A 56,085-nucleotide genomic window follows, 5' to 3' on the forward strand; every position below is an offset into this window, starting at 1 on the left:
AAAGTAATAACTAGACCTCCTACTGAGGTTTTTTTTATGCACTCTTAAAATAAAACATCTCCCTTAGCTAAAGTCAGGAGATGATATCATAAACGTTGAGTTCATTAGCGTTTTCTTACTCTCTATTCTGTTTCTCAAGTAATTCAATCACTCGATCATTTTGTTTAACAATCGTTCTTAGCTTTGCTTCTAATGAACACAAAGTGATAAAAACGGCTATAAATCCTACAATAGCTAAAAACATAACAGCTTCTCCCCTTTTTAAAACAATTAAGCATATACGCCTTACATCTCAAAAAAGCTATGTCTTTCCACTTTACAAATCCTAAGCGAAAACTTTTGATACCATTCTGTTTTCCCTTTGTACTGTGCTGCACGATGGGCTGAGTTTTCTTTCCACATTTTGATTGATTCTAAAGAATCCCAGTATGAAATGGTAATGCCTAAATCTTTGTCCCTAGCACTTTCTATTCCTAAAAAGCCTTTTTGATTAGATGCAAGCTCTACCATTTTGTCTGCCATGATTCCATAACCCTTCTCACCTTCCGTTCTTTCAGAAGCAAAAATAACGGCATAATAAGGCGGTTCGGGGGTTTTAGCAATTCCAGACATATTGATTTCCTCCTTTAAATAAAGTCAAATTAATAACAAAAAGAGTCTGATGTGAAGACTCTTTTACTCTTGATACGTAGAAGCTACTACTTTATATTTTTTCACTTTTGCTAGTTCTTTATCAGGGATTTTCGATGAAGTAGCGTCAAAAGGAATGGATTTTCCAGGAGTCAGCTGCGCTTCTTCGGATTGAAATATAGTTCCTATAAACTCATTTTGTTTTCCATATAAGGCTCCACCAACCAGGATATATTCAGTAGATTCTTTGGTATTGTTTGTAGCTGTTCCTTTGATATGTAAGATGTGATTCTCTTTTTCCTGACTCATTGCGTCGCCTTTAATTTTCAAGCTCTGTACATTACTTGCAGGTTTTATCGGATTAATCTTGACCTTTACATTATATGTATCTGGTTCTTTATTAATAATTCCTTCCGCTGAAATGTACCCTTCCTCGCCCGGCTTTAGTACATAGGGAGCAAGATGAACGTCGGGGTCACTTGGAATAATATGCGGATCAAGGACTTTTCCAGTTTTGTTTACATATTTTATAGTGGTATCATTCACATTAAGCGTTTTGTCACTTTCATTTTTTATAACCGCAGAATAGCTCAGTACGTGATCATGAGTGATCGAATCTGCAAGTGTATAACTTTTTTCTTCTACTATTTTTATTTTTTCATCCTTTGTTTTCTCTTTCTTATGCTGAGCAGTGTCCGTTTCCTTGTTGCATCCAGCCAGAATGAACAAAAATGTTAATAGTACTCCTAGCAGTAGTCTTACTTTCATGATGATTCCTCCGTTTAATACTATTTTTTTACATATTCCATTATAATACTTTTTTGGATTTATCTAAAGGAGATTTCACACCTGATTAGATAAATATTCCATTTATGTGATATAGTTTTTATATGCAAGTAATAAATAAATAGAAATGGAGTTTCAACATGAGACACATAAGCAAGATAACAACAGGAACCATTACAATCGCTTTAGCGCTGGGGTTAATAGGGTGCAGTCACGCACGTTCAAACAATGAAAGCATAGATGAAAACGAAGCAAAAAAAGAGATGGCCATAGAGCTGAAATTCCTGCAAAACGAGTGTGAACGCTTAATCAATAAAGACGGAAAGATAGAAGATAAAACGTTTCAAAGCTATAAAAACGATTTTAATCTTCTGTCTGCGTCTATCAATAGTACGTCAAAAGTAGAAACACAAAGTGATAGTGAGCTAAAAGAAAGCATAGCGCAATTAAAAAGAGATGTAGATGCATTAACAGAAAAAGAATATGTAAAATCCTATAAAAGATTTAATTCAAGCAAGACTATCTATGAAGTTACGCTCATGAACAATGTTCATGACGTTATAGATGCAACAAAAATTTCAGAAAAAAGCAATAACGTGTCAGATTCATTTGATGATAAACACTTCCATTCTTCTGAAGCACAAATAAAAAAAGATATGGGGCCTGCGATTGATCATATTAACACCCTATCTAAATATAAAATAGAACTCATGCAAGATGAAATCCAAAAACATCGCGATAGTTTCACCAAGCTGCAGCTCGAACAATTAAAAAAAGCCACTCATAATTTTGATTTGTCTTTAGACAACCAAATTAAATCTATTCAATCTTATAAACCTATAGGTGAAGATTATAGTGTAAGTAGAGAATTCAGCTATAAAGCATCTGAAAAGTATACCAATGCCTGTGTGTACATTACCGACTTTGAATCTAATTTAGGAATCGCCAAGGCCGGTGATTTTTAAAAAAGCTCTCTAAAAGTACTTTTAGAGAGCTTTTTTTCTGTATTCATTACAAGCTCAAGTTTTTACTCCTTACGTTTTGTACATATTCGCTTTTTCTAAGTCAAGCGAAGCATCACATATAACCTGGGGATATCGGTGTTATTTTTCACAAACAATAACCAAAATAAGGGTTTTAAAAGAGCTTTATAGCTCATTTATCGCGTAAAGAAACCTTATTATTTGATACATCAACTAATAAAGAGTAAAGTTTTTCTATAATAAAGATTAAAGGCGAAAGGATGAGTAAGATGTTTAAAGACGGTTATGTAAAAGTGAATGATGTAAACCTTCATTACGTAACAAAAGGTGAAGGCGAGCTTATGCTGTTTTTACACGGCTTCCCTTACTTTTGGTATACGTGGCACCATCAGTTAGAAGAGTTTTCGAAAGATTATCGCGTGGTAGCTGTAGATATGCGAGGCTATAACTTATCAGATAAGCCAGAAGAAATTTCTTCTTACAGCATGCCCCTTTTAATGGAAGATGTAAAACAGTTAATTGAAGAGTTTGGTGAAAAAGAATGTGTGTTAGTGGCACATGATTGGGGCGGCGCTGTTGCATGGGCATTTGCTTATACATATCCGCAGTATGTCAAAAAGTTAGTGATGTTTGATGCACCGCACCCTTACACATTTATAAGAGAGCTTGCTGAAAACCCTGCTCAGCGAGAAGCAAGCAGCTATATGAGCTTTTTCCAACAGCCAAACTCTCAAGATGAGCTGCTCGCAAATAATAGTGAAAAGCTAAGAAACATGCTGACAGAACCAGGCATTAAAAAAGGCTATTTAACTAAAGAAGAAGAAGCGAAATATGTAGAGGCGTGGAACCAGCCAAATGCAATGAAATCCATGCTTAACTACTACCGTGCGTCTTCTCTTTATCCATTTGAAGAACGTGTTCATAAACCTGTAGCACTGCCGCATAAAGTATTTCAGTCTCCGACTTTAATTATATGGGGAAATGCGGACCAAGCGTTTGAAAACAGTAATTTAGATGGCATTGAAGAGTACGTTCCAAACGTAACGATTCACCGCTTAGACGGTGTGGGACATGCGCCTCAGCATGAGCAGCCCCAAAAGGTGAATGAATTTATGAGAGACTTCTTACGCAAATAAAATCGAAAAAGACTGCAGAGCACAGGATACAGCCGCTTTGCAGTCTTTTTTATAAATTATAAAGCATATTATCAACTATTCATTTCTATTATTAGATTATTTTTCAACGTTTCAACAAGTGTACATGGGGTATAAATTTTACTGTACAGATGCAGTCCCCCAAAGGAACATGTACATTTCTTTCTTACTTACCCTTTTTTGAACTCTCTTTTTTGAGGGTTCTTTTTTTTACGCGTTTACTTCTTTCCCATTGGAAGAACAATCTTAAACACTGCTCCTCCCGTCTCCTTATTATCGGCCGTGATGCTTCCCCCATGGTTTTTCACAATGGAATGAGCAATATAAAGACCTAGCCCTAAGTTTCCGTGACCGCTTGTTCTTGATGCATCTTCTCTGTAAAACTTTTTAAACAGCTGTTCTTTGTTCGATAGTGTAAACCCAGGACCCGTATCATGTATTTCAAAGATTACTTCGTTGTGATGAATCACGGTATTCCAAGCTATCTCTCCTCGTTCAGGCGTGTAGCGAATACAGTTTGTGATGATATTATCTAACACTTGAGAAATACGCTGGGGATCTCCGTAAAATTGGTTTGATGCATCTTCTACACTAATTGAAGATACAAATGCAATCTCTTTTTTTTGACATAAAAGCTGAAATTCGTCTGCTTTCTCATGAACAAATGTGTTGATATCAATAGGCTCACTCTTTACGGAAAAGCCTGGATTCTCTATGACAGATACTTCTTGCAGCTGATTTAATAGTTGAATCGAACGCTGTGTATTCGTGTAGATCGTATGTAAATATCGATTAAGCCTCTCCGGGTCCTTTTGGCTTCCTTCTACTAAAATTTCGGTGTGACCGTGAATAATTGTAAGAGGCGTTCGTAAATCATGTGCAATCGCAGCCGTCATATCTTTACGGTCTTCTTCTAGCTGCCACTGTTTAGCTAGCGATTGCTTTAATTCTTTTCGCATTTCTTCAAAGGCATGAAGCAGCTGACTTAATTCTTTGGCGTCTTGAGTGACGGACAGCGAAAAATCTAAATTATTATGCTGAATATTTTTAGCTGCGGTCATCAGCTCATTAAAAGGCCGTTCAATTTTTTTGCTAAATCGTCTTCCAAACAAATAAGCAAACAAATAAAAGTAAAGAAACGGGCTGGCTAGCGATACAAATGTGACAAGCGCAACGATCCATTTAATATTTGGGTTAGTCGAAGCCATGTTTAATTGATATCTTAGCGCAATGGCCCCGTTTACTTCGTCTTTTGAATCAAAAAGCGGATACACTTTTATAATATATTTACCTGAATGGATATTTGTATTGACCTGAGAATAAAGATCCCTTTTATTTTTTATGTATGAAGTGGACGTGGATCCATACACGATTTTTCCTTCTTTATTTATAATTTGATAATCCATTCCTTCTAGCGGAATAACCGATTCTACTTGGCTTTGAACATCTTTCGAAAGAAGCTCATCATCTTTTTTATTCACAAACTGCAAAATATCAGGAATTTGTTGTTCATAATAATTTGCTGGATTCAGTGCTCCGGGCATAAGAAACCAGTTCACTAAGATGACAATTCCCCACGTTAAAAGCGTCGCAAGCAGGCTGTACAGCAAAATTAAATGAAAAGATAAAACAAACTGCGCTTTTAACGTCGCCCGGTTCATCCATTTTTTTATTTTACCCATTTGTAGCCAATTCCCCAAACCGTTGAAATGTAAGGTGTTTCGTCATATTTTAATAGTTTTGCTCTAATTTTTTTCACGTGTTCTGTAATCGTAGACGAATCGCCTTCCGCGTCGTAGCCCCAAACTTTTTCATACAGCTGCTCACGTGTAAAAACCTGACCTGGATGAAGAGCGAGGAAATGAATAATCTCAAATTCTCTTGAAGTAAACGGAATCACTTCATTGTTATGTAAAATTTGATAGCCGTTTAAATCAATGGTTAACTCTCCAAAATGAAGCCTGTTATAGGAGTTACTATTAATTCTTTGCTCCCGGCGCAGATGGGCGTAAATCCGGGCTTTTAGTTCTTTCATGCTAAAAGGCTTAACTAAATAATCATCTCCACCGACTAATAGTCCTTTTACTCGGTCTTGCTCCGTTTGCTTGGCGCTTAAAAAAATGATGGGGCATGATATGCTTTTTCTGATCAGTTCACAAAGAGCAAAGCCGTCCATGCCTGGCATCATCACATCCACCACAATTAAGTCTGGATTTATTTTTAACTTTGTTAACGCTTCTTGCCCTTCGTAAGCAAACACCACCTCATATCCTTCATCTTGCAGCGCATCTTTCATAAATGAAATAATGTCTTTTTCGTCGTCCACTAGTAAAATTGTTTGCTTCATCTCCAGCTCACCCTACCCATTCTTTCTTTTTCCATACGAATAGGTTTATTATAAGGCTAATAAGTAAAATTGGAAATAATAGGTTCACTAAAAATTCAGAGTTTGGCCTGCTTAATTCATGAAAAACAGAATCGGTTACGGAGAAAAAGAAGCTTAGTTTATCTGACACATACACACTTCCAATTAAAGCACCAATGGTTGCGACGTAAGATAAAATGGAATTAGGCATAAGAACACTCAGGATACTCCCGATACTAATAACCGCTATAAAGATGCAAAAACAAATGCCGTAAAATTTTAGCGAATATAGGAACGACCCTAAAGTCCCTAGCGTATGTCCGCCTAAAAACGTTGTTTCGTTTACGTGAGGCATAGCTAGCTTCCCAACACATGTGCCCACTACCCAAGTAATACAAAGAATAAGAAAAACTAACAAACATTGAACGGCCCATTTTACAAAAAACAGTTTTACACGATGATGCGGTCGAATCAATACCATGCGCAAAGCTCCGGACGTGTACTCGCCGTTAAAACTATCTGCAACAAACATAGGAATGACAATAAACGTAATAACAAACGACAGTTCTCGAAGAAACAAAGGCGCGGAATTTAAAGAATCAATTTTCACGTCATGATCTGCATCGAAAAACGAAGTGCCTCCCATTCGAAATAAAAAGAACCAAATAAAAGCAAGTAACCCTGCGTACACGGCTAATACAGCCGCTGTTTTCTTTCGTTTAAACGTTCGCTCTAATTCACTGATAAAAAGTCCTGTCATCATGTCTTCTCTCCTTTTATAAAAATGATTCTTTTTTTCGAATCGCTACATACGTTAAACCGCTAAAAAGTAAAATATAAAATCCTAAAACACCGAAATTCCAGCCTACAAACTGCGGTTTCTCTGCCATCATGACTGTGATTCCCTGCCATTGAATCATCGGTACAGAAGTAAAGAAAAGCTGTCCAAAAAGCTCTTCACTCATCCACTGCTTAAATCCCGTTAATAAAGTTGGATACGAAAAGGAGATTAGTATAAAAGCCACGCCGATTCCAACAGCCGTAGTGGTCGTTTTGCTGATAACAGAGATAAAAAACAGCACACAGCATATCGCAATAGTCGTCAAGTAGGCATATCCATAGAATGAAAGATTATATACTAGCGCTTCTTTTATGCTGAAAGCATGACTGTGATAAAACACAAAGTAGGTTTGCGGGTGTTCAAACATTAGAAAGCCTATCACATAGCTCATACAAAAATACGTAATAAAAAACAGTGCATTAAACAGCAGAATCACTATGGCTTTTGCTAGGATGATTTCTTTAAACGAATATGATCGTATCATGACCATTCGCAGCTGTCCTGACCGGTATTCGCCGGTAACAACGAGCGTAATAAAAACTAAGAACATAGCATTAAAAACGGTAAATAACATTTCGGCTAAGCTCAGTACAGGAAAGTTTCCCGCAAACGTATACTGTGGTAAATCGACTGTGAGTGCTCCGTTTTCTTTTTGGAGATAGGATGAAGCAGCTAATAGTACTACCGGCACTAACAAAAAGGTCAGCCACGCCAATTTTCGTTTCCAAAGTCTTTCCCACTCCGCTACTAAGAGATCCTTCATTGCGACACCAGCTCTACAAACGCATCTTCCAGATTTTTACCGGATGCTAACTGGTCTAAAGCGCCGTCCCATATTAGCTCTCCTTCTCGCATCACGACAATTTGATCACATACTCGCTGTAATTCATCCAGCAAATGACTAGAAATCAAAATCGTTTTGTTATAGTGGCGTTTTAAGGTGAAAAGAAGCTCGCGCAGTTCACGTACGCCCATTGGATCTAAGCCGTTGGCTGGCTCATCCAGTATTAATAAGTCAGGGTCGCCTAAAAGCGCTTGAGCAATTCCGAGCCTTTGCTTCATCCCAAGAGAATACGTTCGAACTTTATCATTTTCTCTGCCGGTTAGCCCCACAATATCAAGCACTTCTTTTACTTTTTGCTGCCTTTCTTTCTTTGTTGGAAATGAATGCAGTCGAGCTAAATTTGTCAGGTTTTCCTTTCCCGTCATATAAGGAAAAAAGATGGGTGACTCCACAATTGCGCCAACGCTTTGCAGCGCTTCTTTTCTTTGTGAAAAAATATGTTTGTTATTAATAAAAACTTCTCCCCCGGTTGGTTTAATCAACCCCGTCAACAAACGAATTAAGGTCGTTTTACCAGCACCGTTTGGCCCTAGCAGTCCGCATATTTCCCCTTGCTTAATTTGAAACGATACTTCTTTTACTAAGTGACGACGTCTTACTTTTTTCGAAACGCTTTTTACATCTAAAATGATATTTTTCATATTAAATCCCCCCTACACGTAGTATAGGAGGGATTTATAAAGAATTTATAAAGTTTATAAAAATTATTGTACAGGCTTTTTAGCTACAATATAGGATACAAGCGCGAATAAAAGCAAAAACACAGATAAAAACAAATAGCCCGCACCTTCGAAGCCTCTTATTTCTACATAGCCAATGTAAAAAAGAACGGCGGCAGCCATAACGGTTAGCATGGAAGGAAGCATTCTAATGACTTTGTTCCACTTTATCTTTCTGAACAGCCAAGTTACAAGGATACCTGGCAGCAGTGCAATCAATAAAGGACCGCCTATCATCATAATCTATCAACCTCTCTAAATCCTCATCTTTCACCTATAATAAAAATAATAAGCTTACGGTTCAGAAATTCCATTCGCAATTGCTAATAAAAAAATTAAACCAGAAAGCAACACAAAAAAGATACTGTTTACGATAATGCTGAACCACACAACGCTCGGCTTCTTCGTTCGAATGCCTAAAACTAACGCTACAATAAAACCAACGTCTATCGCAAAAAACAGCCATAGCAAAATAGTCAAATCACCGGTTTCACTTGGGAAAATTGAATTTTGGGGAAGCAGCCGATTTGCAAAAAATACAACAAACGCAGCCGCCAGTAACATGATCGTTAATAAAATCGGCTTACTTTCTTTTGATATACTCATTTCAAATACCTCCTAACTAAAGGAAATAATACCATATTACAGTTGAATTTTCGTGAGTTTTAGTAAAAAATCCAGCACACAAAAACGCTTGGACATTTCCCAAGCGTTTTTTCGTCTATTTATTTATCTGAAATACCCGACTGCATTTCGTAATTTCTTACGAGCATACTGTTTGATTTTAGCATTCCAAACTTTTCATAATAAGGAACTAAGTCATCGTCACAGCACAAATCAACCATATAAATATCATCAAGCTCTTTTAACATTAGCTTTACTAACTCTTTGCCTATGCCTTTGTTTTTATACTCTGGTAAAACTTCAAGGAACGGAATATAGGCAGATAGAACTCCATCGCTGATTGCTGTTATAAACCCAACCGCTTGATTAGTATTTTCATCTAACGCAATGACCACTTTACTGCTGTTTTTCAACAGTTTTAAGTGAGTTTGTGGATTTGGAGGGTCGGGCCAATCCACAAAAAAACCTTTCAACATATCAGATGAAATTTCATTAAGACAATTTTTATATATCATTATATATCAACTCCTAATTTATTTTTTGTAATTAGGCAGATGATATATCAATAGTAAAGTAACAAAACAATGACCTCCAAACATTTCTATTCGGTTACTGTAAGATATTCGACTAAAAAACAAAAAACCCCTTTTACTGTGCACTTCTTTGTAATAATCACGATCAACTATTTACCTCAGATAAATGATATTCTTCAAATCAAATACCCTACCCACAATACTTAAACACTGTGCAGGATTATTTTCTTTGCCAATCGGAGCGTTATTGAATATTTCGTCCACTCGTTACAAGAGTGTTTTGATGTTTTAATTTCATTATGTAACTTTCACATTGCCAACAGTTTAAGTAGAAAGGTTGCTACAACAACAAATTTAAAAGACCAAATCATTATACGATTTGGTCTTAGAATTAATATGATATTTCTATTGTTTCTCCACAAAAACTGAACTACTTAGATTTTTTCTATGCCCTCTTTTTTATTCATCTGGCACATACTCTAAAATGTCACCTGGCTGACAATCTAGCACTACACAAATGGCTTCCAACGTAGTAAAACGTATGGCCTTCGCTTTTTCAGTTTTTAAGATAGAGAGGTTGCTTTTAGTAATCCCTACTCGATCTGCTAGTTCATTTAAAGATATTTTTCTTTTGGCCATCATGACATCTAAATTGACTCTAATCATCTCTGACCTCCTATATAGTAAGTTCATTTTCTTGGGCAATTGCAACTGCTTTTTTAAAGAAGGCCCCTAAAAGAAGAATAAAAACAGCTGCTATAAACAGAATACCATCTATTGAGTATGAAATAGTAATAGTTCCATGTTTGACATTTAATAAAGGAGCTAACTTAGCTGCTATAAAAAACTTGGGAACTCCAGCTGCAAACGATCCTATTAAAAAGATAATACCTGTTGCAAAAATGGATTTTGTGTTACTTGAAACAAAGATAATTCCCTTAGCTGCATTTTTAAATAATACTTTAAAATTCCAAAGCATTGCAATCGATAGAAAACAAGAAATCAATAAGGCCAGAACCCAAATTTGGACTAATTTTGTATCGGGACTTTCATTCAGCTTAATATCAAACAATCCTTTTCCTAATGATAAATTAAAAGATGAGTTCTGTAAGATTGAGTCGTCAAACTGAAGATAAATAACCAGCATGCCCATAATACCTGCTACAAAAATATTAAACCAAAATAACGTGTTGACCAGATAAAAAAGAATTCGATAACCATTTGTTCGTTTCATGTAAACATCCTCCATAACTGTTGTTAGGATTAATTTACCATGTATATATAAGGAAATCAACAATTATTTATCGAAAAACAATAATTTTTATATCTTTTTTGATAAATAATAGTCGTTTTAGATAAAAAATAAGAAGTTCTATTGTAATTATATATCGATATATAAAGCTAATTTATATAAGCGATGATCTTAGACATCGCTCATTCTAAATACTCTTCCGCTAAAGAAGGATTTAAATAACGAGCCATTCCGGTTTTCATTTTCCCAAATCCTGCTTTTCTATAAAACTCTTCATTACCTGCTGTAGAAACAAGATGAACGCAGGAAATATCGTCAAGCTGAGCAAGCAAATTTTTTATAACTTTCTGTCCAATTCCTTTGTTTTGGTAATGCTCATCAACCACAACATCATAAATCGCAGCATTAAACACACCGTCTGAAAGAGCTCTGCCAAACCCTGCTATGTTATCTTCATCATAAGCAATCGTTACTACGTTGCTTGATTGAAATACTTTTTTAATTTTTTCTTCATTATGGTTCGTCCATCCTACCGAGTGATAAATTTCTTTCATTCTCGACCACTCAACATTTTCTATAGAATTTGAAAAAGAAACCTTCATAGAATCTACTCCTTTTGTTTTTTTATAAACTATTTCTGTTTTCAAAAACAAAAGTCCTTGGTAGATCGTTACAAGTATGTATACGATAAAAACCATCCTACATAGTGGTAATGATTTATAAACGTTAGCTTCTGAGTTTAATCCCAAAAAAGGTTCAAATCATCTGCGATTTGAACCTAAAACAACTATGCTCATTTACTTAATAATTATTATATGAAAAAGCCGTCTTTTTTAGTGACTGTATCACTGAAGGTATTTAGGGTTTGGTTTAGAACCGTGATTAATTTCTTCAAATATATCTGAAGAAGGGTTAGACGATACCTCGTTATGTAAATCTTGCGAAGGTCCATTTGTTTGAGAAAAGGATGACATATATACCTTCATTAACTGTTTAAAGTCACCTACAGTCAAAAACTTTGCATCTTCTTGAAGTTCGTACCCTAGCTGTCCATTTGGTTCAATTGTTGCGGTTTTAACATCTTTTATAGTTGATATGCCTGCATTTCGTAATCTCATTTCTAATTGATCGGCGGTTAAACGTAATTTTTTAAGCTGCTTAGTATCTAATTGACCATTATTTACAACGATTTTAGACTTACCTGTCAGAAATTTTTCAAACCCATTAAATTTTAATTGTAAATACTCTAAAACTAAAATAGCAAGAACAAAGATAGCTGCCCCGCCAATCGCTTTTAACATACTTTTTTCAACAATGGGTTGCACGATGATGGTACCTAGAGAAAGCATAACGACCGTTTGAGCGAGCGTCATTTGAGCAATTGATTTTCTCCCCGCTATTCTTAGTAATAATATTCCCGATAAAATTAAGATTGCAGATTGCCAGATAAAATTCATACTATCATCCTTTTTACTACAGTTTGCTTTTAGAGTAGGCAACTGAAAGCAAATTATTCATGTATTAAAAATTTCGTTTCCACTTCTCATATCTTAATAAGTTTAAAAAACAAAAAGATACCCCTCAGGTATCTTTTTGTTTTGATATTTTTTCTCTGAGTAACACTTACACCGATTGATCAATACAGTGAATTAGCCTTATTTCAATATCTTCTGCCAGTCGTTGAAGCTCTTCATTATGAAGCATATTAATCATCGCCGTAGGCCTAGGCATGCCAATCTTTGTTTCACTTCCATCTTGATATACAACCATTTTACAAGGCAGAAAGTATCCTACTAAGAGATTTTGCGATAGAACTCGCTGAGCTTCTTTCGGATTGCACACTTCTAATACTGTAAACGGTGTATGAAAGTCCTGCCCTTTTTCCTGTAGCTTTGCAGTTAAATCGAAATTCCACAACACACCGAACCCTTCGCTTTTTAAGTTTTCTTCTAGAGAACTAATCGCTTCTTCTAAGCTTTTCGGTGTTTTTACCGTGTAATCAAACATCAAATCTCCTCCTGTTAAATTAAAATGATTTCCTTTTTCACAGGAAACTGGGAGTTGATACTATTCTGCCCCATCCTGTAGCTTTAAACCTGATATCAGCGGCAGCAGCCCCAAGTAAAATTACATCGCATGTTTTACACCTTTTTTAACAAGTACCCAGTTCGCTGGATAGCTTGTACAAAAGCCAATAATCATGGCGATTTGCATCATAAACCAAAAGACCGCGCTGTCTGGTTTGGGTGCCTGTGCAAAAAAGACATAATGTGATAAAGCCATTCAGCCGAACATGCCGATTTCAAAGGCAATAAGCGACCATGTATCGGCTTTTATCGCATTTTTCAACTCATCTTTTGAGCTATTATCTTTCATACTCATACCGTAGTATTGAAAAGCAATTCCCGCTATATAAGCAAGAATAAATTCCGCTACGTAATCCGCAAAAAGTACGCTTCCGGCAATCGTCCACCCTGTTAAAAATACAATCGGTGCACCGATTAAATCTCCGACCGAGCACCCGCTGCTGCAGTGCGTAGTCGATACAAAAACACTTTGCCAAAAAGGCTTTTCACTATGATGATGCTCATGATGACCTTCATGGTTATCATGCATATGCTCAGAGGAATGATCAGCGTGATCGTGTTTTTTTCGATCTTTACGCCCTAATTTAAAGTAAAACCATATCCCGGCGACAGGAAAATATAGCCCTGTGATAGGCCACACAATATTCATCACAAACATCATCTGCGGATGCCTGATCACGTCAATTGCAATAACTAAAAATTGAATAAGTCCAATTGCAATAGCTATATACGAAAGTATTTCTAGCCAGCTCATGTACTACACTCCTTTAAGATTTATCTATCAACTACATACCCTCCACCCCTATATTCAAACGTAAAAAAATTACCTGCTTATTACTTAATAAGTTTTACAGCACTGTTTTATTATGTTTACTAAACCAAACGATAGTCTAATGTAATAAAGAGAAGAAAAAATAAGGAGGAATTTTACAATGTCTAACGGAAATTATCAAACTGTTATTCAAACGCTGCATGACTGTATGAGTGCCTGCAACCATTGTTTTGATGCTTGTCTAAAAGAAGAAAATGTGGGTATGATGGTGGACTGTATCCGTTTTGATCGAGAATGTGCAGATATTTGCGGATATTTGGAACAAGCTCTAGAAAGAGGAACGCCTTTCGTTGCTGAACTGGCTGGAGTTTGCGCCGAAATTTGCGAAAAATGCGGAAATGAGTGTAAGAAACACGATCATGACCACTGTCAAAAATGTGCGGAAGCCTGCTTGAAATGCGCGGATGAGTGTAGAAAATTAGCTGCATAATCTTTGGAACATAAGAAAGCTAGAACCCTTGAAGCGCATTTCAGGCATTAAGGGTTCTTTTTAGTGATATGGTAAGAGAAGATCTATAGACTTTCTAAAAAATGAATAAACTTTTTAAGACTTTGAGAGCGCTGCTTCCCTTTCTTTACTACAAAATTAATATGAACGTCTTCTGAAAGCTCTTGATATTCAATGCTTTTCATATCGCCACGAGAATTTACTACGCTAGCCGGGACTACACTCATGCCTATTCCATCACGGACGCCTCGTAAAATAGCTTCTAATGAATCAAATTCCATAATATTGGCTTTGTGTATATGATGTTTCTTTGAAAACTCTAATAGTCTGTTTCTATAGATGCAGTTTCCATCACTATTGATGAGTAGCGTTGGTTGGTCTTTTTCTTCTCTAGCTTCATATCGAGGTGAGATAAGCACCATTTTTTCTGCATAGTGATAAACCGTTTCAAACTGAGCCTCATTATAGGTACCGCTAAGAAACAGTCCGTCGATTTCTCCGTACGAAAGCATTTCTTGTAAGACTTGTTTTCTATCTGTTTTTATTTTAACTTCAATACTTTGGTGTTCTTTCAGAAAAGATGAGAATAAAGAAGGAACTTTAGTAGCAGAAACCGTCTGCGAGGCACCAATGATCAAGGATCTTTTAAACTTATTCGGATTAACTTCTGCTTTAGCTTCCTCCATTAAACGTAAAATACGCTGAGCATAGTTAAACAAAGCTTCCCCTTCATTTGTTAACGTGACTCCTCGATTCGTGCGTATCAATAATTTGGTGTCTAATTCTTCCTCTAGATTTTTAATCCGCTGGCTGATATGCGGCTGCACATATCCTAATACCCCCGCAGCTTTTGATAGTGACTTTGCTTCTGCCACGCATTTGAATATTCGTAAGTCTTGGCTTTCCAATTTTAATTCCTCCGTTGATATCACTTTAAATGATACCTCTCTTAGTATTACCTATTATATCCTTTTTTTCATCGAAGATATAATAAAAGATGTTAAGAGAAAGGAAGGTTTATAGAAATGATCGATTTTAAAAATAAAGTATTTATTATTACAGGCGGCGGCACTGGTATAGGCAAAGCAACGGCTTTAAAGTTAGCTGACATGGGCGCGAAACTTGTGATAAACTACAGCGGCTCGGAAACAGAAGCGAAAAAAGTTGTAGAGGAGATTATAGAAAAAGGAAGCATGGCTTTTGCTTTTAAAGCGAATGTAGCCAACGAGCACGAAGTGAATGAAATGATTCATCAAACCATTACACAATTCGGACGATTAGATGGTTTAGTGAATAACGCTAGTATTACAGCTCAAATCCCGATGAATGACTTAGAGTCTGTAACTGATGACGTATGGGACTCTTTACATGATGTAAACGTAAAAGGCATGTTTCACTGTGTAAAAGCAGCCGTTCCACATATGAAAAAGCAAAAGTCAGGGGCGATTGTTAATGTAGGAAGCGTTGCCGGTACAACTGGAATCGGCTCTTCTATTCCCTATGCAGCAACAAAAGCAGCAATTCATACGATGACTAAGTCGTTAGCCATTGCCTTAGCACCACATATTCGAGTAAACTGTATCTCTCCTGGTGCAGTCGACACAAAATGGTGGTCTGGCAACGAAGATAAAATGTATCAGCTGGCAGGAAACCTACCTCTTCAGCGTATTTCTTCTCCTGAAGATATCGCAGATGCTATTTTGTTTCAGTTAAAGCAAGAGTCCATAACGGGCCAAGTGTTTACGATTGATAACGGGCAAACTCTTTAAGCATACGTGAATATTCCTAAAAACAAACCCCACTACTAGCAAGAAATAGTAGCGGGGTTCTAACAAGGCTACTGATTCAACCTCTCTTTTCCCAGTGAAAATCCTTCAAACAGCCGGCCCCCATGTGGCGCTAACACTTTATCCACCAGTTGAATTACTTTATCTTTATCCCCTGTTTTATAAAAGGTATCAAATGCCTCTACAAACTCTTTACTAAAGCGTTCATTATAGAGATTCAAAGACCGGACAATCCATTTAGAATCCCCGATCCAATGAGCATTCGTTCTTAAAACAAATTCATGCGTTATGTAAGCGAGCGTGTTAGCAATAAAAAGTGATTCACCTTTATTTGAAGAACCAATTAAATCATCTAAGGCATCACTTATAAAATATCTTTTTAATCTAATCGTCTCTTCCGGCCATTTTTCGGGGCCTTTTTCTAGTAATTGTGCAGCTTCTTTTTTTATAGCCTGCATCACTCCTTTATCCGCTAAAATAATTCCCTCGGAAATCATTCTTGGGAGTGAAGGCCTAGCCCTCTTACAATCACTTTTAAAAAAGGCTTGGTATGAAGTCAGATTATGAGCAAAAACTTCAATTGCCCATCCAAATTCAATGAGGGACTCCCTAAAAGAAGAAATAAAATTATCATCAAAAATAACAAGATCAAGGTCGGACGTATGTGTAGCTTCTCCTCTCACCACGCTCCCGGCGAGTAATGCCCCTTGACAGTTAGGATAATGCTTAAAAATGAATTGTGTAGCTGCTTGCAGCGGTTCTAACCTTTTTAGCTCTTTCATCGTATTCCTCCAGAAAAACAATATATATTGTTTTTCTGGTTAGAACGTGGAAATTCCTTTAAAAGTAAGTTCTTATTTATTGAACCTTCCTGAACATGTGTGCCGTATTTTCATTTAGTTACAATCATTTAAATGACTAGTAGAAACGATTGCTGCTCTCCATACATTCATAAATGACTCTTTTATCCAAATTACCTCTTGCCTTAAAGTTAACTTTAACGGTTAAGCTAGTTTTATAGTTTTTAAACTACAAAAAAGGGGAAATACAATGCTGATTAAAAGAATAACGGTGCAGCTTTCTGGAGGACTTCAAGCTAGACATACAGCTTTATTTGTACGTGAAACCTGTTCGTTTCAAAGTGATATTTTTCTTTCGAAAGATGGAAAATGTGTAAATGGAAAAAGCATCATGAAGGTCATGGCTTTAGCTGTTAAAAAAGGAGATGAAATAACACTGCTGACAAATGGAGTGGATGAACACGCCGCCGCTCGCACCCTTGAAAAATTTCTTTTAACTAAATAGAGATAAAAAGCTGCTATGCTATCTCTTACTCTCCTTTTTTCATAAAATCATAGAAAGTAAAATTTTTTTCAAAAAAACTCTTGCTTTAAAGTCGACTTTAACGTTTAAGCTAGGGTTGTAGCTTTTAAATACATCAAATGACGAAAGGATTGTGTTTTTACTTATGTGTAATCAACATACAACAACATCACGTGTTCTAAGTGCGCCGCATGCAAAGGCAAAATTCGAGAACACGACAATTGAACGCAGAGAACTGCGAGCAGACGACGTTTTAATTGATATTAAGTTTAGCGGTATCTGTCACTCTGATATCCATAGTGCATTCGATGAGTGGGGCGGCGGAATATTCCCGATGGTTCCTGGTCACGAAATCGCGGGAGTAGTTGAAGCGGTTGGAGAAAGCGTAACAAAATACAAGGTTGGCGATCGCGTTGGTGTGGGATGTTTCGTTGACTCTTGCGGAGAGTGCGAGTACTGTGTGAACGGTGACGAGCAATACTGTACAAAAGGCGTTGTTCAAACGTATAATTCGTTGGATTATGACGGAAATCCTACATACGGCGGCTACAGCCAAAAAATCGTCGTAAAAGAAGGATTCGTTGTTCGTATTCCTGATAAGTTAAGTATGGATGCAGCGAGTCCGCTTCTATGTGCAGGGATTACAACATTTTCTCCGTTAAAGCACTGGAATGCTGGCCCTGGCAAAAAAGTGGCGATTGTGGGAATGGGCGGTCTTGGACATGTAGCGATTCAATTTGCGCATGCAATGGGTGCTGAAGTGACGGTATTGAGCCGTTCTAACAATAAAAAAGAAGAAGCTCTAAGCTTTGGCGCAGATCATTATTTTGCAACAAGTGATGAGACGACATTTACTGAATTAGCGGGTCGCTTTGACCTTATCTTAAACACGGTATCGGCTAACCTGAACGTGGATCAATACTTATCTTTACTTCGCGTAGATGGAACGCTTGTTAACGTTGGCGCACCGGCTAACCCAGATCAATACAGCGTATTCTCACTTATCACGGGACGCCGCAGCATTGCTGGTTCACTTGTAGGCGGCATTCGTGAAACACAAGAAATGCTTGATTTTGCGGCTGAACACGGCGTTGCTCCTATGATTGAAGTTATCGATGCGAAGCAAGTAGACGAAGCGTACGAGCGCGTTCTTCGCAGCGACGTTCGCTATCGATTTGTTATTGACATTTCTACCCTGTAAATTTAGAGAAAAGCGGGCAGCTCATTGGATGAGCTGCCCGCTTTTTATTTCTTTATGAAATAAGAAAAACAACCGGTAAATTAGGCTTTAGATGAAAGCTGTTCCTGATACTTTTGTTCTAATTTATCATAGTAGTCAATTTTTGTTTCTACTTTTCTAAAAGCTGCGTCCAGCTCTCTTTGTTTTTCCATCATTTTCTCTCTATGCTTTTCAAATATCTGCTTGCGCAAACCGATTGTATCATCGCCTTCTTGTGTTAATTCAACAATTTTATGTAATTCTAAAAGAGAAATATCCGTTTTTCGCAAGCAAATAATAAATTCTAGCCACTCGATATCGGACTCGCTAAAAATGCGATTTCCGTTCTCATCTCTTTTTATAAAAGGTAAAAGCCCTTGCTGTTCGTAGTATCGAAGCGTATGCGTAGGCAGCTCTACCTTTGCAGCGGCCTCTTTAATATGATATTCCATTCCACTATACCCTCCATCGCCATTCTTAGTACGGCGTTTGCTTTATGTATCCAAGCTTCCCTTTTCACGGGTGCTTTCAACTTATCTTCTAGGTTTCTACTATACGATATATATAGTAGATTCCGCTATTTTCTTTACTATGAGGTAACTGTATAAATAGTATTATAAACATTAAAGTAAACGTTAAGGCAACTTATAAAGAGCTGCCGTGAAGTCAGCAGCTCTTTTCATTTTTATATAAAATACGATTAATCTGCGGCCATCACTTTACTTAGTTCATTTAATAAATAATCAAGGGTTTGACTGATTCGAACTGTATTACGACTTGTAAGACCTTCTGTAAGTCCTAACATAACCATGTGCTCTCTTGCTGTTTCGATTTCTGTCATTAAGACTTGCATGACAACTCCTTTATACCACTTCACAGCTCATCACCCCTTTTTACTATACATATATCTCATATGCGGTAATCTTAAACCTATCATACAGGTTTTTGGGGGTGAATAGCGAGTTTTATAGCTTCAACAGTTGTATTTTTTATAAAGTAAATATACTAATATACTTATTGAAATAGAAAGTATCACTCCACTCTCTGCTCGAAATTAAGAAAAAGGCCTCCTAAATGGAGGCCTTTTCTTATTTCTTATAAAACAGTCTCATACAAAGCCTTAGCCTCTAAAATATTCTCTATAATACGAACCTTTCTCACACTCTATCTCATAGCGCAGCCTAGTTTGCTTTCTGTAAAGCTCTTCGGACAGCTCATTAAATTCACCTTCTGTGATAGATCCATGAATTAAATTGTTGAATAAATTATTAAGATGTTCAGTTAATTCTTGAAGTTTTTTTTCTTTCAATGAACGTCACCCTTTAAAATAATTTTCATCTTCTAAAATTATATCAAATAAAACGTTTTCATACGATATATTTTTTACTGAATTATCGTATTAAAGTGATGAAAGTATTTTTTAACGACCAAAAAAACAGACAAGAAGCTCAGATAAATCATGAATCACATGATTTCAGCAAAAAATAAGTGGATAAAGACCGGGGACAAAAAGGCAAATGGTATCAACCGTTTTGACAAAAGCATAGGATGAAAAGAAAAATTAAACGAGAAAAGGAGAATGAGTATGCACTATACACCTTATTATCATCAGTGGCAGACTCCAGTGTATTACGGCTGGCAGCCATATAGTTATTATGTGCCGAATCACTATCACACCAGCGAACAGTTTCAGCAAAGAAACGGTAAATTAAAGGACTACGGACCAAGGCCGTTTGTTATTAACATTAATGAAGCGTCAAAGCAAAACAATACGTACCGCACTGCTTTATGGACGGGAACACATTTACAAGTGACGTTAATGAGTCTCAAGCCCGGTGAAGATATCGGCTTAGAAATCCACCCTAACGTTGATCAATTCCTGCGCATTGAACAAGGGCAAGGCGTTGTTCAAATGGGCAAAAGTAAAAACAATCTAACCTTTAAACGAAAAGTCTACGATGACGATGCGATATTTATCCCTGCCGGAACGTGGCATGATGTCACCAATACGGGTACCACTCCGCTAAAGCTTTACTCCATATACGCTCCGCCAAACCACCCATTTGGTACGGTTCATGTGACAAAAGCAAACGCTCTGGCTGAAGAACATTAAAAATAAGCAGAGTGTTATGCAGGATTGGAACGCTTGTTCAGAATCAATACTAAGTAAATAGATGGATGTTAACTAAAAAAGCTCGCTAGAAAATCGGTGTATGACCTTTTCTAGCGGGCTTTTTTTAAACTTGCTATACATAAAGGATTTTGTAGCCAAGGAAAGAATTATAGAATTAACTAATCTTTTTAAACAGCTCAAAATAACTGAAAGGCAAACAGGCGATGAAATTATTTTATAAAATTCCCAAATCAAACGTACATCCTTCTCTTAAACTAGCAAGAAAAATTCTATATATATCTGTAGAAGCAGTCATTATGACCATGCTTGTGATTAAATCTTTTACTGTGGCTTATGAAAGCGACATAAATTTAATTCTCAGGCAGCTAAATGAACTAAAAGCTTCCATTGGTGGATTTGGCATAAACGAATCGTTATTTTGGTTTATGATAAAATGCAGTATCTTCACCATTGTTACATTCGATCTTTGCTTATACGTCCGAAAAATGCTAAAAAGAAACAAAAGAGCTTTATGATTTATACGCTAAAGCTTTTACATTGGACCGCTGTTAATTTCCGTGCAAGGCTTCGCTTTCCGCGGGCGGTCCATGAGCTTCCTCGTCGCTTGCGCTCCTGCGGGGTCTCACCTGCTCCGCTTTTCCCCCAGGAGTCTTCGCCTTGCCCTCCAATCAACAGCTAGAACCATTTAAACACATGAAACCTACATTCAGCATACCAATAAAAAGCCGAACAAGTTGGATTCACACTCAAGAATCAAACTCGTTCGGATCTTCCTTTAGCAAAAATACTTTTGCCCCAGCCTCATTTTTAATAGAAAAATAATAAAAGTAGAGGCATATCACGCCTCTACTTTCTATTTAGAAATCTACATCGATATCTTCTTGAATGGTTCCGGTCACTTTTTCACTTTTAATTAATTGACCTTCTTTAAATGTTTCTTCTTCCTCATTTTTAACGGGTTTCAGCTGCTTATAGGAAGGAGCTGACGCAGAGCCAAGCTCTTTTTTAAGCAAATGAATTTCGCCTAACAGCTCAGTTCTCAATGAATGAACTAACGATTGAAAATCGTCTTCCCGGCTGTCTTTCTGCCCGTTTTGTTCCACAAGCTTCGCTACATAATCCTGAAGTTCTTTTGCCTGCGAGGCCTCATACTGCTCACGATTTGCAGCAAGACGTGAATTCATTTCTTTTTTTAGTAAGTCAATTTCGCCCAACAGCTCTTTTCGAAGTGAATGAACGAGCGTCTCCACTTCATTTTCTTTGCTCTTTTTTTGCAAGTCTTGCTGTATGAGTCTTACTATATAGTCCTGCAGCTCGCTTGCCTGCTGTTTTTCTTTCAGAAATGATGACACTTCTGACGGAATGTCATCAGTGTCGATTGTGAAATTTGCACCTTCATCTCTATTACTTACGGTCTTTTCCCTTGCTCCCATCATATCTGCTGATAGATTGCCAGCTGTCAGAAACGCATTTGATAGTAAGTAAAACGGTGCAGCCACCTGGGAGCTTAGCTGACCGTACCAATCATCTAGCGCTTCCTTAAGGCGAGTGTGTTGATGACTCATATATGCTCCCCCTTTTTAAGCATGAACCGCTGCGTTTGTTTCATGTCTGCTTAAAATTTCAAGACCGTATAAGTTTAATTTGCGAGTCTCCGGCAAGAAAAGATGATTTTCTTCTCTGATTTCTTCCCCGTACATGTTATCAATCTGCTCTGCAATAAACTGTTGAAGGATAGGAGCCAGTCCTCCAATATAAATATATTTATAGACTTTATCTTTTGGCGATGGAAATAGATTTTCAATTTTCGTTAATAAAATTTGCGTGTATTCTCTAAGCGAAGCGTGAATAGGCTCCGTGAGATCTACTTTTTTCCCGCTATTGCCGTCTCTTTGTTCCATTTTTGCTTTATGGATATTGGCAATAATAAACTCTTCTAATGAACGAACATCATCAAAATACTCAAGCAGCTTTTCATTTCTTAGCTTTTCAATATGCTTCAAATATGAAATATCCGTAAGACACTTCAGCGAATTTCTGCTTTTAGGAGCTTGAAGTCCTGCAGGAAGCAGCGCAAGGTCAACTGTGCCTCCGCCCAAATCTACAATTAGCGTTTCAAAATGTTTGAATGCATTTGCTTCTTCTCTATCTTGTAATTCAAAATCTTTTTTGATCGCCCAGCGAGCTACTTCGCTTTCAATACGGCATTTGCTCGTTTCAATGTTCACAGTGAGCGTTTTTTCTAACCCAGGAGTCAATACCGTAACCGTGTGCTCTCCTTGAAAACGTTCGGCCATCTTCTGCTGCATTTCACTGAATTTATTTGTTTTCTTAAGCAGCCAAATCGGAAGCATAGTCGAGAAATAATTAATCGTCACATGATTATCCTCTTTGTCTTTTCCTTTAAGTATGTTGTAATAAGCAACTGAAGCTAAAAACATCACATAAGGAATATCAGATTCAGTTTTATTATGTAACTTATTAATATGGATATTGCCTAGCACATGTTTCTCTGCTGCGTCTCCTACTAAATAATACTTTTCTACTCCTTCGATTGTTGTAGAAATCAGTAAATTTTGAAGAAGTAATTCCGGTTCATTTACGCTTGAAGGAAAATGACCCTCTGCCTGATCTTTGGTGATTTCTACTACGTTTGTAGGAATTTCATAGTAATAACCATCCACTAGCGTTTGAAAAATTGAGTTACCAAAATCAACGTTTTGACGTTTGATATCCATCCTTGTTTCTCCCCTTTATCTTTTCGTGACAACACTAATAAGTATATATTTTCCTCATTTGTTTGTCTAAGTATTTAAATAATTTATGTTATTCGAAATTGACAATTAATTAATTTTAGACGGCTACTGTAATTGAAAAGCACTTGAAATGCTTCTTTTTACCAGTACCCATTTTTACAAGGAATATAACATGTGACGCTGTGACTTCCTCTTAAATTTTTCGTAATATAAGCCTTTCTTTTATTTTTTAGAGACACGAGAAAACTAAGAGATGGAAACATAATTAAATCAACCCAATCGAAAGACGAACAAATGAGATAAATGAGTTGGACTGCTTTTTACACCGCTGGTGATTTCCGTGCAGGACTTCGCTTTCCGCGGGCGGCCGGTGAGCCTCCTCGTCGCTTATGCTCCTGCGGGGTCTCACCTGTTCCGCTTTTCCCGCAGGAGTCTTCGTCTTGCCCTCCAATCACCAGCTAGAAGCAGTTACATACATGAAACCTACGTTCACCATAACAACAAAAAACCCAAACCATCAATCAGATTAACGGTTTGAGTTTAACTTCAACTAACATACTTTGTCTGAGCCTCTTCCTTTTTTTATTCATTGAAAAGGCCATTTGTTTGGTTTTCTTTGCGGATTTTCTGGCAGTTTGCTAAAGCCTATTTCTTCAAGGCCTTTTTCTAACGTCGCTCTTGTTTTGATTGTTCCAAAATCCACGCCTAAATCCACAACGGTTTGCGCGATTTCCGGACGTATTCCGGTAATCATCGTTTTAGTTCCGATAAGCTGTAAGGCTTTTACAATTTGAAAAATATTGTCCGCTACCATCGTATCGACGATAAGAACACCTGAAATATCAAATATTAAATAACTCAGCTGCAGCTGAGCGCTTTTTTCTAAAGCCGTTTCCATAATAAGCTGGGAACGATGCGTATCAATTTGTCCAACGATTGGCATCACAGCGATTCCTTCAGAAAGAGGAACGATGGGAACTGATAATTCTTCTAGCGCTGCATACGCGCGTTTTATGGTGTCCGTATTATGTTCTTCATAGATTTCGACAAATATATGATTAAGCTCATCAAGCATCGGATCAATTTTTTTACTTACATCAAGCATCGTAATAGGAGCAAACTGCTTCTGCTGCAGTTCTTCTGTAAAAACACCCCATATCACTGTTCGAAACAGCGCAAGCGATTTTAACGCTTGACTCAAAGAAAGTCCGTTTTCCACAGCCACTTTTCCTATATCTGTACCCCACTGAACGATTTTCTTTAAAACGACCGAGCGCTCCTCGAATAACGACTCGCCTAAATACTCAATGAGTTCCGCTCTCCATTTTAAAACTTCGCTTTCTTCGTGGTAAACAAGCTTCCGCTTATATTCAGAGTCCATCAGATCAGAAAATTGTATCGCTAATTCCTGCTTATTATCGATAATTTTCTTCCCTATATATAATAACTCATCCCTCATTTTTTTCTTTATCTCCTTTAGTTAGCAGAATTAACGATTACATTTTATAACAATAGTTATATCACATACAATATAAAAATATAACCGAAATGAAAAAATTGTTAAGCCCTCCCTATTTACTTTTACCCCTCTTCTTCTAATCGGTATACCTGCCATAATAGGATTGAAATTTCAGCGTTTGGGTAAAAAACTACTATGAATTTATTTCTATACTTATAAGGGGGCTTTTTCAATGAACAAACATAAGGGAACCGTTAAATCTTTCAACGAATCAAAAGGATCTGGATTTATTACACCCGAAGACGGATCAAAAGAAGTGTTCGTTCACTCCAATGCGATTGACCGTGAGGAATATAAAAACCTGGCAGAAGGACAAAAAGTAGAGTTTGAAATCCAAGAAGGAGCTAAAGGACCCAGCGCTATAAAAGTACACCCCGTTGACTGATAGAGTGACATTTACATACAGGTTATGGGTAGACTATCGAATCATATACTCTTCGAATCCAAAAACACCTCTTCGACTTTTGTTCGAAAAAGGTGTTTTTTTATATGCTGCAACTAATTCTACATTCAAAATTAGTTACTATTAGCTATTAAAAAAACAGTTCTAAAGTTATCGGACAAGTATCCAAACATTTCCTCTATGAGTGAATATAGTATAGAGTACTGCAAAGAAAGGGTGATTATTATAAAAAAGTATTATTTTAATTACAATGATAAAGATGACAAATATTATGTGGAAAAATCTTATCCTTATAAGAATAAGAAGAAAGCTCACGATAATTTAAAAGAGCAACATCAAGAAGATGCCCCTGAGGAAGCACGCGGCTGGGCTTATGGACGTGAAGAAGATAGCCCTGAGGAAGCACATGTTTGGATGTATGGACGCGATGAAGATATCTATGAGGAATCACATGACTGGGCTTCTAAATGTAAAGAAGATAAAGGCAAAAAAGGAAACACGCGTGAATCTGCATTTAGAGCACTCAATTTAACGATGCCTCAAAATGTTCCTGCCAATACGTTTGTAAAAGCAGTTTTCCCAACTGAACAATTTGATTTAGCAAATGAATATAACCCGATTACTTCTACCTTCCGCCCCAAAAAAGATGGCGTATATTCCATCATTGCTACAATTGGATTCTCTCCTAACGACCAGATGCTAGATTATAGAACTCGTATAGAAATACGTGTAAATGGGACAACTGCTATCGCTATCGATAACGATTTCTTTGGCGGGAACACACCGTTTGTTAATGCGGTATCCGTGTCTACTATTTACAATTTAGAAGCTGGAGATCGTGTTGAAGTTTTTGTTCAAAGCAGCATAGCTGGCACAATCGTCACATCCGAAGATGGCTCACATTTTGAAGCAGCGAGATTTCCTTCTCCAACAAATAACTAACACTAGCTTTTAGCCAAAAGCATCAATCCCCTCTTTTTAGATCGCTTCATTTTTCTAAAGGAGGGGATTGATATGAACATTAGTGGTCTAAAGGTCCATAGGAACTTTTTAAGCGTTTGTATGTACATAATTTTTTAGTGGATTTATAACATTAATTCAGTGTATCAAATCATGTACTTCTATGTAGTTTGCTGCCTCACTCACGCTTGCTTCGCTAACTTTTCCGTTACGCTGCCAAGCTCTTCAACTAATCCACTTAAAAATTCCGCCGTCTGGTCAATGATCTGCAGCGATTGCAGCTGACGCACGGAAGCAGAAGAAATGTTGCTGCTGCTTGCAGCCGATTGGCTAGCAAAAGCGGTCATATCGCTGACGGCATGGAGCACCTGCGTAGATCCGGCTGCTATTTGCTGAGCAGAAGCAGCCGTTTGCTGAATTTGTTCGTGAACGTACGCAGATGCGTCGGCGATTCGATTAAAAACATTTTCCGCTTCGTTGGCTAGTAAAATACCGTTTTTTACATCGGCTGTTCCTGATTGAATGAAGGCTACGGCTTGAGACGTTTCTTGCTGAATATGCTGAATGAGCCTTGCTACTTGTTCGGCTGACTGATTGGATTGTTCGGCAAGTTTGCGAACTTCCGATGCTACGACCGCAAACCCTTTCCCATGTTCGCCTGCGCGCGCTGCTTCAATTGCAGCATTTAGCGCCAGTAGATTTGTTTGTGCAGCAATGCCTGAAATCACACTCATAATATCGTTGATTTCCGCAGAACGTTCTTTTAACTGATGAATAACGCTAGCTGCATGCTGAACAGAAGAATCGATTGTATGAATTTGCTGAATTGCTTCTTGAATTTTTTCTTTTCCCTGCACGGCTTCATTTGCTGTTTGATCAGAAGCTTCGCTGACTACCGCTGAGGCCTCGGCTATTTTGGTTACGCCTTGCGCCATCTCTTCTAGAAACTCGCTGCTTTTTTGAGCCATTATTACCTGCTGCTCAGCTCCTGCCGCTAGCTCTTGCATTGAAGCAGACGTATGATGACTAGCCGTTTGTGATTCTTCTAAATTCCCCTTTAAGTCGTGAACCGTTTGTCTTACCTCCCCATTCGTTTCATGCAGTTTTTTCATCATGTCATAAATGATATGCTGCTTTTGCTCATTTTCCCGCTGAAGCTGTTCTGTGTATTTTTTCTTTGAAATAATTTGCCAAGCAGTTGCCCCTGATGTAAAAAGCAGATAAGCCGCGTGAAGGCAAAGCATCGAAAAAGAATAAGAAGACGTTCCGAAAATAATCGGCGTAAAAAATGGTACGAAAAATCCAGCTAGATGCTCGATGACAAAAATACCCGTCATTAACAATAACAGCTTTACATTTTCATAGTAGGAAAGAATAGCTATCACCATAAAAATTGAAAAATGATACTCGACCATTCCTCCTCCGCCTACAACCGTGCTGATACTTGAAAACGTCAGCGTTAGCGTCACAAACGCAGGTACTAGGTCGTGTTTTTTAACGTACAGCACAAGCAGCACGCCAAGAAAAAGAATAGGAAGCATCAAAAAGATCAATGACACTTCGCCTGGCGTTGAATTATGTTCCATGGACATGCCGGACATGCCCATCGGCCAAATACGATGAATGATATGTACAAGCAGAGAAAGTATCACTGCTCCGCTTGATAAAACAACCATTAATTTATGTTTATTCATATTTATCCCTTTCTATATTAGACAAAACTTTCTTTATCTATAGAATCGGCTGCAGATTGGTTTTTTTTATAAAAATTCACGTTATTTTTCCCCTGTCGTTTTCCTTCGTACAGCGCTTGATCCGCCTGTTTTAACAGCTCTTGAAACGATTCTCCGTTTTCTGGATAATAAGCGGCTCCAATGGTCGATGTAGCTGTAAAGATGCAGGATTCAATACTCCATTCTTTTTGAAGCTCTCGGTGAATTCGTTCCATAATTTGCTGTATTTCCTCACGCCTTTCAATCTGCCGAAGCAAGATAACAAATTCATCACCTCCAAGGCGATAAACTTCGTCACATGCGCGAATGCAAGACGTTAAACGATGCGCGTACTGAATTAAAAATGCATCGCCAATATCATGACCAAATTGATCGTTCACTTCTTTAAAATTATCACAGTCTAAAAACAGCAGGCCAAACCTTTCGTTTTGCTCGATCGCAGCCTGTACTTGTTTTTGCAGCATCATTCGATTCGGCACCCCCGTCAAACTGTCATGAAATGCCTTAAACTTCAGCTGATTTTCTAGGTTTTTTTGCGCAGTAATATCGGTTTGAATCAGCACGTAGCTTGAGATTCGATGATGAATATCTGTCAGCGGAACAATGGTCTTATGGCTCCAGACGATGACGCCTTCTTTGGTTATGCTTTTGACTTGCCCTCTCCAAACCTTTCCTTGTCCAATACTTTCAAGAACCCGCAGGTCATAGCTTACATCGAGTAACTCATATGATTGTCCAATTAGCTCTTCTTCTTCATAACCAAATATCGTACAGAACATATCATTGACATACCTAATCGTTCCATACGGATCCAGAACGCTTACGATAGCGGACTCATCAAGGGCATACTTCATGTTTGCTAAATCTTTCACCGTGTTTTCCAACTTTATTTCAGCTGTCTTTTCCTTTGTCACGTCCTGAGCAATCAAGTAAATACCAATCCATTCATTTTCCACTATGATGGGCACGTTTGTAACATATAAATAAATCTTTCCTTTTTCTTTGTGCCACGCTTGGATTTCTTTGCTGTAGCTTTGGTCGTATATGATGTGATGAAAAGGCAAAGCACGGGCATCGATCTTCAATTCTTCTAGAAGCTCCCTATAAGAACTGTTGATGATCTCCTGCGCATCGTACCCGAACATTTGCTCACAGGCAGGATTTGCTTGAACAATTTTACCGCTTAAATCCATCATACATATGGCGTTTTCATGGTTCATAAAAAGCGACTTATACTGCTCCATGCTTTGGGCTAATTCTTTTTTTAACTTCTGGATATTTTTACTCATGACTAATAGGTGCGTACTATTGTCGGCATCATCAAAAATTGGAGTAAGCGTTGTTTCAAACGCTTCAGCTTCATCTGAGAAGGTATTTATGTCATGGTAGGTAACTGACTTTTTTGTTTCCATCGCTTTCATATAGTAAGGGTAAAGGGAGCGATACGCCCGCTCAGAGAGGACGCTTTCTAGCCGCATGCCCGCTTCTCCTTGGCACCGTACAAGCTTAGCAGCCGCTTTATTCATTTTTTTATAATAAAGATGTTGGTTCTTTACTTCCGCTAAAAAAACCAGCTCATTCATTTGATCAAAATAAAATTCAAACATATGATCTTTCAACATGGTAGGATGCATCTCCTTCGTTTTTTCACAGATGAACGCCCCCTGTACTTTACACTTCTGTATGAAATATACACTAGATCTTTTCACACACAAACACAACTTTAAATGTACAAACAGTAGTTCTTTTGTATCATTACCTACCCTCCTTCACAAGAAGGGTAAACATGATGAACAAAAATAAAAGAGATTAAAGCATACCTACATCCATCCAATCTAAAAACGAACAAATGGGATAAAGCAGCTAGTATGAATCACTTGTTCCAACGCTGTTAATTTTTTGCTGGCGGCCGATGAGCCTTGCCCTCTATTCAGCATTTAGAAGTCCCTGCATATATGAAACCTACCTTCATCAAAACAATAAAAAATCCGAACGCGTTTGATTCTCTATCAAGAATCAAACGCGTTCGGATTTTCCTTCAACTAATCTGCTTTTATTCTAGCTTCTTTTTTAAACTACTTAATTCCGTAATATTCTTCAAGCGTAATTCCTTTACTCTTAATCGCTTGCGCCACTGGTTTGCCTACATATCGCAAATGCCACGGCTCATATTTATAGCCGGTTACCGCGTCTTTCCCTTTTGGATAACGAATAATAAATCCATATTCTGCTGCGTGGGCATCGAGCCAAGCTGCTTCTTTTGTTCCGCCAAAGCAGTCTTGAGCAGCACATGTGCCGTCTCCTTTTGTTACATCAATTCCAAGACCCGTTTCATGTTCACTCGTGCCTGGCAATGCGCTATAAGTTGCCGCTTTATCATAACCGTCTCTTTGAACATACGAACTAAAAAGCGCGCTTTGCGTTGCATGTGAACGGTAAGCCGATACGCCAAGAAGCGTAACGCCTTGTTTTTTCGCACCCGCAAACAGCTGTGCAATAGCAGCGGCTGCTTCACTTCGCATTTTTTTCTTTTCCATTTGTTCTTTGAATGTAAATGGAATCGTTGTATATACTAAATCTTTCGGAACATAGTTTTCCGGAAGCTTGTTTTGTTTATTCACAACAACTTGGATGCTTTCAGGGTTCGAGACCACTTTCATGCCAGCTAATGCTCGTACGTATTGACCGCTTACATAGCCAACTTTACCTTGATACGTAATTTTCAGCCATCCGTTTGCTGCTTTAGCCATTACGTCTATCTGTGTGCCGGCTTTAAGTGTTGCGATAACCGCACCAGAAGTTGAAGCAGTTGTTCGAACATTTAAATTCGCCGTTGCCACATAGACAGAAGCCTCCGGAGCTGGAGCTGGAGCCGGTTCAGAAGAACCCGTTGATTCTTTTACGTACTGCGTGCTCACATAGCCCGTTTTGCCTTGATAGCTTACTTTTAGCCAGCCGTTCGCTGCTTGTGCTGTCGACGTTAGCTGCGTGCCTTGTTTGACCGTTACCACAATCGCGCTTGACGTTGAGGGAGCGCTTCGAATATTTAAATTTGCTGTTGTTACATAGGTTTTGGTCGTTGAACTCGCTGACTTTTTCACATACTCACTGCTTACGTAACCCGTTTTGCCTTGATAGCTTACTTTCAGCCAGCCGCTTGCTGCTTGTCCAACTACCGTTAGCTGCGTGCCTTGTTTCACCGTTGCAATAATCGCGTTGGACGTCGATGGGCCGCTTCGAATATTTAAATTCGCCGTTGTTGTATATGTTTCTGCCGCTGCGCTTGCTACAGTCGGCTCACCCGTAAAATGTAAAGAATGAAGACCTAGAGTTCCTGCCCCTACAAGTGTAAAAGCAAGACCTGTTACCGCTAATTTTTTGTAAAATCTTTGTTTGTTCACTTCTGTCATTTTTTATACCTCATTTGCAAAATATAATAGAAATATATGCTGCTAGTTTAATAGGTTAAGTGAAAACAGGATCCGATGTTTAAGCTCAACCTTAACTAAACAACATTAAGTAAAATTATTCGACGTCTAGAGGCTTATCATTACTTCGTTCCAGCTAGCACGTACTTTTAGAATACCGGATAATCGTGTCAAAAGTATATCAAAATATTTCAAACTTGTTTCCAAACTGATACATTTTCAACAAAAATAGAATAATAGAGCAGAAACAGCAAAAAAACCCTTACGTTTACTCCCAACTGCTTAGGGTAAAAACAACTAAAAACAAAGATTGAGATGGTGATAAAATGAACACGGCAACGGATTTTTCCCCAACTGCGTTTCGAGAACCTCACACATTAAAACAGCATATTTTTGATACGCTTCATTTCTACTATCCCGCTTGTATTGACAACAAAAACGGCGGGTATATCCATGAATACTACGACGACGGCACCGTCAACAACACGCATTCAAAGCATTTGGTAAGTACGGCCCGCTTTATTTATATCTTCAGTGTAGGGGCTCTTTTAGACGGACCGGATTGGTGCAAAGAAGCAGCTCAGCACGGCATTCGTCTTCTACAAAACAACCATTATGATAGAGAGCACGGCGGATATTTTTTTGAAATAGCCGATGACGGAGAAGTAAAAGATGATTCTAAACAAGCATATGGGCACGCTTTTGCTCTTTTAGCTTCTTCCGTCGCATATCAAGCCGGCATTTCAGAAGCAAAAGAAACAATTGAACAGGTATATGACGTGATGGAAAAGTACTTTTGGGAAGATGCGCACGGCTTTTACCGAGACGAATGGGACGCATCGTGGTCGGCTTCTTCTTTATATCGCGGCCAAAATGCAAATATGCACATGTGTGAAGCGATGCTTTCTGCCTTTGAAGCAACAAGAGATAAAAAATACTTGGACCGAGCGTACACGCTTGCAAAAGGCGTTACGCAGCAGCTTGCTGAACGATCCGGCGGCATGGTTTGGGAGCACTATGATACAGACTGGCAGCCGGATTGGGACTACAATAAAAACAATACAAAAGATGAATTTCGGCCGTACGGCTTTATACCAGGACATCAGTTTGAATGGAGCAAGCTGCTTTTATGGCTTGATCGGCACCGTTCGGAAAACTGGATGACAGAACGTGCAAAAGATTTGTTTGATAAGGGCTGGAACCGAGGCTGGGATGCTAAGTACGGAGGTCTTTACTTTGCGCTGTCGCCTCAAGAAGAGGTCATTGACCGGGACAAAAACTACTGGGTGATGGCTGAAGCCATTTCTGCGGCTTCACTGCTCGGGGTAAAAACCGGAGACAGCGGATATTGGAAAGCATACGATGCCCTGTTCTCCTACTGTCAGAAACACTTTATCGATCACACACATGGAGGCTGGTATCAGCTGTTAAATCAGCAAAACGAACGCTACAGCTCGAAAAAAAGCCCGGCTCCTAAAGCCGATTATCACCCTGTGGCAGCTTGCTATCAAACGCTGATAGCACTGAATTCTCTTTGAGAGAACGCTCATAAAGAAACCGTTTTCTTCCAAATGCGTTTATTTCTTTTATTTAAGGGAATTTACTTACTAACAATCAATGTTTACACATTTTAGAAAAAGCTCGACTATATATATGCAAGGAGTGAGGACGATGTATTTTTACGCGTTAGCACAAGGCACAGATTCTGGAGATCCAGTAACACTGCACCATGAGAAGCAATTTTCGAAAAAAGAATTTTTAGAAATGTTTAATGAAGCATTAGATGAGTTGGATACGCATCCATCTCCAAGCGCTGTTGGTGAATACCTTTGCCGTGCGTACGGATTTCAAGAAATTGAAATCGAGACGGGTGTTGTATGCTACTGCGCTCCTTTTAGAAAGCTAGACGACTCAGATATTATAGAAGACCGTACGTACATGGATGCCACGACCGGAACACTAAAATACAACTAATCAAAAAGAAAGGTTGGATGCGTGTGAAGACCGTACAGAACATTTATCGAACGAGTGAAGCTGTACCAGAATCGGGCGCTTACGTTTGTGCAGAAGGTGAAATTAAACTCTTTCAAAAAGATGATCTTTTTACACCTTGCCCGCACACACGTGAATCAACGACGTGGAAGCCTGTAGATGACGCCTTTTCAACCGGAGAATTGGTTCCGCAAACCGGTCGCTATACCGACGAAAACGGCAATCAAGTAAAGCTAAAAGAAAACGATCTATTTCCAAGATGCCTTCGTTCAGGTGAGCCTACGACGTGGAGGCGAGGATAACAGACAACAAAGCAGCCGCTTATTAAGCGGCTGCTTTTATTAAAGCTTATTTAAAAAATGAATTCTTTTTTCTTCCTTTTAACAGATCGCCCGTCCACCCTTTCATTCGTAAATAGAGATAAATGGCAACGGTCGAAAGGACAATTAAAATGAGTGCATAGATATAGCCAAACTTCAAATCAAGCTCCGGCATCCCTTTAAAGTTCATTCCCCAAAGAGCTCCAAAAGCCGTTAAAGGCGTACTGATTGCTGTCAGCAGCGTTAAAGCTTTCATAATCTCATTTCCTCGATGAGTAGACACAACTTCTTCTAATTTAATTAACGCATCAAATTCTTTTTGATATTGTTCAATCAGCGTTAAGCCAATTTCAATTTTTTTACACATTCGCTGATATTCGACCGTTTGGTTAATTTTTTTATGAAACGCTTCTTCTATTCCCATAGTGACTTCTCGAACAGAACTGATTAAATTTGTCCATATAAGCAGGTCATACCGCGCTTTGTGAATTTCATCTAACACGTCGATGTTATTATTATGGCGCACTTCCCACAGAAGCTCTCTGAAATGACTTTCAAACTGATCAAACCCATTTAAATGTTTTTTCATAATTTCACCTAAAAGAATAAAAAAACTTTCCGCCGTGTTAGCAGACTGCTTCATGCGTTCAATCATTCGTTCATGATTGGTGTTCTCGAGGATTTTCAAATCAATTCCTGCCGTTATAATAAACTCCTCGGTAATATAAAAATGAAACGAATCGTAATTTTTTTGATCAAACGACTCCTTATGATAAATCAGTGAACCATAAATGAGCTCACTTTCTCCTATTACATCTACTTGAATATGATTAGAATTTTTCTTTTGAAGCTGCTGACAAAACCATTCATCTCTTGGATACTGATATTCTTTGATTATATCAGCTATTCCGTCTGCTTCTTCTAAATCAAACTGATACCATTTCCACTGATCGTTCGTCACGGTATTCATACTTTCCCTCTTTCCCCTTTTATTAGAATTTTTCCCTATATACAATCATTTAAAACCTAACACACAAAATAAACATACATTTCATATCCATCTTTATAAAAAAGGTGCTATAATAAATACGTTGCGCACCTGCGCCATGCTTTATCAGTTTGAGAGGAGAATAACAGTGAAGAAAGATATCGCTTTACGTTCTTATCTGCTAGAAAGTGCACCAACTATGACGGAAGAATGGTATGAATCTTTGGACAAAAAATCTTCTGAAGGCGTATATACCTCTAATGACCCTGACGTCATTCAACGCTTAAAAGCACAAAACTATGAATTTCATTTATATATTAGCAACGTCTTTATAGAAGATGAAAAAAGCTTTTTTGAATCTTTTAACACGTGGCTAAATAAAGTTGCCAAAGACCAACAGCATCTCAGAACCCCCATTCAAAGTATTATTAAAGAATTTATGAACGTCCGCAAACAATACTGCGAGTATATTCGCCGGTTTGCAGAACTTCATGATGACATTACTCAGCAGCACCTCGATGTATGGAATGAAAAAGTAATAAGGGTATTTGATATTATTATTTTGAAATTCATCACAGAAGCGCAGGAATATGCCTCAAACCGCCTCCGCTCTCAGCAGGAAATGATTCATGAATTAAGTTCACCTGTTATTGTGATTAAAAAAGACGTTGCTCTTTTACCGTTAGTCGGCGATATTGATACGGCAAGAGCCAAAATGATCCTAGAAAGCACGTTAAAACAGTGTGCAGAAAAACAAATCGCTCATTTGTATATTGATTTGTCCGGAGTTGTGATGATCGATACAATGGTCGCGCACGAGCTGTTTCAGCTGATAAATGCGCTTGATTTAATCGGCGTTAAATCGATTTTATCGGGCATTCGTCCTGAATTAGCCACTACTGCGATGCAGCTTGGTTTAAATTTTGAGCATATACGAATTAAATCGAATCTTGCTCAGGCATTAGAAGATGATTCAAAAATTGTAATTGCTTCTAGCACTCATTAATATAGGGATACAAACAAAAAACAGCCCCGAAAGGCTGTTTTTTATTTTCTATGATGAATGTTTTCAGAACCTGATTCATCTTTCGTTTTCGTTTTATTTTTCTCTTCTTTTTGTTCAAGTCTTATATCTTCCAACGGCATAGGATCGACCGTTTCTTCTTCTTTGAAACGTTCAAATAACGTTTCGTCTTGATCTGTTACACGCTGTTCCGTTTCATCTCTTTTTTTTGGTGTATTTGAAATAGATCTTTTCTGGCGTTCTCCCATCTTTTCTCCTCCTCTACTATAGGTGAAGCAATTATGTGTTCATGAAATCTCCGCCGTTGACATGAAGCGTTTGACCCGTCATATAAGATGAATCATTTGAAGCTAGCAGCACATAGCAGCCTACGTGCTCCACAGGATGCCCAGGTCTGCCCATCGGCGTGTCTGTACCGAATTCTCCTACTTTATCACCTGAGAAAGTAGACGGGATAAGCGGTGTCCAGATCGGGCCCGGCGCTACAGCGTTAACGCGAATGCCATCTTTGACAAGCGCTTGCGCCATACTGCGCGTAAAGCCATTGATTGCACCTTTTGTCGCCGTATAATCAATCAGCTGAGGATTTCCGCGGTAAGGATTAATTGACGTTGTATTAATAATCGCACTGCCTTTTCCTAAATAATCAAGCGCTTTTTTCGTAAAATAAAAGTATGAATAAAAGTTCGTTTTGAACGTTCGTTCAAGCTGTTCACTTGTAATTTCTTTAATGCTTTCTTTTGGATGCTGCTCTCCTGCATTGTTCACAAGGATATCAAGCTTTCCAAGCTCACTTACTGTTTTTTCTACCGCTTCGTTACAGAACGATTCGTCTCCTACGTCTCCTGCAATCAGCAAGCATCTTACACCTTCTTCTTCAATGCGGGCTTTTGTTTCCTCGGCGTCGCTATGTTCGTTTAAGTAAACGATGGCTACGTCCGCTCCTTCTTTCGCATAAGCAATGGATACAGCTCGTCCAATTCCGCTGTCTCCCCCGGTAACTAGCGCTACCTTTCCTTTTAATTTTCCTGTACCAATGTAATTGTCATCCTCATAAATAGGGAGAGGATTCATCTCACTTTCGATACCCGGCTGGCGGTCTTGCGTTTGTTGGGGCTGGCCTTGTGTTTGTTGATCTTGTAAATTCATTTTAATCTCCTCCTATTTTTGATGGAACTTTTTAGTATAGTCTAGGTTTAGCCTTCTGTTTTGAAGTTCAAACATCTTTTTTTAAAAATTTATGATGTTTCTATTCTCTTTTACTATCTGAGAAAATTCATAGAAAACAAGTTTAAAGTTGGAAACAAAGGCTACAGAATGAGTAGAAGATGTATTTCAGAAATATCTTTTATCAGGAGGTTTGGTTCGTGTATGAAACACATTCAAGTAGCAGAAAACCAAGAGGAGGCAGCCTGCGTCATCCGTTCTTTTTTAAAGAAAGGATTTACAAGCAAAGATATTTATCTGCTGGCCTACGATAAAGAATGGGCTCAGAATTTAACGGAGGCAACACATACAAAAAAGTACAGAATGGCAGAGCAAGGTATGTTTGAAACGGCGGTAAATAAACTTCTTTCAAGAGAAGATGAGCTTCTTTCAAAGATGGCTTCGCTCGGCTTATCCAATCAAGAAGCAAACCGGTATAAAGAAGAAATGAAACAAGGACATATCGTGGTTATTGGCACACAGAGTCAATCCATTCCCTACTAAAATAGCGGAAACGTTTTTCATCAGCTTATAAGGGTATTTAGTAAAATAAACCATTGTCTATCAAGAAAGGAAGTTATAACGATGTTAAATTATTTGGGAATTCAGATAGGCTCTCTTTACTTTCCTACTAGTATTTTGCTTATCACGTTTCTTGTATTAATCGGCTTTTTTATTTATTTCCTCTCTAGAAGAAGAAAAAACCGTCATGAATCACGTGAGCAATCACGAGGAAAATAAAAGAGAATGCCAATTTAAAAGCCCTTCACGCAGAAGGGCTCTTTGTACTATAAAACAGGCAGATACTTTTCATAGCGAGGGTTTACATAAAAAGGAGGACGAGGTTCTAAAAGCGGCAGATCCATTATTAATACCGCTTCAATTTTGACGTATAAAGGCTATGAACAGTTAATTGACTATACGGTAACTAAAGGAACCATTGTTGGCTTTACTCGTGCGCTTTCCAATAGCGTGATTAAAGACAGCATTCGCGTAAACGCCGTAGCGCCGGGACGCATTTGGACACCGCTCATTCCAGCAAGCTTTTCAGCTGATCATGTAACGCAAGTGGACAATCCGAGGAAGCGCCAAGGGCAGCCGTTTGAACTTGCTCCAACCTACGTGTACCTCGCAAGCGACGACTCACGGTTTGTGACGGGGCAAACGCTGCATGTAAACGGCGGAGAGTGGGTTTCTTCTTAAAAATCTTAATATAAAAAGCGTGAAGCCAAGCTCCACGCTTTTTCATTATTTACGGGATTCTTTTTGCAAAGGCGATTTTTCAATGGAACGCGTAAACCGGTAAACATCAAGCTCTTGTCCTACCTCTGAAGGCAAATACCCAAACGTGGTGAAGCTGTCCACTGATTCTGGCTCAAGTGATAGAGACAATAAATTGTTTTGCGGCTGAGATGTTAAAAAGACGTAGCTTCCTTTTGGGAACGTCACCGTTTTTGGTTTCACGATTGTTTGCACGTCTACATTTGGTTTGTTTTCGTAGGCTTCATTTTCAATCCGGCTGCTAACGCTATACGCTTCTACTGAAAGAGCCGTTTCTTTCGTTAACTTGAAACCTTTTACTCCTTGTCCCTGCAATTTTGCTGCTAACTCTTCATGTCCTGGCTTTAAAAGATAAGCAGTCGGACGTTCGCGGACAAGCGTCGGCGTTGCTTTCTTTGCACTGTAGTACGTCACAGGAATTTCTTTAACAGACGCGCTTTCCACATCAACCATTTCTAACGTAGAGTTTGGTATTTTTTTATTTTCACTGTTCACAACAATTAGATCATGATCATTTGCATTTTTTCCTTTTTTGACAAGCGCCGCTTTTTCTTTTGCAATCAGCGCTTTAATTTGTTTGGCATGAGCGGCTGTTTGCGTAATCAGCTTTTCTTGCGTAGCAATTTGGGCACTCACTCGCCGCGGAAAATCTTCTCGGCCAATACCGATTCCCCTGCTTTCGACTAAAAATGAAAACGATGGATACAAACCTAATGAGTTTCGACCTATTCGCGGTTCAACTGAGCCTTCTTCTACTTCAAGCTGCCCTTGTTTATTCACTTGAGACGTATAGTATACTTCTCCAGAATATCCTTGCTTTTCAATGGCTGTAAGCGTACTGTTCACAAACAGCTCATCAGACACGTCTCGAATGCGCTGCGGAATATTTAAGTTTCGACCGGACTGCAGTAAAATGTCGTGATACTTCCACACGCCTTCTTTACCGATATTTTTAAATCCGCTGCTGTAAGGCGTATATTCATGAGCGTCAATGACGACTTCCGGTGAAAAACGGTTAAATTCAGCTCTTACGCTCTGTACTTCAGGGCTTTCAAGCTTTATGTAGTCACGGTTTCCATCTAAATTATTTGCTAGCTGACGCTTGAATGCATAAGATCCGTCTGGATTAATGCGCGGCACAATAACGATGTTCACTTTATTTAGCACATCTTTTCCAAAGTCTTCTGTCAAACGCGTCGCAACGGCGAGTACGGATTCACCGCTTGCCGGTTCATTACCATGAATTTGACTTTGAAGCCAAATCGTTGGCTTTTTAGATGTTTTTCCATCCGCAAATTTCTTTTCCTTTGAAAAATACAGAGCTGGAATGTCACGCCCTTGCTGTGACTTTCCGATAATCTTCAGCTTTACGTACGGACTTTTATGAGCAAGCTTTTGGACATAGCTCATCATTTCTTCTTGAGTCGTAAATGCGTCTTGTCCTTTCATAAATGCCGGCGTTGCCTCATTCACCTTTATTTCCGGATAAAGCGCTTTAATTTTTTGCGGCTGGCTATAGTCTTTTCCGTAATAAGGCATCTCAGCTTGTACCGCAAGCGGCGACAGCAATAATCCAATCGACAAAAGAGCCGGCACGGCCGTTCGTTTTACAGTTTTTTTCATTCATTTACTCCTCCCCATCCCCTTGGTTAGACATTTTAAATATTTTAAATATTTAAAATGTTACATAATTAATTATACCGTTTAAGGAAATAACTTCAAGATAAGGGGGCTGAACCTTTTTGACTATTTTAATGTAGGAGACGAGTGCGGTTTTATAACAAAAAGATTAGGACATAGCAAAATGAACTCCATATAAAGACGACCAATCAAGGCAAATGATCTCAACCGCTTTTCCCGCAAGAGTCTTCGCCTTCCCCTTCAAGCAACAGCTAGAAGCAGCTACATACATGAGACCTACGTTCACCACCTTAATAAAAAAACACGAACTATTAATCAATTTCCGATAGATAGTTCGTGTTTAAATTCACCTAAAATAATTTTTTCAGTCTCTACTCTATCACAAAGTCCGCTTCTGCTTTTACCACTCCGTTTACAATAACAGAAAGCGTATGCGTACCGCTGTAATGTTTTCTTGTACTTAAATCTTTAAACGCATGCTTTTTTGTGACTGTTAGCGTTTGGCCTGCTTTTGCTTGAACATTTTTTAGCATAAACACTTTTTGACTGCGGTTTCCTTTTGCTTTTACGTAATGAATTCCATACTCTATGCGAAGGGGCATGTTTTTTTTCACGGATAGTTCAAATGAAAAGTCAATGCTATCACCGATTGTAATAGTATGCGGCTGTAAGCTAAGCTCTGTGACACTCACTCCTGGGTCATCTCCATAGCCAAAAAGAGACAGAGCTTCAGGGTCTCCTTTTTTCAGCAGTGAACGGCACGCATGTTTAACGATCCAGTCGGTTTTAACGTCTTCACCGTGCCATTTTTTCATCACATCAAGCATCCAGTCTTTTTCTATGTAAGAAATATCATTTAAATGATTGGCTACGCTTTTGCGGACATAAAGCGATTCATCTCGTTTTAACTGCTCTAAAATCGGCAGCGTTTGTTTTGGATCTTGCTTTAACTCAGGTACTGATTGTCCCCACGGAAGTCTAGGCCGGCTCCCTTCGCTTGCTAATCTGCGAATATGATGGTTTTCATCTCCCGCCCACTCAATCATTTGCTGGAGCATTCGATTTTTATCTTGAATTAAAAATGGACGCACTGCAAATTCTGATGTGGAAAACGGCGTAAAAAACGCAAGTGCTTTTATTGAAGCTTCCCAATCGTTCAATCCGTACAGTTCAACGTAATCTGGAAAAATCGTGCCTTGAAGTCCTCCTACCGTTGGAGCCACTTTATAGAGGATATGAAGCGCTTCTTTATAATCCCCCGGCAGCACTTCATGCATGGAAAGCGTAATTCTTCTCATGCGCTCTTTCAGTCCTAAGTCTTCCCAGTCTTGTTGAAAAACCAGCTCATGAAATGCTTGTTTATCAAATGAACTCATTTCACGTGAAAAAGCGTCGCTTAAGTGCGTAATCAACTCTTCATTAAATACGCTTTTACGTAACTCTTCAGCCATACTTATCCCTCTTTTCCAGGCAGTATTTTATTTTCTTTTGAATAAATCGCCCGCTCGTACATGCCTTTTTTAAAAATTTGCATAAACAGCTGCTTATTTTTAACTTCTTTAAATCCGTACTGACTGTACAAACCGTGAGCATCTTTTGTTGCCAATAAAATTTTTCGTACGTGTTGAATCGGCTGATAGCGAATCATTTCTTGTACCAGCGCTTTTCCAAGCCCGTTGCCTCGGGCGTGCGGAAGAATAAACACATCCGCCAAATAAGCAAACGTCGCAAAATCTGAAATAATTCGTCCGAATCCTACTTGTTTATCGCACTCATCATACACGCCAAAACAAACGGAATGTTCAATGGACGTTTGAACAAGGTGAAGCGGAATTCCTTTTGCCCAGTATGATTCATGATGAAGGTACGAGTAGATGACATCTATATCAAGCTTTTCTTTATTCGTATGTATGGTAAACTGATGATTTTCTTTCATGCTGCATCCTCCTTGCTCCTCTATCATAGCACAAATGTTCGCAACAGAAAAAAGCCTTTTCGGTAAAAGGCTTTTTTGCTTAGTATGATATTTTTTTAGAAACAGAAGCATTTTTTCTATAGCGTCTTGCGACTATGTAAATAAGCGGACTGCCAATAATCGTCGGCAAAAACCAATAAGAAAGTGCCGGAAGCTTGTTTAACAGCGGAACACTGTCTCCAATATTCACAAGCAGTGCGGTAACAGCTCCGATATAAGACCCCAGCATACCGCGAATATGGTGTTGAAGCCAGCTCTTCCATTTTTGCTTGCGTGCTGCATAGCCGTAAATCGCTAATCCGTATGAAAACACGGCAATATAAAATAAATAAGCAATTTCATTCCATTTCCAAATCGCTAATATGATAGCTGTGGCAGCTAGTGCTGCATAAGCACCGTGATACACTTCTCCCCATATGGTATGCTGTCCTTTTTTCTTAGCCGCTAGCATAGACACCATTCCTGAAAGCAAACAAATCATGCCGAGTCCAATATGGATACTTAGTATAACTTCAAATAAATCCAACGCGCTCTCTCCTTTTATGCACTTTTCTCTTATATCTTCGGCTAGCGCACTTATTTTTTAACAAAATATTCCTATTTCCTTTCCAACTCTTTACTTACATGATGCATATGCTCCACGTTAAAAAGCGCATACTAGCTTTAGAAAAGGAGGCGGATAGGCAGTGGAAAATGCTCGAATTAGCGGATGGCAGCTGTTTGTGTTAATTACGCTCTTTGAGATTGGCAGCGCCTTTTTAATCGGCTTAGCGATGGACGCTAAGCAAGATGCTTGGATTGCCATTTTAGTTGGTATGATCAGCAGCTACGCAATCATTTATATATATTATCGCTTGCACCGCTATTATCCGCATTTAGCGCTGACGGAGTATATTGAAAAAATCATTGGAAAAGTACCGGGACGCATACTTGCTTTTCTTTATGTCTTATATTTTGCTAACGGAGCCGCGCGGGTGCTGCGTGATTTCGGAGCAATGCTTCTCACCTTCGTCTATCCTGATACGCCGCTTTTTATGGTGAACGCGTTGCTTATGCTTGGGATTATTTATACCGTTCGTCAAGGAATTGAAGTGATGGCACGTTCAGCAGAACTGCTCTTTATTTTCATCTATGTTCTCGCCGTTGCCGGCTTTATTCTTATCTTTGTTTCCGGCCTTATTGATTTTACAAACCTGCGGCCGATTCTTGAAAAAGGCATCGCTCCGGTTCTGCGCGTTGCGTACAGCCAAACGCTCTATTTTCCTTTTGGTGAAGTGATTGTATTTGCAATGATCTTTCCATACACAAAAAATGTGAAAAAGACCGCTCTGATTGTCTTCAGCGCAGTTACGTTAAACGGTATTAACCTTATGATTACAATGATCGTGAATATAGGTGTGCTGGGCGTTACCTTAACATCGAGGTCTGCTTTTCCGCTTTTAAGCACGGTTCAAAGCATTCAATTCGCAGGTTTTTTAGAACGGCTTGATGTGTTTTTTATGGTGGCTTTAATCACGGGCGGCTTCTTTAAAATCGGTCTGTTTTTCTATGCCACTGTGCTGGGCCTTTCCCACGTGTTTAAGCTTAAAAACCCGTCACCGCTTGTATTTCCAATCGGCTTAGTCGTTTTGTTTTATTCATTGTCTCTTGCTCAAAACTATTTCGAACACGTATATGAAGGGTTAAAAATCATTCCGTTCACTTTACATCTTCCGTTTCAAATTGTCATTCCTGCTCTTTTACTCGTGATCGCATTTTTAAGAAATCGAAAAAAATACAGTCCGTCACTGTGAAAAATACTGCAGAAAGTTTGTAGTATGTCCATTTCTCTATTGGATTTAATCTCCTAAAATTATACAATATAGGTAAGAAGCAAAAAGGAGAACCAATATGATTGGACTAATTCTTTCTATTTTAATATTTAACATTCTTGCTTTTAAAACAAACAAGCGCTTCACAGCAAATCAAATTGTTCACATTTGGATGTTCACCATTGCTGCTCAGCATATCTTTGACGTCTTCATTAATTTCAAATTTCACGGCTACTGGTATTTTACACAAGAGACAGACTGGCAAGGTATTTTTGCCTATACTGTTCTCATTCCGCCTGTGAACATGCTTTTCCTTACCTACTATCCTTTTAACGGGAAGCTTACAAAAAAAGCCGCCTATATTTTACTTTGGTCGGTTGCTGTTTTACTTTATGAAGTAGTAGCCCTTCTCCCTGCCCCTTGGGGTTATTTTCACTACGGATGGTGGACGTGGTGGTATTCGCTTCTGCTAAATCCGCTGCTGTTTTGGATGGTGGTGCAGTATTACCGGTGGGTGTGTAAAATTGAAAAAAAGAGCGATCACTTAAAAATAGAATAGCCTTTGGATCAGCACATCATCATTTTCAGGACCTGCAATAAAATGAATGTCTGCTTCTCCGCTGGCTATTCTTTTTTATTTAAAAACGTCTTTGGACAAGGAAACTTGCTTTTCTTTTTCTTTTCCAACTAACGACACAAGGAATCCTGCTATTCCAGCTATACATAGAACCACCAATAGACCAGTAGTGCCTACTAACAAGCTCACCGCAGCTGACGCTAACATTCCTCCAATATAACGAAAAGTGGAATAAATGCCCGATGCAGTGCCTGATTGCTCTTTTTTGACGGATTGAATATTCATAGCCTGCATAGATGAAACACCGATTCCCGCTCCCACTCCTCCTACTAATAAAGATACAATGGTATAAGAAATGGAGGCATTCGCTAAGTGGAAATAAAGCATCGCCGCAAGCAGTGAAATAAGAAACGATAATCGTATCGGATGTTCTTTCCCTACCTTTTCTGCTAACAATCCTCCCAGCCAAGAAGAAATAGACATGGCTAATGAAAAAAAGAAAAGAAGCAAACCAATTAACCGAATATCATACTGCTTCTCTAGCAAAAGCGGAACAAACAAAATGGTACTATACATCATAAAATTACTGCATAAAATGGAAAGATTTGAAGAAAAAAAAGGACGAACCTTAAAAAGCTTAAAATCAATCAGCGGCTCTTGGACTTTGCGTTCTTGCACAATGAAAAGAACGATAGACGCTATACATATAAAAATAGTCCAAGCATTAAACAAATCACGGTGCGTCAGCATTAGCGTAAAGCTCGTCATGCTTACTCCAAGTAAAAAAGCGCCCCCTATATCCAGCATTTTTGCTTTTTGTTTTACGTTAGACGGCACGTATATAAATGAACAAATCAACGATAGAACAGCAAAAGGAACGTTAAACCAAAAAATCGACGTCCACCCAAGATACTTAATTAAAAAGGCACCTAATACAGGACCTACAGCTGCTCCCAGCCCCATTGATAAGCCAAATAACCCAAGCGTTCTTCCAAGCTTTTCTTTTGGCAAACTGTGTCTCATAATGGCTGTTGCGTTAGGCGTAGCTAGTGCGCCTCCTAATGCTTGCAGCGTTCGAAAAACGGTGAGCGAAAGTAAGTTATATGAAAACACACAGGCGGCAGATCCCACTAAAAAAATAATCATTCCAGCTACGAACATCGTTTTATTTCCATATAAATCGCCAAGCTTCCCCGCGATGGGCTGAGCAACTGCCATCACAATTAAGTAGATAGTTACCACTACTGATACATGTACGATGGAAAGATGAAGCGCTTTGGCAATAGACGGTAAGCCTACTGCAATCATAGTGGAATTAACGGGAATTAAAAAAGTTCCCGTTAAAATAGAAAAGATAATCAAAGACGGCTTACTGCTGTTCAATCGTCACCACTCCGTTAGTTCCGTCTACGGTAACGACATCTCCGTCTTTTAGTAGATCCACGGCTACTTTTGTGCCAAGAACCGCTGGAAGTTTATATTCACGAGCCACTGTTCCTGCATGAGATAAAATCCCTCCTGCATTGGTTACAATTGCGCCTGCAAGCGAAAATAACGTGGTCCAAGCCGGTGCTGTTGTTTCACACACAAGAACCTCTCCTTGTTTAAGTTTAGAAAATTGACTTGGATCTGAAATGATTTTTACTACTCCCGTATAAACGCCTCTTGAAGCGGCACTTCCTTTAAAGATTTTTTGCGTTTCATCTACTTCTGGAGGCCCCATTTTCCCGAATATACGCTCTAATAAAGGATCTTCTCCTGTTTGAGGAGGCGTGCCATAAGCAGGCGGCGTTTTTTTATGACGATTTTCTTCAAACTCCTGCTTTCTATTAACGATCAGTTCATGAGACGCCACGGGCGTTTTTAATACTTCCAGCAATTCATCGTAATAAAAATGAAAAATATCTTGAGGCTGATGAATCACTTGGTGATCAGCTAAAAGAGTTCCTACATTCAGTAAAAACAGTCTTGCTGTAGCGGGCAGCATCGCATCGATATAAAAATGATGATCTTCATCCAACCCCCACGCGTCTAGGGCCCATCCATAAAACAGCTTAAACTGCTTTTTTTCTTGGCACTCTGGCATTTTTGCAAGTACATCATGATAGCTTTCTTCTCTTTTTTTTACGACATCTTCATAATTTTTCTTGAAGTCGTAATCTTTACGCACATAGCCAGCAATAATCGATAGCGCATGTAAAGGATTCTCTACCCACGTCTCATCAATAAACTCGTGCGAATTTGCAGAACGATAGCCATACTCATCCAAAAAGTTTTGCAGATTCTTTAAAAATTCTCTGCCTTCAGCTGTGCCTAATAGATTTGCTTCTATGTCTTCTGACTTCTGGTCCGTAAAAGCTTGTTTTAACGGGCCAGAACGCTTTACCTTGTCAGTTAGTTCCCAAAGTGCTTGATCCGTTTCAAGTGACTTGTTCATTACGCCTTCCAGCAGATCATATACGTAAGCGGTATTCTCATCTCCCGTCAAGGCTCCATATAGCTCTTCTAAAATCATTCCTAAATCACTTCTTGGCATGACAATTTCAAAGTGAAGCTGCCAAGCTTTTTTATAAAAATCATGCAGTTCTTTTACTTTTTCTTCTGCTTCTTTTAAAGATAAGGGACGTTCTGCATTTCTTTTGACTTCCGTATAAAAAGGTAAAAACACCTCATTAACGTACTCATATAATCTAGGTTTAAGTCGAGGTAACAACGGCTTCACTGCTTCTTGGTGCTCCTTTAAGCGATCGTTTACGTCACCGGGAAACGGGATATTTTGCTGATACATTTTTCCATCAGCTAATTTCACTACAAATTGAGCAATAGGCAATTTTAACGTTTCAAAACCTTGCTTCGTCCCATAAGTCATTGCCGGAAGCTGAAAGGAAGCGTATAAAGGACTTAGTGCATGTGCGATATGTAGGTTGTCTTGCACCCAAAATCCTGTTTGTTTTTCTTCCTCACTTAAAAATAGGTCGTTTTGAAATGCAGATAATACGTTCATTTGATTTCCCCTTTCCTTTTCATTATGTAGTAACAGGTCTCACTTGAAGCAAATAAATATGTTCATTTTTTATGGCAAATTCAATGTCTACAGCGTACTGACAATACTGCTCTACTTGATTCGTTAAACGAAGCAGCTGTAGTGCTGTTTCATCTGATATAGAAAATTCTTTTTTTTCTTTATCCGTTGTCACAGCTTTTGTTATTCCTGTAAAATCTGACACTACCTTATACTCTTTTAATCCTAGTTCTTTCATTATATTTTTTGTCTGTTTATGAATAATAAATAAATCCGGGGTCACACCACCTGACACAATTCCCTCTCCTAAGCCGTACGCCACGTTAATGACTACTTCATCTTCACTTTCTGTAATAGGATTTACGCTAAAAATCACTCCGGATACATCGGCTTCAACCATTCCTTGTACAAGGACACCCATCTGGGGATTAGAAAGCGAAATTTCTTTATCTTCGGCGTACGCTTGAACAACGGATGAAAAATAAGAAGCCCAGCATTTTTTTATACTTGTCAAAAGTTCTTCTCTGTTTCTTACGTTTAATATCGTTTCATACTGTCCGGCAAAAGACGCATTCTCCAAATCTTCAAGTGCGGAAGAAGATCTTACGGCTACGGCTTTTACACCAGCACCTTGAATATTGGCATACGAAGAAACAGTTTCTTTTTGCAGAACTAAAGGAAACGTGCCGCTTTGAATCTTACTTTCTATGACGCTGCTATCTTCTGCTTTTATTTCTATTTGGTTAAACGTTAAAAAGGAATGTAATGCGTGAGATGTTAAAACAAATCCTGTAGGGATATGAGAAACGTGCTGAATCATTTTTGAGAGATTGTAAGCTTTTGAACCTACTGCTTGAAGTTCCGCATAACATGCTTTTTCTAAAGAGACGATGTGCAATCACTTCACCTCCTTTCATTTATGTCAAAAGACAATCAAATAAAATAGCAAAACCCATTTAAAGCCATAATGTAGTTTTATGAAACTACGTCAATTTTACCAAAAATTAACATAATTTTAAAGATCTTTACAAAAAAATCACAAACCATATTCACTAGAATATGATTTGTGATTTTTTTTATAACTAACACATATAAAAAAACGATAACCTCAAGGGCTATCGTTTTTTTTATTATTGAGATACCATTACTTTTTGGCGAACGTGCTCTAAGTGATCACGAACCGCTTCTGCTGCTTCTTCTGGCTCTCCATTTTTAATTGCTTCAAAAATACGCTCATGGTCGGCATCCGTTTGCTTACGATTTTCTTTTTGGCTTTTATTTAACGAATAAGCAAGCGCTTTTCGATACAAATGACCTAAATCTTCTACAGCATGAAGAAGGAATGAGTTATGAGCTGCTTTCACGATATCATGGTGAAAGCGATAGTCCGCTTCATGTCCAATTTCTTCACTGTTGTGAACCGTCTTTTTAAATGCTTCTAACGATTCTTTAATTTCAATCAGTTCTTCATCCGTACGGCGCAGCGCGGCTAAGCTTGCTGCCTGCGACTCGATGATAATACGCATTTCAATTAGTTCAAGAACCTGATCTGCTTCAACCATTTCAAACGTCATTGGATCAAGCATACCCACTAAGTTTACACGTTTTACGTAGCTTCCTCCGCCTTGTCGTGATTCAATTAATCCGCTGGCAGAAAGAACGCTTAGCGCTTCACGAATTGGTGCGCGGCTCACTCCAAACATTTTGGATAACTCATGTTCCGACGGCAAACGAGACTCTGGCGGGAACGTTTTCTCTTTAATCATCTTTTTTAATTGATCAAGCACTTGACTAGATACTTTTTTACGCTCAATAGGTACAAACATACTTCTATTCCTCCTCCAAGTAATTATCTCTCTCTTTTTTTTTAGTTTTCATCGGACCCAGATTAACTATGTGTATTCCGATTTATGTAAACGCTTCAATCTTTGTATTACAAGTATACATTATTTCAATTCAAATGTGTTGATAAAATTTTACTATTATTGTTATTATACCATGAAAACAAGTTATAAATGAATAACGATTCATGGTTTTTTGACATAATACCACTATCTTACATATAATCCGTATACAATCATAATCGCCGCGTCCGCTAACGCATGACTAATAATTGCCGCTTCGGCACCATATCGCTCCCTTATACACGCCCACGTTATACCTGCTAAAAAAACGCCTGCAGCCGAGATCCAATTAAAAGGAAACGCAAAAACGGGCAGAATAATAAACAGGTGATAAAGCGTATAAAAGCTTGATGTAACAATGGTTGAAGCGGATAAGGACAGATGCTTCTTCACTTTATTCTGTATATATACTCGCCAATACATTTCTTCTAAATAAGGGTTAATAAAAATCAAAATGACGGCTAAAATGATCACTTTCCATCCGCTAAATCCCCATATTTGCAAAACCGCTTGCATATCTTCTACATGAAAGATTTTACCAGAAAAAAACAGGCTGCTTCCAATTATCACAGCGGCACCTAGAACTCCACTCAGAGTTCCCACATACAGAGATTTTTTTGTAAGCGCTACCTTAAAGTTAATTTTATTATTCGCATATAAAATCATAAACATCCAGCCGTAAAAGCAAACAAATGTTACCAACACATTTTGGATAAGCCACAAACCGAAAAAAACAAAGATTGTAGGCATAAACAGCAAAAACAAAAATTTTATCACGTTTATGGCGCACCTTCTTTAAGAGCCGCTTTTCTTTTACCTAGTAAACCTTTCGTATTCAAAAGGTTTACTATCTTTTATCTTATAAAAGTCCGGGGGTATTTTCAATTATTTTTTAATTCCTGCTCCAGCTCACGAAGACTTTCAGCAAGCTTTTTCTTTTCTTCTTCAAAGTGGGCATCGTTTTTAAAGGCAGGAGCTGAAGGTTCTAGCTCTTCATTTTCTCTTAGCCAATCCGGCGTCAATTCCTTGCGAATGACGCGCTTTTTAGTAGCGTAGGAAAGCGGCTTTGCAGTCTGTTGACTCGCTAGCGTACGCTGTAACGTTACATAATGCTTATGAAAAAGATGTTGTTTGATATAGGCAAATGCCCGAATGGTATCGCCGCTGTATTTAGGCTTGTAGAGATCAAATGCTTCATGCAGTCCAGAGAGCGCCTCTTTTATAGGTATTTCGCTTTTGGCGACTTCGTACATATGCTTCAAGTCACTAGCTGAAGGATACACTCCTCGGTTTCTTCTAGCAATAAAAGCGGCTTCTAACGTTTGTACGTAAGCGTCATACGCGTCTTCTTCTCTTTTTATTTGATTTGTATTTTCTGCTGTAGTCTCTGTTAATGACGCCGTCACAGTGAGTGAATCCTCTGCTTCAATTTGACTCTCCCCTTCTGTCAAATTGACATCTTCGAGCTCTTCAAATTCATCGCTTGGCATAAGCTCTTCTAGTTTCTTATAATCAATCCGGTACCAGACCGTGTTGTTAAATTTAGAGCGGTTGTACTTTCCTTTTACAATCAGGCCTTCTTTTTCAAGCTTTGAAATGATGCGTTGAATCGTTGAAAGCGACCAAAATGGAAACTGCTGCAGCCACTGCTGATTGGTGTTGTATACCCATGTATATCCGTCCTGCACGTTTACGCTTTTTTCAAGCCAGTAGTGAAGCTGCTGAAGAAACAGCGCTCCGTTCACTCCTACTTTAACTGCCAGCGCCGGCAGTACAATTAACGGCTGATCTTTTAATAATAATTTACTCATTACGTCATCTCCTTTGTTATGTAAAATAGCTACTATATATATACAAAGAAAACGAAAAAACGGGGATGGCGGCTTTAAAATCATGTTAAAATATAGAAAAAAAAAGAGGTGAGCATATGATACGTCAAGGCAGAATTGGCGATGAAGCAGGCATCGCGAATGTACACGTAGAAAGCTGGAAATCAACTTATAAAGGACTTGTTCCGGATTCTTTTTTAGATTCTTTGAGCGCCGAAAAGCGAAAGCCCGTGTGGAAAAAGCAGCTGGAATCAAATTCTATTTTTGTTGCAGAAGAAAACGGTCAAATCGTAGGCTTTGCTTCTTATGGCAAAGAAAGAACCAGCAAGCATCCTTTCTATAAAGGAGAACTGTATGCCATGTATTTACTCGCAGAGCATCAGCGAAAAGGAATCGGAAAAGCGCTTATGCATAAAATAGCGCAAGAGTTGGCAAACCAACATATACATACGATGCTCACATGGGCTTTTGAACAAAACGGTGCCTGTCAGTTTTACGAAGCGCTTGGTGGAAAAAGAATCGATCGTGCTGAGGTTGTTATTGAGGGGACATCTCTATCTGAAGTGGCTTTTGGATGGGACACGCTTAAAAATTTGTAAGACAACTCTCTGGACAGATTTTTTTCTTCACGGTAAACTGTTTAGTTGGTATAAAAAGAAAGGATGACTTACCGTGACGAATTCTACTTATCGAAACATTATTTTGCTGGTTCTTTGTGTCACAGCGGGTATCGTCGATGTGATTGGCTACTTAAGCCTTGGCCATATCTTTACCGCAAACATGACCGGAAACATCGTGTTGCTCGGGTTAGCAATCGGAAACTCGCTTGAAACAACTGTTTTTCACTCTCTGACAGCTTTAGGAGGCTTCATTATAGGAGTTGTAGGAGCTGCAATTTTAGTTGGAAATAAAGAAAAAACGTTTTGGCCTAAAGCCGTAACGATCGCACTTGGAATAGAAGGATTACTTTTGCTTGTTTTTGCACTTTTATCTTCGTTTTCTCCTTCTTTACACTTAACTTACTTGTTTATTTTCTTATTAAGCTCAGCGATGGGACTTCAAACAACGGCTGCTCGAAAGCTTGGCGTAGCCGGCATTTCCACAACTGTATTGACAGGGACGCTTGCTAACTTTTTTGAAGACGTAACGGCACGTTTTCGCAGTTCTCGCTACCGCAAAACGTTTAACACCGATGCTATTCTTCGCGCGCTGTCTCTTGTGCTTTACTGCTTTGGCGCTGTTATCGCCGCGCTTGCAGAGCCTGCTTATAAATTTGAAATTATTTGGCTGCCAATTGTGATTTTGTTAGCCATTATCATTTTTGTCAGCACGAAGTTTCGTTCTGATTCAGAAAAAAAATAATAATGATAAAGACCCGTTTCGATAAAGAAACGGGTCTTTTATTTCCCTGCCAGTGCCGCTAAAACGCCAAAAATGATTGCTGCTACAGGCCCTACAATGAATAGTCCAATTAAAATTGATCGCATGGCTTCCCATAATGACCGCAAAGGACCTTGCTTAGACTCTGCTTTTTCCACTCTTTCCTCTAGGTGTTCGACTCTTTGCTGAAGCTTCGCTAATTCCTGCGTAACATCTATTTGTTCGCTCATCGCTCAAGCTCCTTTTTACTCTACATTACCATATACTTCCTTACTAAAACTACTATTTATTTGTGATTACTTCAATGCCGATTTCGCGGTAAGCATTTAACACGGTTTCGTTCACATGTTCTTCTGTAATGAGCCAATCTAATGAGTTTGCTGAACTGAAGGTATACGTTGACGATGTATTGAGTTTTTTAGCTGTTACAATAGCCGCTACTTCACTCGCACTTTTAATCATTTGGCTTTTAATGTGCATTTCTTCAAGCAAAGGAATGCTCATGCCGATTTTAGGATCGATTGCGTATACGCCTAAAAAACAAAGATCCGCTCGAATTTGTTTAAGCGTATCAACCACGCTTTGTCCTACCGTGACCATCGACTCTTTTCGAAACGTTCCTCCAAGAGAAACAACTTCTACAAAGTCATGTTCCGCTAGTGCAACGGTAATTAACGGACTGTTTGTAATGACGGTAACCTTCAAATTCTTTGGAAAAGCTTTGACAAGCTGAATATTTGTTGTACTTCCGTCCATCAAGAGCACCTGCCCGTCTTTAATTAACGGAAGCGCCGCTACGGCAAGTGAATGCTTAACATCCATCAATTCACGTTTTCGCTCTTTGTAATCAACCGCAGACGTGGAACGCGGAAGCGCTCCTCCGTGTACGCGCTGCAGCAGACCAAGCGCGTCCATTTCCCGCAGATCTCTTCGGATTGTATCTTCTGAAACATTCAGCGTTTGGCTAAGCGTGGTAGCCACAATTCGCCCTTCTTTTTCAAGCAAATTCATAATTTGTTTGCGTCTTTCTTGTTTTAACATTGCTTGTTCACCTGTTTTCTTTCTGCTTTTTACTTTATTATACTTGTTTCTTTTGTAAAAACAATGTAAAAACGCTTGATTATCAGTGTTTTTTCGTTTATTGTATGATAAACAAGATAAAACACGCAAAAACAAGTAATAATAGCCAAAGGGAGAGATAGTTTATGAAGATGATTTTTACAGACTTAGATGGAACTCTTTTAAATAGCAGCAGTGAAATTAGCACAATTAATGCAGAAGCAATTAAAAAAGCGCAAAAACACGGAGTTGAAGTCGTGGTTGCTACGGGGCGCGCTTATTTCGACGTGCAGGAAATTTTAAAAAAAGCTGAGCTTTCAAACCTTTGGGTGATTGCCGCAAACGGAGCGACTATTCATGATCCGAACGGACAGCTCAGACATTCTGTTCCGATTGATGCACATCACGTAAAAGAAGCGCTTCAGTGGCTGGATGCAAACGAATTTTACTATGAAGTGTTTGCTGAACATGCGATTTATACGCCAAACTCAGGCCGTGAGCTGCTGGCTATTGAAATTGACCGAGTAAAAAGCGCCAATAAAAACGTGGATGAAGAAAGACTTCATCACGCAGCGGCTAAGCAATACAGCCAAACGGGGTTTGCCTTTGTTGCATCGTATGAAGATATTTTAAATACAAACGCTGAGCTTTATAACGTACTAGCTTTTTCATTTGATGATGAAAAACGAAAAAAAGGCTGGGATCACTTTAGCAAGCAGCATGATATGACGCTTGTCTCTTCGGCTGATCATAACTTCGAACTTGAACACAAAGACGCGTCAAAAGGAAACGCATTAACATACGTGGTAAAAGAGCTTGGCGGCTCTCTTCCTGATACTATTGCTATTGGAGACAGCTTTAACGACGTATCCATGCTGCAAACGGCTGGAAAAGGAATCGCTATGGCAAATGCGCACGCGGAAATTAAAGCACTAGCTGATGACGTTACATTAACAAACGATGAAAACGGAGTAGCTTCCGTTATTGAAAAAGTGTTAGAAGCACAGCTGGAAGCACATTAAAAAAAACGCTTGGCATTTGCCAAGCGTTTTTAAATGGTCATGCGATAAATACCAACAAACCAGCTAAACAGCGCAACTAGAAACAACAGCCATGCGCTGGTTTTCTTTCTTTTTTGCCACTCGATTGCTCCTAAAACTAGCATGGTAAACCCGAGCAGTATATTTAAAAATGAAAGGAACTGGTAGCTGTGAGTGAGCATAATATAAAGAGCCAGTCCAACAGTAATAATTGAAAGAATAAGCTGTAATGCTTTTAACAAAAAATCTCTCCTTACTTGTAATTCACGTCTTCATTCACACACGTCACTAAAGGCTTTTTTTCAAGACCTAAAAGCAGGTTCTGGACGGCTAAATCTGCCATGCGATTGCGCGTTTCGTACGTAGCACTTCCGATATGCGGCGTCACCAGTACGTTTGAAAGCTGCAGCAGTTTATGATCTGCGGGAAGCGGCTCTGGGTCTGTTACGTCCAGTGCGGCATACGCAATTTCTTCATTTTTCAGCGCTTCGTACAGTGCTTCAGTATCCACTAATCCTCCGCGCGCTGCGTTCACAAAATACGCGCTGTTTTTCATGGCTTTAAATTCAGCTTCTCCGAACATGCCTTTGCTTTCATTTGAAAGCGGCACTAAGCATACGATACAGTCAGCTGTTTGAAGCAGCTCTTCAAATGAAAGGTATACGGCATCAAGTTCTTTTTCGGCTTCATGCTTGCGGCTTCGGTTGTGGTAAACGATGTTCATACCCGATGCCTTTGCTCGTCTGGCAACGGCGCTTCCGATATCGCCCATTCCAACAATACCAAGCGTTTTTCCAAATAAATCAACGCCAAATACCGTTTCCCAGTTTCCTTGTTTCACTTTTTCATAGCCTTCATGAATGCGGCGAGCTGCTGACAGCAAGAGACCAAACGTTAAGTCTGCCGTTGCTTCTACTAGCACGCCTGGCGTATTGCTAAACGGCACCCCTTTTTTGGTGCATGCTTCGACATCTACACTGTCATACCCGACGCCCGATTGAGAAATAACGCGCAGATTCGGCGCTGCTTCTAACAGCTCTTCGTCCACTGTGATGTGGCCGATATTAAAAAAGCCGTCGGCATCACGAAGCCAGTCGCGCAGCGTTTCTTGTGGAATCTTTCCTTCTCCTTCCCACATTTGAATATCGCAGTACTCCGCTAGCTTCTCATAAGCGTTTGGCCACGTTTTTCCAGACATAACAACTTTGTATTTCCCCATGTGTATCTCTCCTTTTCCTTGTTCACTCATATGTATGAATAGTAACTAGCTATCCTATCATAAGCCTACTATAAAGATGAAACTTTTTCCATTCAGTAAGCGTATTTATAGTAAGGGGGAATACGAATGTTTGAAGATGAAATGATATTTGAAGATGATCCGTCCGGAGATGACATTGTTTTTGAAGGTGATGTGCCCGATGACGTAAGCGGAGGCGCTTTTTTTCCAGACGACGCGTTATTTAACGGAATGCCTGCGTTTGTGATGCTATTTTTTGTTATTGTTATTGGTATTTTTCTATTTTCTATTTTTAAAGGGATCGGCACATGGAGTAAAAATGAGCAGTCTCCCCGTCTTTCCGTAAAAGCAAAAATTACGGGCAAACGTACAAACGTTCATCGCCATGGGGGTCACGCTCACGAACATCATCACTCTCACACGTCTACAACTTACTACG

The 56,085-nt window shown here is 38.8% G+C and carries 67 protein-coding genes and 2 pseudogenes (1 of these 69 only partly in view); 22 read left to right on the forward strand and 47 right to left on the reverse strand.

Annotation, left to right across the window (positions count from 1 at the left end):
• Positions 1–115: 115 nt before the first annotated feature.
• From ACFX40_RS20705 to ACFX40_RS20715, 3 genes are all read right to left on the reverse strand, one after another.
• A complete protein-coding gene (locus tag ACFX40_RS20705) occupies positions 116–244 on the reverse strand; it encodes a hypothetical protein (RefSeq protein ID WP_255257705.1) in 129 nt (42 codons plus the stop codon).
• A 41-nt stretch (positions 245–285) separates the two neighbouring features.
• Positions 286–612: an antibiotic biosynthesis monooxygenase family protein gene (locus ACFX40_RS20710; protein WP_060745199.1), complete on the reverse strand. Its 327-nt coding sequence runs from the start codon at positions 610–612 to the stop codon at positions 286–288.
• A gap of 63 nt (positions 613–675) precedes the next feature.
• Entirely contained in the window at positions 676–1,398 is a 723-nt protein-coding gene (locus ACFX40_RS20715) for an FxLYD domain-containing protein (RefSeq protein WP_377256111.1), read from the reverse strand.
• Positions 1,399–1,556: 158 nt separating this feature from the next.
• Between ACFX40_RS20715 and ACFX40_RS20720 the strand changes: the two genes are divergently transcribed.
• The gene (locus ACFX40_RS20720) at positions 1,557–2,381 is read left to right on the forward strand and encodes a hypothetical protein (protein ID WP_377256114.1); all 825 of its coding nucleotides are present in this window, start codon (positions 1,557–1,559) and stop codon (positions 2,379–2,381) included.
• Between the two features lie 287 nt (positions 2,382–2,668).
• Positions 2,669–3,535, forward strand: coding sequence for an alpha/beta fold hydrolase (locus ACFX40_RS20725; RefSeq protein WP_377256116.1), 867 nt, complete (start codon positions 2,669–2,671; stop codon positions 3,533–3,535).
• Positions 3,536–3,771: 236 nt separating this feature from the next.
• Here ACFX40_RS20725 and ACFX40_RS20730 read toward each other — a convergent pair whose 3' ends face one another.
• From ACFX40_RS20730 to ACFX40_RS20795, 14 genes and pseudogenes are all read right to left on the reverse strand, one after another.
• Positions 3,772–5,235, reverse strand: coding sequence for a sensor histidine kinase (locus ACFX40_RS20730; RefSeq protein ID WP_377256119.1), 1,464 nt, complete (start codon positions 5,233–5,235; stop codon positions 3,772–3,774).
• Positions 5,223–5,900 carry a response regulator transcription factor gene (locus ACFX40_RS20735; RefSeq protein ID WP_377256121.1) on the reverse strand — a complete coding sequence of 226 codons (678 nt, stop codon included), beginning with the start codon at positions 5,898–5,900 and terminating at the stop codon, positions 5,223–5,225. Before ACFX40_RS20735 ends, ACFX40_RS20730 begins: the two co-directional genes overlap by 13 nt.
• Positions 5,901–5,907: 7 nt before the next feature.
• A complete protein-coding gene (locus tag ACFX40_RS20740; RefSeq protein WP_377256124.1) occupies positions 5,908–6,681 on the reverse strand; it encodes an ABC transporter permease in 774 nt (257 codons plus the stop codon).
• Between the two features lie 13 nt (positions 6,682–6,694).
• The gene (locus tag ACFX40_RS20745) at positions 6,695–7,522 is read right to left on the reverse strand and encodes an ABC transporter permease (RefSeq protein WP_377256126.1); all 828 of its coding nucleotides are present in this window, start codon (positions 7,520–7,522) and stop codon (positions 6,695–6,697) included.
• Positions 7,519–8,244 (reverse strand): ABC transporter ATP-binding protein, encoded by a 726-nt coding sequence (locus ACFX40_RS20750; RefSeq protein ID WP_377256129.1) that lies wholly within the window; start codon positions 8,242–8,244, stop codon positions 7,519–7,521. Before ACFX40_RS20750 ends, ACFX40_RS20745 begins: the two co-directional genes overlap by 4 nt.
• A gap of 63 nt (positions 8,245–8,307) precedes the next feature.
• Positions 8,308–8,562, reverse strand: coding sequence for a YesK family protein (locus ACFX40_RS20755; RefSeq protein ID WP_252123568.1), 255 nt, complete (start codon positions 8,560–8,562; stop codon positions 8,308–8,310).
• 54 nt (positions 8,563–8,616) lie between these two features.
• The gene (locus tag ACFX40_RS20760; protein WP_377256132.1) at positions 8,617–8,928 is read right to left on the reverse strand and encodes a hypothetical protein; all 312 of its coding nucleotides are present in this window, start codon (positions 8,926–8,928) and stop codon (positions 8,617–8,619) included.
• A gap of 119 nt (positions 8,929–9,047) precedes the next feature.
• Positions 9,048–9,461 (reverse strand): GNAT family N-acetyltransferase, encoded by a 414-nt coding sequence (locus ACFX40_RS20765; RefSeq protein WP_377256135.1) that lies wholly within the window; start codon positions 9,459–9,461, stop codon positions 9,048–9,050.
• A gap of 477 nt (positions 9,462–9,938) precedes the next feature.
• On the reverse strand, positions 9,939–10,145 hold the full coding sequence (locus ACFX40_RS20770; RefSeq protein WP_328175086.1) for a helix-turn-helix domain-containing protein: 207 nt from the start codon (positions 10,143–10,145) through the stop codon (positions 9,939–9,941).
• 10 nt (positions 10,146–10,155) lie between these two features.
• On the reverse strand, positions 10,156–10,713 hold the full coding sequence (locus tag ACFX40_RS20775) for a DUF2975 domain-containing protein (protein WP_377256139.1): 558 nt from the start codon (positions 10,711–10,713) through the stop codon (positions 10,156–10,158).
• Positions 10,714–10,913: 200 nt separating this feature from the next.
• On the reverse strand, positions 10,914–11,333 hold the full coding sequence (locus ACFX40_RS20780) for a GNAT family N-acetyltransferase (RefSeq protein WP_377256142.1): 420 nt from the start codon (positions 11,331–11,333) through the stop codon (positions 10,914–10,916).
• A gap of 243 nt (positions 11,334–11,576) precedes the next feature.
• Complete coding sequence (locus ACFX40_RS20785; protein WP_377256144.1) at positions 11,577–12,188, reverse strand: DUF421 domain-containing protein; 612 nt, start codon at positions 12,186–12,188, stop codon at positions 11,577–11,579.
• Positions 12,189–12,354: 166 nt separating this feature from the next.
• Positions 12,355–12,738 (reverse strand): DUF302 domain-containing protein, encoded by a 384-nt coding sequence (locus ACFX40_RS20790; RefSeq protein WP_098332703.1) that lies wholly within the window; start codon positions 12,736–12,738, stop codon positions 12,355–12,357.
• A 120-nt stretch (positions 12,739–12,858) separates the two neighbouring features.
• Positions 12,859–13,572: pseudogene (locus tag ACFX40_RS20795) on the reverse strand (DUF4396 domain-containing protein).
• Between the two features lie 178 nt (positions 13,573–13,750).
• On the opposite strand from ACFX40_RS20795, the gene ACFX40_RS20800 reads away from it, so the two are divergent.
• A complete protein-coding gene (locus ACFX40_RS20800) occupies positions 13,751–14,080 on the forward strand; it encodes a four-helix bundle copper-binding protein (protein WP_377256147.1) in 330 nt (109 codons plus the stop codon).
• 83 nt (positions 14,081–14,163) lie between these two features.
• Here the strand turns inward: ACFX40_RS20800 and ACFX40_RS20805 are convergent, their stop codons facing one another.
• A complete protein-coding gene (locus tag ACFX40_RS20805; RefSeq protein WP_377256150.1) occupies positions 14,164–15,006 on the reverse strand; it encodes a LysR family transcriptional regulator in 843 nt (280 codons plus the stop codon).
• A 117-nt stretch (positions 15,007–15,123) separates the two neighbouring features.
• Here ACFX40_RS20805 and ACFX40_RS20810 point away from each other — a divergent pair, with 117 nt between their 5' ends.
• Positions 15,124–15,867, forward strand: a complete 744-nt coding sequence (locus tag ACFX40_RS20810; RefSeq protein ID WP_377256153.1) for an SDR family NAD(P)-dependent oxidoreductase — start codon at positions 15,124–15,126, stop codon at positions 15,865–15,867.
• Positions 15,868–15,935: 68 nt separating this feature from the next.
• Here ACFX40_RS20810 and ACFX40_RS20815 read toward each other — a convergent pair whose 3' ends face one another.
• Positions 15,936–16,667 (reverse strand): nucleotidyltransferase domain-containing protein, encoded by a 732-nt coding sequence (locus ACFX40_RS20815; protein ID WP_377256156.1) that lies wholly within the window; start codon positions 16,665–16,667, stop codon positions 15,936–15,938.
• A 268-nt stretch (positions 16,668–16,935) separates the two neighbouring features.
• Here ACFX40_RS20815 and ACFX40_RS20820 point away from each other — a divergent pair, with 268 nt between their 5' ends.
• Both ACFX40_RS20820 and ACFX40_RS20825 read left to right on the forward strand, forming a co-directional pair.
• Complete coding sequence (locus ACFX40_RS20820) at positions 16,936–17,190, forward strand: HPr family phosphocarrier protein (protein WP_098332688.1); 255 nt, start codon at positions 16,936–16,938, stop codon at positions 17,188–17,190.
• A 163-nt stretch (positions 17,191–17,353) separates the two neighbouring features.
• A complete protein-coding gene (locus ACFX40_RS20825; protein ID WP_098432395.1) occupies positions 17,354–18,409 on the forward strand; it encodes an NAD(P)-dependent alcohol dehydrogenase in 1,056 nt (351 codons plus the stop codon).
• Between the two features lie 80 nt (positions 18,410–18,489).
• Here the strand turns inward: ACFX40_RS20825 and ACFX40_RS20830 are convergent, their stop codons facing one another.
• From ACFX40_RS20830 to ACFX40_RS20840, 3 genes are all read right to left on the reverse strand, one after another.
• Entirely contained in the window at positions 18,490–18,879 is a 390-nt protein-coding gene (locus ACFX40_RS20830) for a MerR family transcriptional regulator (protein WP_377256159.1), read from the reverse strand.
• Positions 18,880–19,127: 248 nt separating this feature from the next.
• Entirely contained in the window at positions 19,128–19,304 is a 177-nt protein-coding gene (locus ACFX40_RS20835; RefSeq protein WP_223260221.1) for an aspartyl-phosphate phosphatase Spo0E family protein, read from the reverse strand.
• 243 nt (positions 19,305–19,547) lie between these two features.
• The gene (locus ACFX40_RS20840; RefSeq protein ID WP_013058178.1) at positions 19,548–19,736 is read right to left on the reverse strand and encodes a hypothetical protein; all 189 of its coding nucleotides are present in this window, start codon (positions 19,734–19,736) and stop codon (positions 19,548–19,550) included.
• 276 nt (positions 19,737–20,012) lie between these two features.
• Here ACFX40_RS20840 and ACFX40_RS20845 point away from each other — a divergent pair, with 276 nt between their 5' ends.
• A complete protein-coding gene (locus tag ACFX40_RS20845; protein WP_016764982.1) occupies positions 20,013–20,540 on the forward strand; it encodes a cupin domain-containing protein in 528 nt (175 codons plus the stop codon).
• Positions 20,541–21,077: 537 nt separating this feature from the next.
• Here ACFX40_RS20845 and ACFX40_RS20850 read toward each other — a convergent pair.
• The 5 genes from ACFX40_RS20850 to ACFX40_RS20870 all read right to left on the reverse strand — a co-directional run bounded on the left by ACFX40_RS20850 (position 21,078) and on the right by ACFX40_RS20870 (position 24,776).
• Complete coding sequence (locus tag ACFX40_RS20850; RefSeq protein WP_377256162.1) at positions 21,078–21,233, reverse strand: hypothetical protein; 156 nt, start codon at positions 21,231–21,233, stop codon at positions 21,078–21,080.
• A gap of 185 nt (positions 21,234–21,418) precedes the next feature.
• On the reverse strand, positions 21,419–22,126 hold the full coding sequence (locus tag ACFX40_RS20855) for a hypothetical protein (protein ID WP_377256165.1): 708 nt from the start codon (positions 22,124–22,126) through the stop codon (positions 21,419–21,421).
• A 15-nt stretch (positions 22,127–22,141) separates the two neighbouring features.
• Positions 22,142–23,299, reverse strand: coding sequence for a ParM/StbA family protein (locus ACFX40_RS20860; RefSeq protein ID WP_028409489.1), 1,158 nt, complete (start codon positions 23,297–23,299; stop codon positions 22,142–22,144).
• A gap of 338 nt (positions 23,300–23,637) precedes the next feature.
• Positions 23,638–23,772, reverse strand: a complete 135-nt coding sequence (locus ACFX40_RS20865) for a hypothetical protein (RefSeq protein WP_255256570.1) — start codon at positions 23,770–23,772, stop codon at positions 23,638–23,640.
• A 131-nt stretch (positions 23,773–23,903) separates the two neighbouring features.
• Positions 23,904–24,776, reverse strand: coding sequence for an STAS domain-containing protein (locus tag ACFX40_RS20870; RefSeq protein WP_060745166.1), 873 nt, complete (start codon positions 24,774–24,776; stop codon positions 23,904–23,906).
• Positions 24,777–25,008: 232 nt separating this feature from the next.
• On the opposite strand from ACFX40_RS20870, the gene ACFX40_RS20875 reads away from it, so the two are divergent.
• Positions 25,009–25,221, forward strand: coding sequence for a cold-shock protein (locus ACFX40_RS20875; RefSeq protein ID WP_034650169.1), 213 nt, complete (start codon positions 25,009–25,011; stop codon positions 25,219–25,221).
• Between the two features lie 432 nt (positions 25,222–25,653).
• Complete coding sequence (locus ACFX40_RS20880; RefSeq protein ID WP_034276337.1) at positions 25,654–26,181, forward strand: hypothetical protein; 528 nt, start codon at positions 25,654–25,656, stop codon at positions 26,179–26,181.
• A 200-nt stretch (positions 26,182–26,381) separates the two neighbouring features.
• Here the strand turns inward: ACFX40_RS20880 and ACFX40_RS20885 are convergent, their stop codons facing one another.
• From ACFX40_RS20885 to ACFX40_RS20895, 3 genes are all read right to left on the reverse strand, one after another.
• Positions 26,382–27,893, reverse strand: coding sequence for a methyl-accepting chemotaxis protein (locus ACFX40_RS20885; protein WP_377256168.1), 1,512 nt, complete (start codon positions 27,891–27,893; stop codon positions 26,382–26,384).
• 17 nt (positions 27,894–27,910) lie between these two features.
• Positions 27,911–29,554 carry a diguanylate cyclase domain-containing protein gene (locus ACFX40_RS20890; RefSeq protein WP_377256171.1) on the reverse strand — a complete coding sequence of 548 codons (1,644 nt, stop codon included), beginning with the start codon at positions 29,552–29,554 and terminating at the stop codon, positions 27,911–27,913.
• Positions 29,555–30,007: 453 nt separating this feature from the next.
• The gene (locus ACFX40_RS20895) at positions 30,008–31,342 is read right to left on the reverse strand and encodes an SH3 domain-containing protein (RefSeq protein WP_377256174.1); all 1,335 of its coding nucleotides are present in this window, start codon (positions 31,340–31,342) and stop codon (positions 30,008–30,010) included.
• A 344-nt stretch (positions 31,343–31,686) separates the two neighbouring features.
• Here ACFX40_RS20895 and ACFX40_RS20900 point away from each other — a divergent pair, with 344 nt between their 5' ends.
• The 3 genes from ACFX40_RS20900 to ACFX40_RS20910 all read left to right on the forward strand — a co-directional run bounded on the left by ACFX40_RS20900 (position 31,687) and on the right by ACFX40_RS20910 (position 33,654).
• Positions 31,687–32,898, forward strand: coding sequence for an AGE family epimerase/isomerase (locus ACFX40_RS20900; RefSeq protein ID WP_377256177.1), 1,212 nt, complete (start codon positions 31,687–31,689; stop codon positions 32,896–32,898).
• 133 nt (positions 32,899–33,031) lie between these two features.
• A complete protein-coding gene (locus ACFX40_RS20905; RefSeq protein ID WP_028409496.1) occupies positions 33,032–33,334 on the forward strand; it encodes a hypothetical protein in 303 nt (100 codons plus the stop codon).
• A gap of 17 nt (positions 33,335–33,351) precedes the next feature.
• Complete coding sequence (locus tag ACFX40_RS20910) at positions 33,352–33,654, forward strand: hypothetical protein (RefSeq protein WP_155660409.1); 303 nt, start codon at positions 33,352–33,354, stop codon at positions 33,652–33,654.
• 46 nt (positions 33,655–33,700) lie between these two features.
• On the opposite strand, the gene ACFX40_RS20915 is transcribed toward ACFX40_RS20910, so the two are convergent.
• Complete coding sequence (locus tag ACFX40_RS20915) at positions 33,701–34,642, reverse strand: magnesium transporter CorA family protein (RefSeq protein WP_025750842.1); 942 nt, start codon at positions 34,640–34,642, stop codon at positions 33,701–33,703.
• A 166-nt stretch (positions 34,643–34,808) separates the two neighbouring features.
• Between ACFX40_RS20915 and ACFX40_RS20920 the strand changes: the two genes are divergently transcribed.
• Positions 34,809–35,666, forward strand: coding sequence for an STAS domain-containing protein (locus ACFX40_RS20920; RefSeq protein ID WP_098332678.1), 858 nt, complete (start codon positions 34,809–34,811; stop codon positions 35,664–35,666).
• Between the two features lie 41 nt (positions 35,667–35,707).
• On the opposite strand, the gene ACFX40_RS20925 is transcribed toward ACFX40_RS20920, so the two are convergent.
• Complete coding sequence (locus ACFX40_RS20925) at positions 35,708–35,932, reverse strand: hypothetical protein (RefSeq protein ID WP_028409498.1); 225 nt, start codon at positions 35,930–35,932, stop codon at positions 35,708–35,710.
• A 31-nt stretch (positions 35,933–35,963) separates the two neighbouring features.
• Entirely contained in the window at positions 35,964–36,833 is an 870-nt protein-coding gene (locus ACFX40_RS20930; protein WP_013058194.1) for an SDR family oxidoreductase, read from the reverse strand.
• 222 nt (positions 36,834–37,055) lie between these two features.
• Here ACFX40_RS20930 and ACFX40_RS20935 point away from each other — a divergent pair, with 222 nt between their 5' ends.
• The 3 genes and pseudogenes from ACFX40_RS20935 to ACFX40_RS20945 all read left to right on the forward strand — a co-directional run.
• The gene (locus tag ACFX40_RS20935; protein WP_028409499.1) at positions 37,056–37,394 is read left to right on the forward strand and encodes a YflT domain-containing protein; all 339 of its coding nucleotides are present in this window, start codon (positions 37,056–37,058) and stop codon (positions 37,392–37,394) included.
• Between the two features lie 81 nt (positions 37,395–37,475).
• Positions 37,476–37,631 (forward strand): hypothetical protein, encoded by a 156-nt coding sequence (locus ACFX40_RS20940; RefSeq protein WP_169305194.1) that lies wholly within the window; start codon positions 37,476–37,478, stop codon positions 37,629–37,631.
• A 108-nt stretch (positions 37,632–37,739) separates the two neighbouring features.
• A pseudogene (locus ACFX40_RS20945) lies at positions 37,740–38,093 on the forward strand (SDR family oxidoreductase); the annotation flags it as partial.
• A gap of 45 nt (positions 38,094–38,138) precedes the next feature.
• On the opposite strand, the gene ACFX40_RS20950 reads toward ACFX40_RS20945, so the two are convergent.
• From ACFX40_RS20950 to ACFX40_RS20965, 4 genes are all read right to left on the reverse strand, one after another.
• Positions 38,139–39,794: a M14 family metallopeptidase gene (locus ACFX40_RS20950; protein WP_098580005.1), complete on the reverse strand. Its 1,656-nt coding sequence runs from the start codon at positions 39,792–39,794 to the stop codon at positions 38,139–38,141.
• A gap of 389 nt (positions 39,795–40,183) precedes the next feature.
• Positions 40,184–41,263 carry a DNA alkylation repair protein gene (locus ACFX40_RS20955; RefSeq protein WP_377256179.1) on the reverse strand — a complete coding sequence of 360 codons (1,080 nt, stop codon included), beginning with the start codon at positions 41,261–41,263 and terminating at the stop codon, positions 40,184–40,186.
• Positions 41,264–41,265: 2 nt separating this feature from the next.
• On the reverse strand, positions 41,266–41,748 hold the full coding sequence (locus tag ACFX40_RS20960; RefSeq protein WP_013084205.1) for a GNAT family N-acetyltransferase: 483 nt from the start codon (positions 41,746–41,748) through the stop codon (positions 41,266–41,268).
• 79 nt (positions 41,749–41,827) lie between these two features.
• Positions 41,828–42,313, reverse strand: a complete 486-nt coding sequence (locus ACFX40_RS20965) for a DUF2306 domain-containing protein (RefSeq protein WP_272801211.1) — start codon at positions 42,311–42,313, stop codon at positions 41,828–41,830.
• A 160-nt stretch (positions 42,314–42,473) separates the two neighbouring features.
• Between ACFX40_RS20965 and ACFX40_RS20970 the strand changes: the two genes are divergently transcribed.
• Positions 42,474–43,580 carry a GerAB/ArcD/ProY family transporter gene (locus ACFX40_RS20970; protein ID WP_377256182.1) on the forward strand — a complete coding sequence of 369 codons (1,107 nt, stop codon included), beginning with the start codon at positions 42,474–42,476 and terminating at the stop codon, positions 43,578–43,580.
• A gap of 97 nt (positions 43,581–43,677) precedes the next feature.
• Positions 43,678–44,157 (forward strand): hypothetical protein, encoded by a 480-nt coding sequence (locus ACFX40_RS20975; protein ID WP_377256185.1) that lies wholly within the window; start codon positions 43,678–43,680, stop codon positions 44,155–44,157.
• 75 nt (positions 44,158–44,232) lie between these two features.
• Here ACFX40_RS20975 and ACFX40_RS20980 read toward each other — a convergent pair whose 3' ends face one another.
• From ACFX40_RS20980 to ACFX40_RS21005, 6 genes are all read right to left on the reverse strand, one after another.
• Positions 44,233–45,558: an MFS transporter gene (locus tag ACFX40_RS20980; protein WP_235593547.1), complete on the reverse strand. Its 1,326-nt coding sequence runs from the start codon at positions 45,556–45,558 to the stop codon at positions 44,233–44,235.
• Positions 45,545–47,179, reverse strand: coding sequence for a PEP-utilizing enzyme (locus ACFX40_RS20985; protein ID WP_060745153.1), 1,635 nt, complete (start codon positions 47,177–47,179; stop codon positions 45,545–45,547). The genes ACFX40_RS20980 and ACFX40_RS20985 overlap by 14 nt, the downstream gene beginning before the upstream one ends.
• Before the next feature lie 22 nt (positions 47,180–47,201).
• Positions 47,202–48,095: a PEP/pyruvate-binding domain-containing protein gene (locus ACFX40_RS20990; protein WP_377256188.1), complete on the reverse strand. Its 894-nt coding sequence runs from the start codon at positions 48,093–48,095 to the stop codon at positions 47,202–47,204.
• Positions 48,096–48,327: 232 nt separating this feature from the next.
• Entirely contained in the window at positions 48,328–49,023 is a 696-nt protein-coding gene (locus tag ACFX40_RS20995; protein WP_013058211.1) for a FadR/GntR family transcriptional regulator, read from the reverse strand.
• Between the two features lie 225 nt (positions 49,024–49,248).
• Positions 49,249–49,878, reverse strand: a complete 630-nt coding sequence (locus ACFX40_RS21000) for a CPBP family intramembrane glutamic endopeptidase (RefSeq protein ID WP_377256191.1) — start codon at positions 49,876–49,878, stop codon at positions 49,249–49,251.
• 104 nt (positions 49,879–49,982) lie between these two features.
• Positions 49,983–50,912, reverse strand: coding sequence for a hypothetical protein (locus ACFX40_RS21005; RefSeq protein ID WP_377256194.1), 930 nt, complete (start codon positions 50,910–50,912; stop codon positions 49,983–49,985).
• 116 nt (positions 50,913–51,028) lie between these two features.
• On the opposite strand from ACFX40_RS21005, the gene ACFX40_RS21010 reads away from it, so the two are divergent.
• A complete protein-coding gene (locus ACFX40_RS21010; protein WP_028409511.1) occupies positions 51,029–51,529 on the forward strand; it encodes a GNAT family N-acetyltransferase in 501 nt (166 codons plus the stop codon).
• Positions 51,530–51,602: 73 nt separating this feature from the next.
• Entirely contained in the window at positions 51,603–52,292 is a 690-nt protein-coding gene (locus ACFX40_RS21015; RefSeq protein ID WP_028409512.1) for a YoaK family protein, read from the forward strand.
• 38 nt (positions 52,293–52,330) lie between these two features.
• Here ACFX40_RS21015 and ACFX40_RS21020 read toward each other — a convergent pair whose 3' ends face one another.
• Both ACFX40_RS21020 and ACFX40_RS21025 read right to left on the reverse strand, forming a co-directional pair.
• Complete coding sequence (locus tag ACFX40_RS21020; protein ID WP_098524852.1) at positions 52,331–52,540, reverse strand: hypothetical protein; 210 nt, start codon at positions 52,538–52,540, stop codon at positions 52,331–52,333.
• 52 nt (positions 52,541–52,592) lie between these two features.
• Positions 52,593–53,351, reverse strand: a complete 759-nt coding sequence (locus ACFX40_RS21025) for a DeoR/GlpR family DNA-binding transcription regulator (protein WP_013084219.1) — start codon at positions 53,349–53,351, stop codon at positions 52,593–52,595.
• Positions 53,352–53,515: 164 nt separating this feature from the next.
• Between ACFX40_RS21025 and ACFX40_RS21030 the strand changes: the two genes are divergently transcribed.
• The gene (locus tag ACFX40_RS21030) at positions 53,516–54,391 is read left to right on the forward strand and encodes a Cof-type HAD-IIB family hydrolase (RefSeq protein WP_028409513.1); all 876 of its coding nucleotides are present in this window, start codon (positions 53,516–53,518) and stop codon (positions 54,389–54,391) included.
• A gap of 29 nt (positions 54,392–54,420) precedes the next feature.
• On the opposite strand, the gene ACFX40_RS21035 is transcribed toward ACFX40_RS21030, so the two are convergent.
• Both ACFX40_RS21035 and ACFX40_RS21040 read right to left on the reverse strand, forming a co-directional pair.
• A complete protein-coding gene (locus ACFX40_RS21035; protein WP_034650134.1) occupies positions 54,421–54,651 on the reverse strand; it encodes a YczI family protein in 231 nt (76 codons plus the stop codon).
• An 11-nt stretch (positions 54,652–54,662) separates the two neighbouring features.
• On the reverse strand, positions 54,663–55,628 hold the full coding sequence (locus ACFX40_RS21040; protein ID WP_098247890.1) for a 2-hydroxyacid dehydrogenase: 966 nt from the start codon (positions 55,626–55,628) through the stop codon (positions 54,663–54,665).
• Between the two features lie 126 nt (positions 55,629–55,754).
• Between ACFX40_RS21040 and ACFX40_RS21045 the strand changes: the two genes are divergently transcribed.
• Positions 55,755–56,085 carry the 5' portion of a DUF2500 domain-containing protein gene (locus ACFX40_RS21045; protein WP_098247889.1) on the forward strand. 158 nt of this gene lie beyond the right edge of the window, so the window shows 331 of its 489 coding nt (coding positions 1–331); the start codon lies at positions 55,755–55,757; the stop codon falls past the right edge of the window.

It is taken from the genome of Priestia sp. YIM B13552, from assembly GCF_042787775.1.
Classification (GTDB): domain Bacteria; phylum Bacillota; class Bacilli; order Bacillales; family Bacillaceae_H; genus Priestia; species Priestia megaterium_E.

Coding starts and splice junctions, on each gene's coding strand:
- ACFX40_RS20705 (WP_255257705.1), bottom strand. CDS start 244: ATGTTTTTAGCTATTGTAGGATTTATAGCCGTTTTTATCACTTTGTGT.
- ACFX40_RS20710 (WP_060745199.1), bottom strand. CDS start 612: ATGTCTGGAATTGCTAAAACCCCCGAACCGCCTTATTATGCCGTTATT.
- ACFX40_RS20715 (WP_377256111.1), bottom strand. CDS start 1,398: ATGAAAGTAAGACTACTGCTAGGAGTACTATTAACATTTTTGTTCATT.
- ACFX40_RS20720 (WP_377256114.1), top strand. CDS start 1,557: ATGAGACACATAAGCAAGATAACAACAGGAACCATTACAATCGCTTTA.
- ACFX40_RS20725 (WP_377256116.1), top strand. CDS start 2,669: ATGTTTAAAGACGGTTATGTAAAAGTGAATGATGTAAACCTTCATTAC.
- ACFX40_RS20730 (WP_377256119.1), bottom strand. CDS start 5,235: ATGGGTAAAATAAAAAAATGGATGAACCGGGCGACGTTAAAAGCGCAG.
- ACFX40_RS20735 (WP_377256121.1), bottom strand. CDS start 5,900: ATGAAGCAAACAATTTTACTAGTGGACGACGAAAAAGACATTATTTCA.
- ACFX40_RS20740 (WP_377256124.1), bottom strand. CDS start 6,681: ATGATGACAGGACTTTTTATCAGTGAATTAGAGCGAACGTTTAAACGA.
- ACFX40_RS20745 (WP_377256126.1), bottom strand. CDS start 7,522: ATGAAGGATCTCTTAGTAGCGGAGTGGGAAAGACTTTGGAAACGAAAA.
- ACFX40_RS20750 (WP_377256129.1), bottom strand. CDS start 8,244: ATGAAAAATATCATTTTAGATGTAAAAAGCGTTTCGAAAAAAGTAAGA.
- ACFX40_RS20755 (WP_252123568.1), bottom strand. CDS start 8,562: ATGATGATAGGCGGTCCTTTATTGATTGCACTGCTGCCAGGTATCCTT.
- ACFX40_RS20760 (WP_377256132.1), bottom strand. CDS start 8,928: ATGAGTATATCAAAAGAAAGTAAGCCGATTTTATTAACGATCATGTTA.
- ACFX40_RS20765 (WP_377256135.1), bottom strand. CDS start 9,461: ATGATATATAAAAATTGTCTTAATGAAATTTCATCTGATATGTTGAAA.
- ACFX40_RS20770 (WP_328175086.1), bottom strand. CDS start 10,145: ATGATTAGAGTCAATTTAGATGTCATGATGGCCAAAAGAAAAATATCT.
- ACFX40_RS20775 (WP_377256139.1), bottom strand. CDS start 10,713: ATGAAACGAACAAATGGTTATCGAATTCTTTTTTATCTGGTCAACACG.
- ACFX40_RS20780 (WP_377256142.1), bottom strand. CDS start 11,333: ATGAAGGTTTCTTTTTCAAATTCTATAGAAAATGTTGAGTGGTCGAGA.
- ACFX40_RS20785 (WP_377256144.1), bottom strand. CDS start 12,188: ATGAATTTTATCTGGCAATCTGCAATCTTAATTTTATCGGGAATATTA.
- ACFX40_RS20790 (WP_098332703.1), bottom strand. CDS start 12,738: ATGTTTGATTACACGGTAAAAACACCGAAAAGCTTAGAAGAAGCGATT.
- ACFX40_RS20800 (WP_377256147.1), top strand. CDS start 13,751: ATGTCTAACGGAAATTATCAAACTGTTATTCAAACGCTGCATGACTGT.
- ACFX40_RS20810 (WP_377256153.1), top strand. CDS start 15,124: ATGATCGATTTTAAAAATAAAGTATTTATTATTACAGGCGGCGGCACT.
- ACFX40_RS20815 (WP_377256156.1), bottom strand. CDS start 16,667: ATGAAAGAGCTAAAAAGGTTAGAACCGCTGCAAGCAGCTACACAATTC.
- ACFX40_RS20820 (WP_098332688.1), top strand. CDS start 16,936: ATGCTGATTAAAAGAATAACGGTGCAGCTTTCTGGAGGACTTCAAGCT.
- ACFX40_RS20825 (WP_098432395.1), top strand. CDS start 17,354: ATGTGTAATCAACATACAACAACATCACGTGTTCTAAGTGCGCCGCAT.
- ACFX40_RS20830 (WP_377256159.1), bottom strand. CDS start 18,879: ATGGAATATCATATTAAAGAGGCCGCTGCAAAGGTAGAGCTGCCTACG.
- ACFX40_RS20845 (WP_016764982.1), top strand. CDS start 20,013: ATGCACTATACACCTTATTATCATCAGTGGCAGACTCCAGTGTATTAC.
- ACFX40_RS20855 (WP_377256165.1), bottom strand. CDS start 22,126: ATGAGTCATCAACACACTCGCCTTAAGGAAGCGCTAGATGATTGGTAC.
- ACFX40_RS20860 (WP_028409489.1), bottom strand. CDS start 23,299: ATGGATATCAAACGTCAAAACGTTGATTTTGGTAACTCAATTTTTCAA.
- ACFX40_RS20870 (WP_060745166.1), bottom strand. CDS start 24,776: ATGAGGGATGAGTTATTATATATAGGGAAGAAAATTATCGATAATAAG.
- ACFX40_RS20875 (WP_034650169.1), top strand. CDS start 25,009: ATGAACAAACATAAGGGAACCGTTAAATCTTTCAACGAATCAAAAGGA.
- ACFX40_RS20880 (WP_034276337.1), top strand. CDS start 25,654: ATGTATGGACGCGATGAAGATATCTATGAGGAATCACATGACTGGGCT.
- ACFX40_RS20885 (WP_377256168.1), bottom strand. CDS start 27,893: ATGAATAAACATAAATTAATGGTTGTTTTATCAAGCGGAGCAGTGATA.
- ACFX40_RS20890 (WP_377256171.1), bottom strand. CDS start 29,554: ATGTTGAAAGATCATATGTTTGAATTTTATTTTGATCAAATGAATGAG.
- ACFX40_RS20895 (WP_377256174.1), bottom strand. CDS start 31,342: ATGACAGAAGTGAACAAACAAAGATTTTACAAAAAATTAGCGGTAACA.
- ACFX40_RS20900 (WP_377256177.1), top strand. CDS start 31,687: ATGAACACGGCAACGGATTTTTCCCCAACTGCGTTTCGAGAACCTCAC.
- ACFX40_RS20905 (WP_028409496.1), top strand. CDS start 33,032: ATGTATTTTTACGCGTTAGCACAAGGCACAGATTCTGGAGATCCAGTA.
- ACFX40_RS20910 (WP_155660409.1), top strand. CDS start 33,352: ATGCGTGTGAAGACCGTACAGAACATTTATCGAACGAGTGAAGCTGTA.
- ACFX40_RS20915 (WP_025750842.1), bottom strand. CDS start 34,642: ATGAATACCGTGACGAACGATCAGTGGAAATGGTATCAGTTTGATTTA.
- ACFX40_RS20925 (WP_028409498.1), bottom strand. CDS start 35,932: ATGGGAGAACGCCAGAAAAGATCTATTTCAAATACACCAAAAAAAAGA.
- ACFX40_RS20930 (WP_013058194.1), bottom strand. CDS start 36,833: ATGAATTTACAAGATCAACAAACACAAGGCCAGCCCCAACAAACGCAA.
- ACFX40_RS20935 (WP_028409499.1), top strand. CDS start 37,056: ATGAAACACATTCAAGTAGCAGAAAACCAAGAGGAGGCAGCCTGCGTC.
- ACFX40_RS20940 (WP_169305194.1), top strand. CDS start 37,476: ATGTTAAATTATTTGGGAATTCAGATAGGCTCTCTTTACTTTCCTACT.
- ACFX40_RS20950 (WP_098580005.1), bottom strand. CDS start 39,794: ATGAAAAAAACTGTAAAACGAACGGCCGTGCCGGCTCTTTTGTCGATT.
- ACFX40_RS20955 (WP_377256179.1), bottom strand. CDS start 41,263: ATGGCTGAAGAGTTACGTAAAAGCGTATTTAATGAAGAGTTGATTACG.
- ACFX40_RS20960 (WP_013084205.1), bottom strand. CDS start 41,748: ATGAAAGAAAATCATCAGTTTACCATACATACGAATAAAGAAAAGCTT.
- ACFX40_RS20975 (WP_377256185.1), top strand. CDS start 43,678: ATGATTGGACTAATTCTTTCTATTTTAATATTTAACATTCTTGCTTTT.
- ACFX40_RS20985 (WP_060745153.1), bottom strand. CDS start 47,179: ATGAACGTATTATCTGCATTTCAAAACGACCTATTTTTAAGTGAGGAA.
- ACFX40_RS20995 (WP_013058211.1), bottom strand. CDS start 49,023: ATGTTTGTACCTATTGAGCGTAAAAAAGTATCTAGTCAAGTGCTTGAT.
- ACFX40_RS21005 (WP_377256194.1), bottom strand. CDS start 50,912: ATGAGTAAATTATTATTAAAAGATCAGCCGTTAATTGTACTGCCGGCG.
- ACFX40_RS21010 (WP_028409511.1), top strand. CDS start 51,029: ATGATACGTCAAGGCAGAATTGGCGATGAAGCAGGCATCGCGAATGTA.
- ACFX40_RS21020 (WP_098524852.1), bottom strand. CDS start 52,540: ATGAGCGAACAAATAGATGTTACGCAGGAATTAGCGAAGCTTCAGCAA.
- ACFX40_RS21025 (WP_013084219.1), bottom strand. CDS start 53,351: ATGTTAAAACAAGAAAGACGCAAACAAATTATGAATTTGCTTGAAAAA.
- ACFX40_RS21030 (WP_028409513.1), top strand. CDS start 53,516: ATGAAGATGATTTTTACAGACTTAGATGGAACTCTTTTAAATAGCAGC.
- ACFX40_RS21040 (WP_098247890.1), bottom strand. CDS start 55,628: ATGGGGAAATACAAAGTTGTTATGTCTGGAAAAACGTGGCCAAACGCT.